General features: G+C 54.1%; 47 protein-coding genes and 2 pseudogenes (1 of these 49 running past the window's edge). 23 read left to right on the top strand and 26 right to left on the bottom strand.

Annotated features, from left to right (window positions below):
- From RO22_RS25360 to RO22_RS14935, 4 genes and pseudogenes are all read right to left on the bottom strand, one after another.
- On the bottom strand, positions 1-1359 hold a 1359-nt coding region (locus RO22_RS25360), incomplete at its 3' end, for a methyl-accepting chemotaxis protein (RefSeq protein WP_041158795.1).
- A 445-nt stretch (positions 1360-1804) separates the two neighbouring features.
- Positions 1805-3596: pseudogene (locus RO22_RS14925) on the bottom strand (methyl-accepting chemotaxis protein).
- A 296-nt stretch (positions 3597-3892) separates the two neighbouring features.
- On the bottom strand, positions 3893-6940 hold the full coding sequence (locus RO22_RS14930; RefSeq protein ID WP_041158676.1) for an efflux RND transporter permease subunit: 3048 nt from the start codon (positions 6938-6940) through the stop codon (positions 3893-3895).
- Between the two features lies 1 nt (position 6941).
- Positions 6942-8036 (bottom strand): efflux RND transporter periplasmic adaptor subunit, encoded by a 1095-nt coding sequence (locus RO22_RS14935; protein ID WP_052475644.1) that lies wholly within the window; start codon positions 8034-8036, stop codon positions 6942-6944.
- A 180-nt stretch (positions 8037-8216) separates the two neighbouring features.
- On the opposite strand from RO22_RS14935, the gene RO22_RS14940 reads away from it, so the two are divergent.
- Positions 8217-8840, top strand: a complete 624-nt coding sequence (locus RO22_RS14940; protein ID WP_022521765.1) for a TetR family transcriptional regulator — start codon at positions 8217-8219, stop codon at positions 8838-8840.
- A 38-nt stretch (positions 8841-8878) separates the two neighbouring features.
- Here RO22_RS14940 and RO22_RS14945 read toward each other — a convergent pair whose 3' ends face one another.
- From RO22_RS14945 to RO22_RS14955, 3 genes are read right to left on the bottom strand one after another with little or no spacing between them, the layout of a single operon-like run.
- Positions 8879-9781: an amino acid ABC transporter substrate-binding protein gene (locus RO22_RS14945; RefSeq protein WP_027957033.1), complete on the bottom strand. Its 903-nt coding sequence runs from the start codon at positions 9779-9781 to the stop codon at positions 8879-8881.
- 12 nt (positions 9782-9793) lie between these two features.
- On the bottom strand, positions 9794-10687 hold the full coding sequence (locus RO22_RS14950; RefSeq protein ID WP_052475645.1) for an amino acid ABC transporter substrate-binding protein: 894 nt from the start codon (positions 10685-10687) through the stop codon (positions 9794-9796).
- 4 nt (positions 10688-10691) lie between these two features.
- Positions 10692-11969, bottom strand: a complete 1278-nt coding sequence (locus tag RO22_RS14955; protein ID WP_223828096.1) for a diguanylate cyclase domain-containing protein — start codon at positions 11967-11969, stop codon at positions 10692-10694.
- 446 nt (positions 11970-12415) lie between these two features.
- On the opposite strand from RO22_RS14955, the gene codB reads away from it, so the two are divergent.
- From codB to RO22_RS14970, 3 genes are all read left to right on the top strand, one after another.
- The gene (gene codB, locus RO22_RS14960; RefSeq protein WP_041158678.1) at positions 12416-13678 is read left to right on the top strand and encodes a cytosine permease; all 1263 of its coding nucleotides are present in this window, start codon (positions 12416-12418) and stop codon (positions 13676-13678) included.
- Between the two features lie 22 nt (positions 13679-13700).
- Positions 13701-14954 (top strand): cytosine deaminase, encoded by a 1254-nt coding sequence (codA, locus tag RO22_RS14965; protein ID WP_041158679.1) that lies wholly within the window; start codon positions 13701-13703, stop codon positions 14952-14954.
- Positions 14955-15031: 77 nt separating this feature from the next.
- Positions 15032-15508, top strand: coding sequence for a YbaK/EbsC family protein (locus RO22_RS14970; RefSeq protein ID WP_027957037.1), 477 nt, complete (start codon positions 15032-15034; stop codon positions 15506-15508).
- A gap of 21 nt (positions 15509-15529) precedes the next feature.
- On the opposite strand, the gene RO22_RS14975 is transcribed toward RO22_RS14970, so the two are convergent.
- Complete coding sequence (locus RO22_RS14975; RefSeq protein WP_041158680.1) at positions 15530-15979, bottom strand: GNAT family N-acetyltransferase; 450 nt, start codon at positions 15977-15979, stop codon at positions 15530-15532.
- 92 nt (positions 15980-16071) lie between these two features.
- Here RO22_RS14975 and RO22_RS14980 point away from each other — a divergent pair.
- From RO22_RS14980 to RO22_RS14995, 4 genes and pseudogenes are all read left to right on the top strand, one after another.
- Positions 16072-17546, top strand: a pseudogene (locus RO22_RS14980) (PLP-dependent aminotransferase family protein).
- Positions 17547-17744: 198 nt separating this feature from the next.
- The gene (gene pcsA, locus RO22_RS14985; RefSeq protein ID WP_342211988.1) at positions 17745-18428 is read left to right on the top strand and encodes a phosphatidylcholine synthase; all 684 of its coding nucleotides are present in this window, start codon (positions 17745-17747) and stop codon (positions 18426-18428) included.
- Positions 18429-18442: 14 nt separating this feature from the next.
- Positions 18443-19045: a DNA-3-methyladenine glycosylase I gene (locus RO22_RS14990; protein WP_022521751.1), complete on the top strand. Its 603-nt coding sequence runs from the start codon at positions 18443-18445 to the stop codon at positions 19043-19045.
- A 22-nt stretch (positions 19046-19067) separates the two neighbouring features.
- Complete coding sequence (locus tag RO22_RS14995) at positions 19068-19472, top strand: VOC family protein (RefSeq protein WP_041158681.1); 405 nt, start codon at positions 19068-19070, stop codon at positions 19470-19472.
- Between the two features lie 8 nt (positions 19473-19480).
- Here the strand turns inward: RO22_RS14995 and RO22_RS15000 are convergent, their stop codons facing one another.
- Positions 19481-20452: a zinc-dependent alcohol dehydrogenase family protein gene (locus RO22_RS15000; protein WP_052475647.1), complete on the bottom strand. Its 972-nt coding sequence runs from the start codon at positions 20450-20452 to the stop codon at positions 19481-19483.
- A 68-nt stretch (positions 20453-20520) separates the two neighbouring features.
- Positions 20521-21963, bottom strand: coding sequence for a PLP-dependent aminotransferase family protein (locus RO22_RS15005; RefSeq protein ID WP_022521748.1), 1443 nt, complete (start codon positions 21961-21963; stop codon positions 20521-20523).
- Between the two features lie 290 nt (positions 21964-22253).
- On the opposite strand from RO22_RS15005, the gene RO22_RS15010 reads away from it, so the two are divergent.
- From RO22_RS15010 to RO22_RS15020, 3 genes are all read left to right on the top strand, one after another.
- Complete coding sequence (locus tag RO22_RS15010; RefSeq protein WP_041158682.1) at positions 22254-23510, top strand: MFS transporter; 1257 nt, start codon at positions 22254-22256, stop codon at positions 23508-23510.
- 149 nt (positions 23511-23659) lie between these two features.
- Positions 23660-23872 carry a DUF1127 domain-containing protein gene (locus tag RO22_RS15015; protein ID WP_041158683.1) on the top strand — a complete coding sequence of 71 codons (213 nt, stop codon included), beginning with the start codon at positions 23660-23662 and terminating at the stop codon, positions 23870-23872.
- A complete protein-coding gene (locus RO22_RS15020; protein WP_041158684.1) occupies positions 23859-24731 on the top strand; it encodes a PhzF family phenazine biosynthesis protein in 873 nt (290 codons plus the stop codon). The genes RO22_RS15015 and RO22_RS15020 overlap by 14 nt, the downstream gene beginning before the upstream one ends.
- An 80-nt stretch (positions 24732-24811) precedes the next feature.
- Here RO22_RS15020 and RO22_RS15025 read toward each other — a convergent pair whose 3' ends face one another.
- From RO22_RS15025 to RO22_RS15040, 4 genes are all read right to left on the bottom strand, one after another.
- A complete protein-coding gene (locus RO22_RS15025) occupies positions 24812-25210 on the bottom strand; it encodes an Hsp20/alpha crystallin family protein (protein ID WP_041158685.1) in 399 nt (132 codons plus the stop codon).
- A gap of 37 nt (positions 25211-25247) precedes the next feature.
- Positions 25248-25709, bottom strand: coding sequence for an Hsp20/alpha crystallin family protein (locus tag RO22_RS15030; RefSeq protein WP_022521744.1), 462 nt, complete (start codon positions 25707-25709; stop codon positions 25248-25250).
- A gap of 188 nt (positions 25710-25897) precedes the next feature.
- Entirely contained in the window at positions 25898-26173 is a 276-nt protein-coding gene (locus tag RO22_RS15035) for a PAAR domain-containing protein (RefSeq protein WP_084625369.1), read from the bottom strand.
- A gap of 125 nt (positions 26174-26298) precedes the next feature.
- On the bottom strand, positions 26299-27351 hold the full coding sequence (locus tag RO22_RS15040; protein WP_041158686.1) for a class I fructose-bisphosphate aldolase: 1053 nt from the start codon (positions 27349-27351) through the stop codon (positions 26299-26301).
- A 255-nt stretch (positions 27352-27606) separates the two neighbouring features.
- Here RO22_RS15040 and RO22_RS15045 point away from each other — a divergent pair, with 255 nt between their 5' ends.
- The 5 genes from RO22_RS15045 (at position 27607) to RO22_RS15065 (ending at position 33450) form a co-directional block, all read left to right on the top strand.
- Positions 27607-28665 (top strand): FecCD family ABC transporter permease, encoded by a 1059-nt coding sequence (locus RO22_RS15045; RefSeq protein WP_009285902.1) that lies wholly within the window; start codon positions 27607-27609, stop codon positions 28663-28665.
- Positions 28662-29459: an ABC transporter ATP-binding protein gene (locus RO22_RS15050; protein WP_039857312.1), complete on the top strand. Its 798-nt coding sequence runs from the start codon at positions 28662-28664 to the stop codon at positions 29457-29459. Before RO22_RS15045 ends, RO22_RS15050 begins: the two co-directional genes overlap by 4 nt.
- Before the next feature lie 23 nt (positions 29460-29482).
- Entirely contained in the window at positions 29483-30628 is a 1146-nt protein-coding gene (locus tag RO22_RS15055) for an ABC transporter substrate-binding protein (RefSeq protein ID WP_041158687.1), read from the top strand.
- A 47-nt stretch (positions 30629-30675) separates the two neighbouring features.
- The gene (locus tag RO22_RS15060) at positions 30676-32796 is read left to right on the top strand and encodes a TonB-dependent siderophore receptor (RefSeq protein WP_041158688.1); all 2121 of its coding nucleotides are present in this window, start codon (positions 30676-30678) and stop codon (positions 32794-32796) included.
- A 99-nt stretch (positions 32797-32895) separates the two neighbouring features.
- Complete coding sequence (locus tag RO22_RS15065) at positions 32896-33450, top strand: zf-TFIIB domain-containing protein (RefSeq protein WP_041158689.1); 555 nt, start codon at positions 32896-32898, stop codon at positions 33448-33450.
- A gap of 432 nt (positions 33451-33882) precedes the next feature.
- On the opposite strand, the gene RO22_RS15075 is transcribed toward RO22_RS15065, so the two are convergent.
- The 3 genes from RO22_RS15075 to RO22_RS15085 form a co-directional block, all read right to left on the bottom strand.
- Positions 33883-38820 carry a DNA repair ATPase gene (locus tag RO22_RS15075; protein WP_041158691.1) on the bottom strand — a complete coding sequence of 1646 codons (4938 nt, stop codon included), beginning with the start codon at positions 38818-38820 and terminating at the stop codon, positions 33883-33885.
- Positions 38821-38985: 165 nt separating this feature from the next.
- Positions 38986-40917 carry a hypothetical protein gene (locus RO22_RS15080; RefSeq protein WP_041158692.1) on the bottom strand — a complete coding sequence of 644 codons (1932 nt, stop codon included), beginning with the start codon at positions 40915-40917 and terminating at the stop codon, positions 38986-38988.
- Positions 40918-40940: 23 nt separating this feature from the next.
- Positions 40941-41573 (bottom strand): hypothetical protein, encoded by a 633-nt coding sequence (locus RO22_RS15085; protein ID WP_041158693.1) that lies wholly within the window; start codon positions 41571-41573, stop codon positions 40941-40943.
- A 563-nt stretch (positions 41574-42136) separates the two neighbouring features.
- On the opposite strand from RO22_RS15085, the gene RO22_RS15090 reads away from it, so the two are divergent.
- Complete coding sequence (locus tag RO22_RS15090) at positions 42137-42763, top strand: LysE family translocator (RefSeq protein ID WP_027957055.1); 627 nt, start codon at positions 42137-42139, stop codon at positions 42761-42763.
- Here RO22_RS15090 and RO22_RS15095 read toward each other — a convergent pair.
- The gene (locus RO22_RS15095; protein ID WP_041158694.1) at positions 42746-43708 is read right to left on the bottom strand and encodes a nucleoside recognition domain-containing protein; all 963 of its coding nucleotides are present in this window, start codon (positions 43706-43708) and stop codon (positions 42746-42748) included. The two genes, RO22_RS15090 and RO22_RS15095, sit on opposite strands and share 18 nt — an antisense overlap.
- A 125-nt stretch (positions 43709-43833) precedes the next feature.
- Here RO22_RS15095 and RO22_RS15100 point away from each other — a divergent pair, with 125 nt between their 5' ends.
- Positions 43834-44304: an Lrp/AsnC family transcriptional regulator gene (locus RO22_RS15100; protein WP_041158695.1), complete on the top strand. Its 471-nt coding sequence runs from the start codon at positions 43834-43836 to the stop codon at positions 44302-44304.
- 6 nt (positions 44305-44310) lie between these two features.
- On the opposite strand, the gene RO22_RS15105 is transcribed toward RO22_RS15100, so the two are convergent.
- From RO22_RS15105 to RO22_RS15120, 4 genes are all read right to left on the bottom strand, one after another.
- A complete protein-coding gene (locus tag RO22_RS15105; RefSeq protein ID WP_039857320.1) occupies positions 44311-44766 on the bottom strand; it encodes a nucleotide triphosphate diphosphatase NUDT15 in 456 nt (151 codons plus the stop codon).
- A 39-nt stretch (positions 44767-44805) separates the two neighbouring features.
- A complete protein-coding gene (locus RO22_RS15110) occupies positions 44806-45426 on the bottom strand; it encodes a TetR/AcrR family transcriptional regulator (RefSeq protein ID WP_041158696.1) in 621 nt (206 codons plus the stop codon).
- Between the two features lie 94 nt (positions 45427-45520).
- Complete coding sequence (locus RO22_RS15115) at positions 45521-47017, bottom strand: CoA-acylating methylmalonate-semialdehyde dehydrogenase (RefSeq protein ID WP_041158697.1); 1497 nt, start codon at positions 47015-47017, stop codon at positions 45521-45523.
- Positions 47018-47048: 31 nt separating this feature from the next.
- On the bottom strand, positions 47049-48422 hold the full coding sequence (locus RO22_RS15120) for an aspartate aminotransferase family protein (protein WP_041158698.1): 1374 nt from the start codon (positions 48420-48422) through the stop codon (positions 47049-47051).
- A 325-nt stretch (positions 48423-48747) separates the two neighbouring features.
- Here RO22_RS15120 and RO22_RS15125 point away from each other — a divergent pair, with 325 nt between their 5' ends.
- From RO22_RS15125 to RO22_RS15145, 5 genes are read left to right on the top strand one after another with little or no spacing between them, the layout of a single operon-like run.
- Entirely contained in the window at positions 48748-48990 is a 243-nt protein-coding gene (locus RO22_RS15125; protein ID WP_041158699.1) for a hypothetical protein, read from the top strand.
- Between the two features lie 15 nt (positions 48991-49005).
- Positions 49006-50529, top strand: coding sequence for a sodium:solute symporter family protein (locus tag RO22_RS15130; protein ID WP_041158700.1), 1524 nt, complete (start codon positions 49006-49008; stop codon positions 50527-50529).
- A gap of 11 nt (positions 50530-50540) precedes the next feature.
- The gene (locus RO22_RS15135) at positions 50541-51395 is read left to right on the top strand and encodes a FadR/GntR family transcriptional regulator (protein ID WP_039857328.1); all 855 of its coding nucleotides are present in this window, start codon (positions 50541-50543) and stop codon (positions 51393-51395) included.
- 18 nt (positions 51396-51413) lie between these two features.
- On the top strand, positions 51414-52703 hold the full coding sequence (locus tag RO22_RS15140) for a Zn-dependent hydrolase (protein WP_009285917.1): 1290 nt from the start codon (positions 51414-51416) through the stop codon (positions 52701-52703).
- A 2-nt stretch (positions 52704-52705) separates the two neighbouring features.
- Positions 52706-54106, top strand: a complete 1401-nt coding sequence (locus RO22_RS15145) for an amidase (RefSeq protein WP_041158701.1) — start codon at positions 52706-52708, stop codon at positions 54104-54106.
- Positions 54107-54119: 13 nt separating this feature from the next.
- Here the strand turns inward: RO22_RS15145 and RO22_RS15150 are convergent, their stop codons facing one another.
- The 4 genes in view from RO22_RS15150 to frdD are tightly spaced (at most 47 nt apart) and all read right to left on the bottom strand, a layout consistent with a single transcriptional unit that may run on beyond the window.
- The gene (locus tag RO22_RS15150) at positions 54120-55529 is read right to left on the bottom strand and encodes an AMP-binding protein (protein WP_041158702.1); all 1410 of its coding nucleotides are present in this window, start codon (positions 55527-55529) and stop codon (positions 54120-54122) included.
- Positions 55526-56470, bottom strand: a complete 945-nt coding sequence (gene menC / locus RO22_RS15155; RefSeq protein ID WP_041158703.1) for an o-succinylbenzoate synthase — start codon at positions 56468-56470, stop codon at positions 55526-55528. Before menC ends, RO22_RS15150 begins: the two co-directional genes overlap by 4 nt.
- Positions 56470-57330, bottom strand: a complete 861-nt coding sequence (menB, locus tag RO22_RS15160; RefSeq protein ID WP_041158704.1) for a 1,4-dihydroxy-2-naphthoyl-CoA synthase — start codon at positions 57328-57330, stop codon at positions 56470-56472. Before menB ends, menC begins: the two co-directional genes overlap by 1 nt.
- A gap of 47 nt (positions 57331-57377) precedes the next feature.
- Positions 57378-57671, bottom strand: the 3' portion of a protein-coding gene (gene frdD / locus RO22_RS15165; RefSeq protein WP_235270517.1) for a fumarate reductase subunit FrdD. The gene runs 102 nt beyond the window's last position; 294 of the gene's 396 nt are visible here — the last part of the coding sequence; its start codon lies off the right edge, out of view — the gene reads right to left on this strand; its stop codon occupies positions 57378-57380.

The raw sequence follows: 57671 nt of genomic DNA on the forward strand, positions 1-57671 counted from the left end.
CATAATATCGGTCACCCGGCGCACAGAGGAGACCACATCCCGCATCGTAGCACCGGCGCTTTCGACTAATGCTGAGCCCTCTTTCACCTGGGTGGATGATGCCTCGATCAATGCCTTGATCTCTTTCGCCGCATCCGCACTGCGACTCGCTAGGTTACGTACTTCGCTGGCCACTACCGCAAAGCCCCGGCCTTGCTCACCTGCCCGCGCCGCTTCCACGGAAGCATTGAGTGCCAAGATATTGGTTTGAAAGGCGATAGAGTCGATAACGGTAATAATATCCGCCACTTTTTGCGAGCTGCTAGAGATATCATGCATAGTGGTAATCACCTGCTCAACCACTTCGCCACCGCTGCTAGCAGTGCTTGAGGCATCGTTCGCCAACTGGCTGGCCTGGCGGGCGTTATCGGCATTCTGTTTAACAGTAGCAGTTAACTGCTCCATGCTAGCAGCGGTTTCCTGCAGCGAAGCAGCCTGCTGCTCTGTGCGTGAGGATAGATCCGCATTGCCACTGGCAATTTCACGCGCGCCGATATGAATCGAGCCGCTACCATCGCGTACTTCGGAGACTGTTTTAGATAAATTGCTTTGCATATGCTGCATAGCGCTAAACAGCTTGCCAATCTCGTTACGCCCGCGATCACTGACTTTGCCTGAAAGATCGTTTTTAGCGATACGCTCAAAGTGTAAGACTGCCTCATTCAGCGGTTTAACAATGGCACCTACCATGGCGATGCGCACAAAGAGAATTATTAATGCAGCAATCAAAAGCACAGCTAAATCAATATAACCAATCAGTTGCATATCGCGTTCATAATCATCAACCATTAAGTGATTTTGTTCAGCCATATAGTCATTATAGGCAATCACTGCCTCTATTAACTGTTCATTTAAATCACTAACCGTCGACCTTGCAGCGCTAAACCGAGCCTCATCACCCGTCTTTAACGTTTCTGCTAGCGGTATAATTCCCTGTTGCATTAAGTTATTAAAATTAGCAATCACTGTTTCAGCCAGCGCTGAACTCGGACTGGTTGCTTCAAACTCGGAAAAATAATCTTGAGCAGCCTGTTGATTAGTTTGCGCTCGATTTAAATAATCACGAGCCGAACTAGCATCACCATTTTCCGTTGCATCGAAACTATTGATATAAAAAAGCTGTGTATAAGCGATAGATTGCTGACTACGGCCTAGGGCTAAGGTGCGATCAGCTGAAAGGTCTATCTCTTCAAGTGCAGTGCTTCCTTCTTCGCCCGATCGGTAACCAAGAAACGCAATTATTATTATTAACAATGCAAAAATGGCCAAAACAAGAGTTAATCCCATTTTCACTGAAATATTACTAAGCAATCTATTCATAGTTAAGAAACATCGATTCCGGAGCATTTACACTTCGGTTCTGATTTAAATCAATGGAGGAAACTGATCGCCCCCTATTAAACCAGGAAAAATCAACAACCTTTTGTGTTATCTGATATTACACCCCTCACTCAACCTAGAACATCGAGTTCATATTTTTTAACAATTGACCTGTTTGCAAGCTAACTACTATCTAAAGAAATTAATTACTTATAAAGATTAGCGCGAGTGATCTCTCACCCGCGCGTTAGGTTTTGCTTTAAATCTATGCAGCTTTTCTTGCCCAGAACTGCAGCTGAGCGGCCGAGATGATTGAGCTATTGAAACTTAAATAAACCCTAAGGCTTAAAAAGCTTCCCAATCATCTTCAGCGCTAGCCGTGGTTTGGCTACGCGTCGCTGGCCGCATCAGCGCTGGTGTCTGTTGAGATGAGTGTTGTGGAGGCTTAAAAAGCTTCCCAATCATCTTCAGCGCTAGCCGTGGTTTGGCTACGCGTCGCTGGCCGCATCAGCGCTGGTGTCTGTTGAGATGAGTGTTGTGGCGTGTGCTGGGGCGARGTAAGCGGGGCGTGTTGCGTACGGCTCTCCCCYTCAGTTAAACGAAAAGCCGAGACAACGCTTTCAAGCCGCGCCGCCTGYTCTTCCAACGAGCTKGCCGCTGACGACGCCTGYTGAACCAGGGCCGCGTTCTGCTGGGTCACTTCATCCATTTGGGCAACCGCTTGGTTGACCTGCTCAATRCCCGAACTCTGCTCCTGAGAAGCCGCGGAGATTTCATCCATAATATCGGTCACCCGGCGCACAGAGGAGACCACATCCCGCATCGTAGCACCGGCGCTTTCGACTAATGCTGAGCCCTCTTTCACCTGGGTGGATGACCATAATATCGGTCACCCGGCGCACAGAGGAGACCACATCCCGCATCGTAGCACCGGCGCTTTCGACTAATGCTGAGCCCTCTTTCACCTGGGTGGATGACGCCTCAATCAGTGCTTTGATCTCTTTGGCGGCATCGGCACTGCGGCTGGCCAGGTTACGCACTTCACTCGCCACCACGGCAAAACCACGACCCTGTTCGCCTGCCCGCGCTGCTTCCACAGAAGCATTGAGTGCCAAGATATTGGTTTGAAAGGCGATAGAGTCGATAACGGTAATAATATCCGCCACTTTTTGCGAGCTGCTAGAAATACCGTGCATGGTGGTAATCACTTGCTCAACCACTTCACCACCGTTGCTTGCAGTGCTTGAGGCATCGTTCGCCAACTGGCTGGCCTGGCGGGCGTTATCAGCATTCTGTTTAACGGTAGCGGTTAACTGCTCCATGCTGGCGGCGGTTTCCTGCAGGGAAGACGCCTGCTGCTCGGTACGCGAGGATAGATCCGAGTTACCACTGGCAATCTCACGCGCCCCGATATGAATCGAACCGCTGCTATCGCGTACCTCAGAAACGGTTTTAACCAAATTACTTTGCATATGCTGCATAGCACTAAACAGCTTGCCGATCTCATTGCTACCACGGTCATCTACTTTACCAGAGAGATCATTTTGGGCAATACGCTCAAAATGCTCCACTGCTTCGTTTAGTGGTTTTACAATAGAGCCCACCATCGCGATGCGAACAAACAGAACGATTAACGCGGCAATCAAAAGTACAGCGATATCAATATAAGTAAGAAACTGCATGCCGCTCTCATAATCGGCAATCATCGACTTGTTTCGTTCAGCCCGATGATCATTGTAAGCACTAACAGCCTCAATTAACTGCTGATTTAAGTCACTCACCATTTCCCTTGCGGTATTAAACTGACTGCTGTTACCCGTATTTAATGCCTCCTCTAAGGGGATAATCCCCCGTTGGATCAAGCTCTCATAGGTGGCAGTCACGGTATCAGAAAGTGCCGACTCAGGCTTGGTGGCTTCAAACTCTGTAAAGTAATCTTGCGCAACTCGCTGAGCATCTTGGGCCCGAGCCAGGTAGTCACGGAATGAACTGGCATCACCTTTCTCAAACGCATCGAAGCCACTAACGTAGAAAAGCTGAGCGTAGGCTATGGATCGTTGACTGCGGCTAAGCGCTAAAGTGCGATCACCTGATAGGTCAAGCTCTTTTAACGAAGTACTGCCCTCTTCGCCTGCCTGATAGCCTAGAAAAGCAATGGTTATTATTAATAATGAAAAGATGGCCAAAACAAGGGTTAAACCCAGTTTGACGGATAGATTACTAAGTACACGATTCATATGCGGAATGCCTCCAGGCCAGATCCATTAGCTTTTGGCAATTTATATAATCTAGCTAGAGCACTTCCAGCGGCTTTAGATTAACTTAAATCGACCAATATCTTTTACGAGGTACTGCTATCGGCCTGGGCAGCATAGACTTTAGTCTAGTTTGAAAATTATTTTCACAAATGAAAATAGAAACGATTTGCAAACAGCAGTGAGCGAAGTGGTAGGCGCATTGAATATCGGTGCAGAGGCTATCTTAGCCGTGGATTGGTCAAGGCCACGGCTAAGATGAAAGAAGTCTGCTCGAGTTATTGATCAGGATGTATGCGAATCCGGTAGAGCACGCAGTAAACTACCGGCAGTACGATTAAGGTTAATAGCGTGGCGACACCCAGGCCACCGATCAGCGCGACCGCCATGCTGGCGAAAAAGGCATCGCTAATTAGCGGGATCATGCCCAACATGGTGGTCAGCGCGGCCATGGCGACCGGACGCACGCGGCTGACCGCAGCTCGCACCACAGCGTGGTAGCGGTCTTGATGCAACGGCAGTTGCACGTTGATCTCCTCTACCAACACGATGGCATTTTTGATTACCATGCCGATCAAGCTCAGCGTACCCAGCAGAGCCATAAACGAGAAAGGTAACCCGGTAACCAACAACGCGCCCACTACGCCAATAATCGTCAGCGGTACCAGCGACCAGATAGCCAACGGCTGGCGGAAGTTATTGAACAGCACCACAGTGAGAATAAACATCATCACTATGCCCAGCGGCAGTGAGGAAAATAACCCACTCTGCGCTTCGCCAGCGGTCTCAAACTCACCACCCCACTCCAACCGGTAACCTGCCGGTAGATCCAAGGCCTCCACCCTTGGGCGAATGTCGGCCAATACGCTGGCTGCGGTCACCCCGCTTAGCGGATCCGGCTCACCATACACCGCCAGCATGCGTTCGCGATTGCGGCGCATAATCAGTGGATCCGCCACCTGTGTGGTGGTATCGCCGATGACTTGATCGGCGGAGATATAGCGGTTTTGCTCTGCGCTCCAGACGTTAAGTGAGCCTAGGTTATCCACATCGTGACGCTGTGCGGGGATTGCCCGCGCCACTATCGGAATCAGGTCGCTGCCGTCACGGTAAATGCCCACCTGGCTGCCACTGGTACTTAGCGCCAGGGTGCTGGCCAGGTCTTCACGGGTCACACCCAGCCTACGTGCAGTATCTTCAAGAAAAACGGGCTCAATCGACTGCACGCGATTACGCCAACTGGTGCGCACGCTGGTCATGTTCGGTGTATCAAGGAACATGGCCTCAACCTGATCGCCCAACTGGCGAAGTACCGCTGGGTCGCTGCCGTAGAAACGCGCCTCTAGCTTGGCTTTGGGCGCAGGACCGACCTCCAACGGAGCGATTTTGTAGTCAATATCGCTATGATCCCGCTCCAACACTTGCTCTACGTCAGCCATGCGGTCGTGTTGAGTCGCTTTATCGTCGGTTTCGACAATCAACTGCGCATAGCTTGCATAGCGGTCTTCCGGTGAATAAGTGAGGGTAAAGCGCTGCGCTCCGCCGCCCACGGTGGTGGTCAGGTGGCGAACGCCGTCCATCTCCATCACGCTCTTTTCAAGCTCGCTAACGCGGCGTTGGGTTTCGAGAATATCGGTACCTTCCGGCGTGCGATAATCGACAAAAAAGATCGGCGTATTAGAGGCCGGAAAGAAGGCATTTTTAACCGAACCAAAGCCGACCACCGCGCCGGCCAATATCGCTACCATCAGCGCCAAGGTTAACCAGCGCCAACGAATACCGGTGATAATGACACGGCCTACAAAACGATAAACCACGCCTTTATAGGGGTCTTCCTGTCCATCGCCGGGGGCAACATTGCGGAAAAACAGCTTGAAGTAGAACGGCGTTAACGTCAGCGCCGTGATCCAGCTCAGCAGTAGCGAGTAGAGCAGCACGAAAAATAACGAGCCGATAAACTCACCGGTGGTGTCTGGCGATAAACCGATGGGCGCAAAGGCTGCAATCGCGATCAGCGTTGCGGCCAGCAAGGGCCAGGCGTTTTGGCGAACCACTTGATGCGCCGAATCACGAATCGTGCTGCCGCGCTTTAACCCCACCAGCATGCCTTCGGTGACCACAATGGCGTTATCTACCAGCATTCCCAGGGCGATAATTAACGCACCCAGCGAGATTTTTTCCAGCTGCAAACCATGAAAGCGCATCAACATAAAGGTGCCAATAATGGTGATCAGCAGGATAAAGCCCATTAACAGACCACTGCGCCAGCCCATAAACAGCATCAGCACCACGATCACGATAGCCACCGCCTGGATCAAGCTGACCAGGAAACCGGATACTGCGTCATCGACCACCTGGGGCTGGTTATAAACGACATTCAGCTCCATACCCAGTGGTGTGCGGGTTTGCAGTTCATCCAGACGCTGCTGTAGCCGTTCTCCCACCTCGACAACATTCACTCCGCTTTCAAAGGAGACGCCCAACGAGATCGCCGGCCTGCCCATATCGCGGTAAAGCTGCTGGGGCTGCTCCGCCAGCTCGCGGCTCACATCGGCAATATCGCTCAGCCGCACCAGTTCACCGTCGCCCTCACTGACAATCAGGGCGCGCAGAGCTTCAATATCTGCCGCACTGCCCGTGGGGGTGATACGAAAACGGCGGCCATCCTGTTTAAGATGCCCTGAGTCTGCCACTGCATTTTGGGTCTCAAGCAGTTGCTGTAATCGTGTTAACGGAATATTCAGTGCGCGCAGGCGTTCGCGATCAACTTCGATATAGATGCGCTCTTCGTGCTCACCGCTTAGCGACACCTTCGCGACGCCCTTCACCAAAGCGAGCTCGCGCTTGAGAAAATCAGCATGGTCAGCCAGATCCGGCATGCTATAGCCATCGCCCGTCAGGTTGACCATGAAACCAAATACATCGCCAAAGTCGTCATTTACGCGAGATTGACTCGCACCCGGCGGAAGCGCGGCCTGGGCATCCTGTACTTTACGGCGCAGCGAATCCCATAATTGCTCCAACTCCTCGTTCTGCACCGTACTTTCGAGTTCAACGGTGATCTGCGATAGGCCATCAGAACTCACCGAGCTAACCCGTTTGATCGATGACATCTCCTGAATTGACTCTTCGAGTGTCGAAGTGACTTCCTGCTCTACCTCTTCAGGCGTCGCACCAGGGTACTGCGTGGTGATCAGCGCATTGCGAATGGTAAATTCGGGGAACTCCAACTGGCCCATGCCCAAAAACGACAGCGCGCCACCCGCCAGCAGCACCACGGTCATTAAATAGCTGGTCGCCCGGTGGCGTAGAAAGTAGTCGACCATGTTAAAGCCCCTGCTCTTTTTCCCACGGGGTCACCCTGGTGTCCTCGGTTAAACGGTGGGCTCCGGCCGCCACAACGCGATCGCCCGCTGCCAACTTTCCGCTAACTTCCAGGCCGTTTGAGGTTAACCGACCGACCTCCACCGGCACCGCTTCCACGTTTTCTGGCTCGACGAAGCGCCATACCTGAGCCTGGTCGGGATCATCACCGGCATAGCTCACCGCATCAGAGGGAAGTAGCCACAGCGGGGCGCTATTTTCGGTTTGCAGCGAACTCAAATCGAGCCGCACATTGGCACTCATACCGTCTAACAGGGTGATATCGTCCGGCTGGGGCAGCGTTAGGGTGACTTCATAAGCCAAACTCTGTGCGCTGGCTTGGGTGGTGTAAGAGGCTAGCTGGGCAAGATAGGGTTTATCGCTATTACCAAAGCGCACTTCAAACGCCAACGCATCACCGAAGGGCGTTCCATTATTTCGCGGTATGCGCTGCACGATCTGCTCGGGCAGATGAAACACCACGTCTAGCTGCCCTGGCTGCTGGATCACCGCGACCGTTTCTTGAACTTGGACTATCTGGCGGTTATCCACTGGCACCTGGGCAATCACACCATCGTAAGGGGCGCGTAGCTTTGTATGCTCGACCTGCTCTTGGGCCTGTTCGAAGGTGGCCCGGGCGGCCCGCCACTCGCTTTCCGACTGATCAAACTGGGATTGGCTGACTGCCCCACGCTGCAGGGTGTAGCGCATGCGTTCTAGCGTTGCCTCGGCGAGCTCCAAGCGCGAGCGGGCGCTGTCCAGCTCGCTTTGCACATTGCGATCATCAATGCGCGCAATCACCTCGCCTTCGCTCACCTGTTGGCCGGGGCTCACATTGAGCTCCAATAATTCCCCGGCCATACGAAATGACAAATTGCTGCGCGTAGAGGCTTCCACCCGCGCGGGAAATTGCCGTAAGGCCGCAGCATTTGCCGACTGCAGTGTCATCAATTTTACCGGCCGTGTGGCATCAGTCGACTGCGCCTGGGGTTGCTCACAGCCCGTTAGCACAAGCAGAGCCAGTATGATGGGCAGTGAACGGAGAAGAGTAACGGGCACGAGTAGCTCCTTGATGGCGGTCAGTGATGATTTTCAAACCTGCATTCGGGACACAAGTTGAATAATATAGTCACTTCACTGACATTCATGAATGTCAGTGAAGTGTATAATAATCACTCACCCGCGACTTTGCTATCCATCACTGCCAAAATACCGCTTATTTTAATAATAGGAGCCGCTATGTCCCGTCGTAAGGCCGACGCCGAACGTACCCGAGAAATCATTCTGGACGCGGCAGAGACCACCTTTTTAGCCCAAGGCGTTTCGCGTACCACCTTGGCGCACATCGCCCAGGCAGCAGGCGTGACACGAGGGGCCATTTATTGGCACTTTGAAGACAAAGCTGCATTGTTCGATGCACTCTTGGAACGCGTGCGTGTCCCTCTGGATGAAATTGTCGATGAGGTGGTAGAACACCTAGGCTCAGCACCGGCAGACTGCTTACGCGACATTGCTCTACGCTCGCTGGCAGCCATTTCCCACGACCTGCCACTGCAGAGAGCAGCCACCATCGTGTTGCACCGCTGCGAGAAACTGGAAGAGGAGCACCCGCGGATTTGCATGATCACTCGACTCTCTGAGCACGCAGAGGCGCGAGTAGAGCAATTGTTTGAACAGGCCCAAATCGCTGGCACTTTACGCGCTGACTTAACCCCAGCCAGCGCCCGGCGCCAATTTCATGGCTTTTTGATTGGCGTCTGTTTCGACTGGCTGCAGGATCCCCAGCAGCATTCTCTGGCGGATGAGAGCAGTGGTATCGTGGAAACGTTAATGCGTGGTTTATTTAACACTCAAACCGTATGAACCTGCGCTAAATCTTAATCTATATTTATCTAATGCACTTAATCTGCGTTTATCTCGCGAGGGGTGGCAAAGTGCTCAGCCAAGACGGCACTCATTGGTACATTAAGCGTAATGTCTTTGCCAGGGAGAGGTTGCTGAAACCACCGTTCGTAAAGCAACGGCATTTCCGGACTGGTATAAATATGTTCGAGGGCTTTATTTACCTCTGCTGCAAAGGCATCGTCGCCCAATTGCATTAAAAAACCGAGAGGCTCTATCGACGTAATGGCTTCTTCGGAAAGCGCGTACGCGTCAGGGTGATCGGACTCAGCAATCATTGTGCTTAGTAATATATCATCCATTGCAAAAGCCGCTACGCGCCCATCAGCAACTAAATCAAACGCTTCCTGCAATGTACCTACGGGCACCACCGATAAATTCAGTTGGCGTTCTCGATTTACCTGATTAATCTGGCTGACATTGACGGTGCCACGCGCCACGCTCACGCTACGCCCGGCCAAGTCCTCCAAGGTGGTAAAGCCATTTTCCTTCAGGGCCACATAACGCACCGAGACAAAGAAATGGCTAAGTGCAAACTGCGCGCTCTGCCGCCGCTGTTGTGTATTAGTACTGGCATTACACTCAATATCGATATCGCCGCTATTGAGCAGTTGCACCCGGTTACTGGGTGTACGATACACATAGGCTATCTCAAGAGAAGGCAGACCTAACTGCACTTGCAGCTGTTTCGCTAAGCGTTGGCAAATATCGATAGAGTAACCGACGACGTTACCCTGACTATCTAAATAAGAGAATGGCGCTGTATCACCATAGCCAACCCTTAACACGCCGGTTGCTTCTATGCGTTCAAGCGAATCGATAGGTGTCGTTGCATGTGCTGCTTCTCCACCAGACATCATTACCAGCAAACTACACCACCCAAGCAATAAACTTCGGCGCATAACACACCTCCTCTACTCTATGTACTGCTCAGGATTGGCGAAAATAGCGGCAAGCGCTGGCGCTAGCGGCAAGTTCAATACTCGGTTATCGGGAGGGAGAGGCTGCAAAAACCATTTTTCATAAAGAGTGTGAATAGTTTCACTCTGATAAATGTTACGCAGTTCCTTATTGACCAGCTCAACAAAAACAGGATCATCAGGCGGCATCATTAAGCCATAGGGCTCGGCACTACTCAGTGTTGCTTGAGAAATATGAAAAGCGGCAGGGTCAACGGCAGACGAAACCAAACCTGCTAACAAAACCTCATCCATCACAAACGCGGAAGCCTGTCCTGAAGCCACCATATCAAAGGCTTCTTCATGATTACGGCTTAGCATTACCGATATTGCTAGCCCCTCGGTGCGATTGAGTTCGTTGAGCTGGGCAATATTGATAGTGCCCGTTGTTGATACCACGCTGCGGCCCGCCAAATCCTGCAAACTGTCCATATGCTGCTCGGCGAGGGATACATAGCGCGTTGCGGTCAGAAAATGAGGGTATGAAAAAGCGGCCTGACGGCGACGTTCAGGGGTATTGGTGGTCACTCCACACTCGATATCCACTTCACCATTACGTACTAATATGAACCGATTTGCAGGCGTTACCGGCACATAATTTACCTTGAGATCACCTAAGCCCAATGTTTCCTCCAGACCTTCGATGACGTTTAGGCACAGGTCAATCGCATAGCCTGTTGGCTGGTCGTTAACTAGGTAGGAGAAGGGGGCTTCGCTGGTACGATGGCCGATAGTAACCTCACCAGCAGACGCAATACGCGACAACGTCGGCGAGGAGGCGATCTCCTCACCAGCAGCGGCACCTTGCCACATCGCACTGGTCATTAATAACGCTACTAGCCACTTCATAGGCTTACCTTTGTTCAATGATCCCGGAATCCATTGTCATCCCTGCGGCATAGAGCATATAACGGTCGCGCCCTTTCGCCTTGGCCGCATAGAGCGCCAGATCTGCGTGACGCAGCAGATCGTGGCTATTGCGGCCATCAGCGGGCGCGGTTGCAATGCCAACACTCACTCCAATGTTAATTTCCTGGTTATTAAACTGATACGGTTCACGTAGAACAGACACAATTGCTTCTGCCAGTACTTTTGCCTCATTGGTGGCACTACGCACAACGCGTTGAATGATGGCAAACTCATCGCCACCAAGGCGCGCCACCAAATCATCGTCGGTCAGCAGCCCCTGCACCCGCTGACTAACTTCAACGAGCAAAGCATCACCCGCCGCGTGCCCCAGACTATCGTTAACTGCTTTAAAATGGTCAAGATCAAATAGCATGACATTAAATACGTCGCCTTGAAGCAGTGAGTGCACAGCGGTTTTTAAAGCATTATTTAATTGCACGCGGTTGGGCAATTTGGTCAGCTCATCATGATGAGCAAGATGCTGAAAGCGCAGCGCTTCGTCTTTAACTTCAAGTAAGTGTTCACGCTCAATGACTTTCTTACGAAGCGCATCTATGGCCTTTGCCATCCGGCCAATTTCATCGTTACGGTCGGTATAAGGCGTGCTGTCAGCAGTCTGGTTTTTAGCGATTTCGGTGAGCGACTTAATTAATACTGGCACGGGTGTAAATAACTGACGCATCAAAACAGTGACTAGCAGGGCTGTTGCGACCAATACCACCAGTAGCGCTACAAATGCTTTACTGATCAGATCATTACGCATCTGATACAGCCCACCTTTCTGGCCTATAGTGGCTACCAGCACGCCTAACAGTTGACCATCAGGAGTAACAATGGGCAGCGAACTAATGAAGTGCTCTTCATTGCCAATGCTGGCAAATCCAACATAAAAATCAACGGCATCCGCTTTTGTTTGCCATGTATCTACCGCCAAGTTGGCAGGTGAGTCTGATGGTGTGTTAAGCGCATCAGCCACTACGGTGAGAGAACCTTCTGATGACTTAGTGAACAGCCATACGTTGTTACGTGTTTGTGCACTTGCTAACGCTAATACATCAATCGGGCTAAACCCAGTTTCCAGAACCGACTCTTCATCGCCAATTGGGCGCTGGGAAATGATATGCGTGACTTGACCCGTGCCATCGGTCTTAACCGCCACGGACGTATAAATACGCCTAATAGTCGCGCTCACTATCTGGGCATTCACCTGCGCTTCGCGCAACCACTGCTCCCGAGCCCCACGCTCAACCATAAAAAAACCTGACAGCGCCCCCGTTACATACGCAAACAGCACGCCCATCAGCATAAACATCACCACCTTACCCACCAGGGTATGATGCCAAGGAAGTCTAGCCGCAGGCAGTGAAGCACTCCTATGCTGGGGTTCTGGCATCTACTCCGATTCCTTAATGGCTATAGCTGCAGCGGGCGTATCTGGACGTAATCACAATGAGCGAACATTTCTTTAACAAACAAGTTTTTTTGACCACTATTTTATTCGGCAAACGTACACAAACAATTAGGTTTTATTTACTAAAGTATCATTAAAATGAGTGGGCATGTCTTAAAAAATGACAAGCGTAATCATTCTTATTGCCCTACCCTTTTGGCATATCTCTTGCTTTATAAGTAGCTAACAAGTTTGCTGATTTATATTAGGAGAGCGTGATGCATCATTCTGACTATCCACTCAGTGAAGTCCCTACCAGCGCCCGCAAGGGCCTGCTATCTACCTCGGCAGTACTGCTTGGGTTTACGTTTTTCACCGCCACCATGTGGGCGGGCGGCACGTTAGGCCAAGCCTTTCCGATTGGCCAACTGCTATGGATCATAGCGATTGGTAACTTGCTGCTGGGGGTGTATGCGGCAGCCCTCGCCTATATTGCTTGTAAAAGCGGGCTCAATTCGGTGCTGATGGGACGCTTCTGCTTCGGCGAAAAAGGCAGCAAACTCTCCGACTTTATTCTCGGTTTTACCCAGATCGGCTGGTACGCCTGGGGCACTGCCACGATTGCCCTAGTGTTAGTACGCACCACCGGGATGCCTGAATGGCTGGAAATCCCCTTAATGGTGCTGTTTGGGTTTGGTTTCTGCGTGACCGCCATGATTGGCTATAAAGGTATGGACTGGCTGTCGCGCTTTGCTGTCCCGGCCATGATGCTATTTATATTGATCAGCCTGTTCACGGGGCTGGTGGATGTGCGCGGTTTTGCAGGGTTAAGCCAGCAAACGCCCACGGAGAGTATGAGTGTGGCGGCTGCGATTACCGTGATTATCGGTACCTTTATTAGCGGCGGTACCCAAGCGACTAACTGGAGCCGCTTCTCCAAAACACCGAAAATTGCCGTGATCGCGACCCTGGCGGCCTTTTTTGTCGGTAACGGCTTAATGGTGCTGACCGGTGCACTTGGCACCATGATTTACCAGCAGGCGGATATCGTGGATGTATTGATCGCTCAGGGCTTTGTCACCATCGCCGTGCTGATGCTGTTCCTGAATATCTGGACAACCCAGGACAACACTATCTACAACTTCGCCGTGGCGGGCTGTAATTTGCTGCGCACCGAAAAGCGCCGCCTGGTCACTGTGGGTGGCGCGGCGATTGGCACCGTGCTGGCAGTGGGCGGTATGTATAACCTACTCATCCCATTTCTGGTGTTACTCGGCACCTTTATACCGCCCATGGGCGGGGTGATCATGGCGGACTTTTGGCTCAAGCATAAAGGCCGCTACCCCACATTGGATAAAGCACAACTACCCGACTTCAACCGCCGAGGGTTAGCTGCGTATGCGCTGGGCGCCGGGGCCGCTTACTTCTCCCCGTTACTGCCACCACTGGTAGGTGTTGTAGTGGCAGCAGGAAGCTACGCCGTGCTGCTTCGTTTAAACCACGCTACGCTGAGCGATACGTTTCCCTCTACTGCGAAGTAATAAAATAAGTGAGCCTTGTTATATGAGCATGCAGATTCTTAACGCCCGTTTGCGCCAGCGTCCTGAGCTTTACCGACTTGAGATTGAGAACGGCACGTTCACAGCGATTACCGAGCAAGACACGCCGCAAACAGCGAGCGAAGGGCAGATTGATGCAGGCGCCAAGCTCATTTGTGCGCCGTTTATTGAGCCCCATATCCATTTGGACGCCGCCCTTACGGCAGGTGAGCCAAGCTGGAACCAGAGCGGCACGCTGTTTGAAGGCATTGAGCGCTGGGGCGAGCGTAAGCCTATGCTCACCGAAGCGGATATTCGCGAGCGCGCGCTTAAAACCCTAAACCTGCTAATCGGCAACGGCGTTCAGTTTGTGCGCACCCACGCCGACACCAGCGACCCTAGCCTGATTGGGCTTAAAACCCTGTGCGCCTTGCGCGACGAGTTAAAAGATAAAATTGATATTCAGGTAGTCGCCTTCCCTCAAGATGGCCTGCTCTCTTACCCAGGCGGCGATCGGCTGATGGAGGAGGCACTAGAGATCGGCGCCGATGTGGTGGGCGGCATCCCCCACTTCGAATACACCCGTGAGCTGGGCGTGGCCTCCATGAAGCGAGTGATCGAATTGGCGATCAAGTACGACCGCCTGGTGGATGTGCACTGTGACGAGATTGACGACCCCAACTCACGCTTTCTCGAAGTACTGGCCTGCGAGGCGCTGTTTAATGATTTGGGCAGCCGCGTTACCGCCAGTCACACCACGGCGATGCACTCCTACGACAATGCTTACTGCTCCAAGCTGTTTCTGCTGCTAAAACGCTCGGGTATTAACTTTGTCTCCTGCCCTACCGAAAGCATCCACCTGCAGGGGCGCTTTGACACCTACCCGAAACGGCGCGGAGTGACGCGTGTTAAGGAGCTAAACGCAGCGGGCATTAACGTCTGCTTTGCCGAGGACTCCATATTCGATCCCTGGTACTCCTTGGGGAATGGCAAGCTGTTGCGAACGCTGGATTTTGGCCTGCATATCTGCCAAATGATGGGCTATCAGGACTTCAGCCAGGCACTTTCACTGATTACCGACAACAGCGCCCGCACGCTCAATATTGAAGAGCGTTACGGCATCGAGGTCGGCAAACCCGCCAGCTTCAACCTGTTGGAGGGCGAGGATGACTACAGCGTGCTGCGCACCCAGGGCGAGGTGCTGCTTTCGGTACGCCACGGTGAGATCATCATGCAGCGTGAGCCTGCCAAAATCACCACGCCCCAGTGGCTTGGCTAATCCACCAAAGGCACGTTAGATTAGTCATTGAACCGTCTAATGTTACCGACGAATGTTAATGACCGAGGAAATCCAAGATGGGCATCGAAACCGTTCGCCAGTTTTTTGCCGAGCACGCGCCGGATGTAAACATCGAAGAGCTTGAAACCAGTACTGCCACGGTACAACTTGCCGCTGATGCCCATGGCGTAGCACCAGGTCAAATTGCCAAAACCCTAGCGTTCAAAGTCGGTGACAAACCGCTACTCATTGTGGCCAGTGGCGATGCGCGTATCGACAACCGCAAAATTCGCGATACCTTCGGCGGCAAGGCCAAAATGCTCGACGCCGAAACGGTGATGGAACTGACCAGCCACCCGGTTGGCGGCGTTTGTCCCTTCGGCCTCGCCACCGACCTGCCGGTTTACTGCGATGAATCGCTCCACGCCTATGACGAAGTGCTGCCCGCCGCTGGTTCGCCCACTAGCGCCGTACGCCTAAGCCCCAAGCGTCTGGCCGAACTGGTCAATGCCGAGTGGGTGGATGTGTGTAAGTTGCCGGAGAATGCCACTTAAGCACGCATCTATAACCTTTTATTATTTAACGTCCAGTAAATAACCATAAAACGCCGTATTACGCTGCCAGCCCAATGATTCATAAAGGTGTTGGGCGCGTTCGTTCTCTACCTGCGTCATTAATATCAATCGTGCGACGCCGTGATCATGGGCAAGCTGGGTGGCGGCTTCCATTAACGCTCTGCCCGTGCCCTTATCGCGACACTCTGGCAGCACAAAGAGATCATTGAGCGTCCAGCGGGCATTTAAGCCCACCGTGGAAACCCCAGGGTAGAGCTGCACAAAACCCGTGAGCACGCCTTCGCTATTCTCGCTAACCAGAATGAATGAATCCCCTAACCCCATGCGCTGATCTAAAAAATCACGCGCCGCCTGAATATCACTCGGTTGCTTATAAAACTGACGATAGCCATCAAGTAATGCGCTAAGAGGCTCTAAGTCATTGAGTACCGCCGAACGAACATTAACCATAACGACTGCTCCCTTTGAGTGGTGATTCAACACAGCTTGCCGTCATAGTGGTCTATGATAAAGAGCCACTTATCGCTAAATTGAGGGAACCAGTGAAAAGACGTGACGCTGCCAGCGACTGGATTGCGGAGGCGCTAGCGCTAAGGCTAACTGCGAATGAAGCAGCCACACTTGTTCAGCAGCTTTACTGCTCGCTTAAGGAGTGGATTCAACACGGTGAGCTGACGGCTGGCGATACGCTTCCCTCTTCCCGCTACTTGGCTCGCGCTTTGGGTATTAGCCGTAATACGGTGCTGGCCACCATGGATCGGCTACTGGCGGAAGGGTTACTGATTGCCCGCCAGGGAGCGGGGCTCTATGTGGCGAACCTCCCCGCGCTGTTAACCCGAGCAGAGCTTCCACCACCTTTGCCTGTTCGCTACTCAAGCCGGGGTAACAAGCTATTAACACTCAGCGGAACGTTGAGCCACGACCATCGCGCCTTTGCCCCAGGCGTCCCGGCGCTCGACCTGTTTCCCCGCGAGCAGTGGCAGCGCCTTTTACGGCGTCACTATTATCACGCGGAAATGGCATGGATGGATTATCAAACCAGCGGTGGTCTACCTGTACTCAAAGCGGCTCTTTGTGACTATCTAAGACTCTCCCGCGCGGTGCGCTGCCAACCAGAACAGATTGTGATTACCCAAGGCGCCCAGCAGGCGTTTGAACTGATTACCCAACTACTCACCGATCATGGGGATTCGGTTTGGATGGAGGAGCCGGGTTACGGTGGCGCCCAAGCCTGTTTTCTGGCGTCAGGATTAACGGTAACACCCATCCCCGTCGATAAAGAAGGGTTAAACCCGTCACTTGCCCTGAGAAGGCGCCAGCACCTCGGCTAATTTACGTGACACCCTCCCACCAATATCCCAGCGGCGTTACCATGCCAGTCCCCAGGCGACTGGCGTTACTTGAGTATGCTTCTCGCGCTGGTAGTTGGATCATTGAAGACGATTACGACAGCGAATTTCGTTACGGCACGCCGCCGACTCCCTCTCTACAGGGTCTTGCCGAACAGGCATCGGTTATTTATGTCGGTACCTTTAGCAAAGTGCTCTATCCCGGCTTACGCTTAGGCTATTTGGTGCTGCCTGATACACTTGCCCACAACTTCAGACGTGCCCATGCCCGACTGCACCGTGAAGGTAACTATCCCGTGCAATCGGCGCTTGCTGAATTTATTACCAGCGGGCATTTTACTCGCCACATCGCCCGGATGCGGGCGGCCTATCGTCAGCGACAAGCGTGTTTACGCACGGCATTAACGCCTGCAGTGGCCGCTGGGCTTCGGCTTTCTGACGGCCATGCGGGTATGCATCTATTAGCTGAACTCGATACTATCGAGGAAGAAGAGATGCTCGTTAAGCGTGCCAGTGAAGCAGGCATTACGCTTTCTCCACTTTCCCGCTATTACCTTTCCGAGAATAAGCGCCCTGGGTTAGTGCTTGGCTATGCGGGCTCGACTGAAAGCGAACTAATGAACGCAGGTGAGTGGTTAAGTGAGGCATGGCGGCGCTTACACCATTAGTGAATGCATAGCGTGTGAAGTCCAGTATCAATCACGTCATCACAGGATAGGCTTCCGACATATTCTCTGGAAGCATTCTTGTAGTAGTGTATCTTTCTTTACAGGCTTATTTATAAATTCAATTTAAAGGGGACCCACGTTCCCAATGGGGTTAATGTGGTTCAATTACTCTCTTCGCACACAGAATCCCGCACCTCGATATGGAAGGCATGGAGCGTGCACATATTTACCGCCAGCGGCGTGCTACTCGGCACCATGGCGCTGCTCGCTCTGGTCGACAATAATCCAGTCGCCTGCCTGCTCTGGTTAGGTGCCGCGATGATGATCGATGGAATCGATGGCACCCTGGCCCGCAAGTATGAAGTGAAGGCCATACTGCCCCATTTCGATGGTTCAACACTCGATATGGTGATTGATTACCTGACCTGGGCCTTTATCCCTGCCCTTTTCATCTACTACTTTATTGAGTTGCCGCCCAATTTTGCACTGCTCTCAGTATTCATTATTCTGCTTTCATCGATGTTCTGTTTCTGCAATGTTGATATGAAAAGCCAGGATAATTACTTCGTTGGCTTTCCTGCCGCCTGGAATATCGCCGCAGCCTATTTCTATATTCTCGATTTCCCGCCTTTTATCACCTTTGCCGCTATCACCTTTCTGGCCATCCTCACCGTGACTAATATGAAATTCCTCCACCCCTTTCGGGTGCGCCAGTTCATGCCGCTCAATATCACCGTCACACTCGTATGGTGCGCATGTATAACATCGTTAGTACTCTCCAGCCCCGAGCACGCCGCCTGGGCATTATGGGGGTGGGGGATTACATCGATTTATTTCATCGGCATATGCCTGTGGCGTACTGCCCAAGAGTGGTTCAATTGATAGGTGAGCAGTTGATGGACAACGATTTTATCGCCCCCGATGGGCATCCCCGCTGCAAGTGGTGTGGCGGCGCGGCAGAGTTTCTGCCCTATCACGATAATGAGTGGGGCTTCCCGGTAGACGATGATCAGCGGCTATTCGAGAAGCTCTGCTTAGAGAGCTTTCAATCGGGCTTAAGCTGGCGCACGATTCTTAATAAACGCGACAACTTTCGCGCCGCTTTTCACCGCTTCGACTTCCATCAAGTCGCCAGCTTTAATGAAGATGATGTGCAGCGTTTACTCCAAGATGCAGGCATTATTCGCCACCGCGGAAAAATCGAAGCGACCATCAACAACGCCCAACGTGCAAAGGAAATGGTTGAGCAAGAAGGCTCTTTGGCCGCTTTTTTCTGGCGCTATGAGCCGACCGAATTAGCGACACCACAGACTCAGACCACCTCGCCCGAATCCGTAGCAATGGCGAAAGAACTGAAAAAGCGCGGTTGGAAATTCTTCGGCCCCACCACCGCTTTTGCCTTTATGCAGGCAATGGGGCTGCTCAACGACCACTCGCTCAACTGCATTACACGCGAACGCGTAGAGCAGTCGCGGCAGCAGTTTCAGCGACCCGGCTAAAGCTATCTATTAGGAGCACCTCATGAAGCCGAAAATCAGTCTGATCACCCTTGGTGTACATGACCTGCAACGCGCCATCCGTTTTTATCGTGAAGGTCTGGGCCTGCCGGAGCATGAAACGGACAGCGAGGAAGTCGCCTTTTTCAAAATGGAGGGGGCCTGGCTATCACTTTTCCCACACGAAGCGCTGTCCAGAGACATCGGCATTGCTGATGATGCACCGAGCGGTTTCAGCGGTATAACGTTGGCTCATAATGTCACCAGCCAAGCGGCCGTTGACCAAGTGCTTGAACAAGCGGTTGCCGCCGGTGCAGAGCTGATCAAGCCTGGGGAAGAGGTGTTCTGGGGTGGTTATTCCGGTTACTTTCGCGACCCAGAAGGTCATTACTGGGAAGTCGCCTACAATCCGTTTATGGATCTGACATAAAGCAACTTTCATTGCCCAAGAGTGGACAAGTCCAGAAGCACTTTCTGGCCACTCGGGCAAAGCGCCCTCTCGACAGCTTGACGCCAGTCCTGACCTGGAAACACTTGATAATCAGGCATCGCTGACTGGTCTAAAAGCCCCCAGATAGCCAAGAATTTTTGCTGCCAAGCCTCCGCGGACATCCTGGACAAAGGGTCGCGCAAGTGAAACTTCCTATAGTGAGCCCAGGGTTTAGAATCCACTTGAATCGCCTGTCCCGTCAATAACCCGTAGGCGATAAATGTCGTCTCCGGTGCCATGAGTTGCAAGATCTTTGCCGCAACTGGCCCCCCTAAAGCGTCGAACACCACGTCAGACTTACGGGCCACACGCGAGATCAGGGACATATCCTGAATCGATACCGGTTTGATACCGAGCTTTTCCAGGCGGGCGACTCTACTCTCGGAGCGGTATATGCCGATAACCTCCCTGGCGCCGTGCTGATATGCCCACGCCCCAAGATAGTCAGCGCAATTGGAACCCGCTCCACTGAGAAGAACACGTTTTCCCTCGACAGGCCAAGTCTCAAGCATGGTCAGGGCAGCCAAGGGATTAATGTAGGCCCGTGCGGCAACGGCGTCAGAAATGGTATCGGGGACAGGTACTGCGAGTGCAGCATCACAATCTAGAATCGTCTGCCAAGTGCCCTCGCCTCGTAATGGGAGCACTCGCTTTCCGATCAGAGAGGCATACTGTCTAGGTGCCTCAATAACGCGCCCCACTCCTTCGTAGCCGGCGACCGCGGGAAGCGTTATACGGTGCGAGTAAGCACCGCTGATGGGTATCAGATCAGACGGGTTCACTGGAGCACATAACATTCTCACCCTGAGCTTGCCCTCAACCAAACGTGGAACTTCCGCGGTTTCCACGTTCAATGTTTCAAGCGGCCTTCCGAACGCGCGATAGGTTAGAGCATGACGACGCATGGGTACCTCGAACATAGCGGATGAATTTCCATGGCCTAATATGGATAAAGATAAATGCTCAAGGTTGCGGTTTAGACGTGAACTTAGATAACGCTTGTCGCATGCGTCTGAGCTTCCTCCACCATCTCGGTGGCTAGCTCACCCACGGTACGCACGGCGTTTTCGATGCTGGGTGTTAACGTGAACGCATAGTTCAGGCGTAGGCATTGACGAAACTTGCCCGAAGCTGAAAACAGCGATCCCGGCGCTACATGGATAGCATGCTGTGCTAAGCGCTGATTGAGCTTCACACAGTCCACCGCGGCGGGTAGCTCTACCCATAGCAAAAAACTGCCTTGGGGGTAGCTAATACCCGCGCCCTTGGGGAAGTAGCGCTGAATCCAACTGATCATGATATCGCGCTGACGCTGATATTGGCGGGTGGCGTAACGGACGTGGCGCTCGTAGTGCCCTTTGGCGACGAATTCCGCCACTGCCAGCTGCGGCAGCGTGGCTGAAGCACCGGTGGAGACATACTTCATATGCAGTGCCTGATCACGGTAGCGCCCTGGCGCCAGCCAGCCCACCCGTAACCCAGGCCCCACGGTTTTAGAAAAGCCACTGCACAGCATTACGCGCCCGTCGTCATCGAAGGATTTCACGGTGCGCGGTCTTGGCAGACTAAATGACAAGTCGCCGTAGATATCGTCTTCGATAATGGCTACATCGAAGCGTTGAGCAAGCTGAAACAGCGCCCGCTTGCGTGCTTCAGGCATGGTGTAACCCAGCGGGTTGTTGTAAGTGGGCGTGACCTGTATCGCGCGGATTGGCCACTGCTCTAACGCTAGCTCCAGGGCTTCCAGACTGATGCCGGTTTGTGGGTCGGTGGGTATCTCCAGCGCTTTTAAGCCGTTGGCCTTGAGTATCTGCATGGTGCCGTAAAAGCTGGGTGAGTCCACGGCCACCACATCGCCGGGCTGGGTAAGGGTGCGCAGCGCGATGGCCAGCGCCTCCTGACAGCCGGTGGTCACCATGATGTCATCCGGGTGCAGCAGGCAGCCGGAGGCGATGGCCAGCCGTGCCACCTGTTGGCGAAGCTCAGGGCTACCGTTCAACTTGTCGTAGTTGAACCCATGCAGGTCGTTACTACGATGAAGTCCAGCGAGTATCTTCGACAGCGGTCGCAGCGTCTCATAATCAAAATTCGGTATGCCGCGCCCCAAAAGCAGCCGAACGTCATCACGCTGAGTGGCGACAAGCTCCAGCACCTGATCCCATTGGGAAATATCCAGCGGGCGCTGTGCGGGTCGTGAGACCGACGGCAGCACCGATGGCACGCGGCTAGGCAGCACGAAATAGCCCGATTTTGGTCGAGACTCGATCAATGCAACGTCCATTAGTTGGCGGTAGGCCTCCTGAGCCGTCGAAATGCTAACGTCCAGCTCCTGGCACACCGCGCGAATAGACGGCAACCGATCGCCTACACGGTAAATACCGTGCTCGATACGCTCCCGCAAAATGCCAGCGACCTCTTCATAGCGTGTCATGACACTCATCCCCCTATACAGCCTGATAACGATACAGATGCCCTGACCAGCGACCATACAGAGGTATAACACGCCTTTCTGTACCCTGAAAACAGTAGATTCTATATCTGTATTAAAACAGTAGCACTGAGTAATCTGATTGGGCATTTAGAACTCAAGAAGAGCCGTCATTCCCAGCTTCAGTTTTATGCGGTTCTGTACACCAACTCAGGAGCTCCCCTCAAGTGCAATGCATTGCACTTGGAGCTAAGACCGCGTGTGATGATTTAACTTTATAGTTAGGAACTACAATGATAAAGAAGCTTGAGGATATAGAGGGTCTAAAGGCTCTTACTAGCAAACTATACCGGAAGTTCGCATTTGGCTATGCGTTTTCATCGACAGCATCATGGATGCAAAGGGTCTGTTTCGGATGGTTGGCTTGGGAGCTAACCCAGTCAACATTCTGGCTGGGTATGGTTGCATTTGCCGAATTTTTACCGGTTCTCCTCGTGTCGCCCCTTGTTGGCGATGCCATCGACCGCTTTGATAAACGTCGTATTATTATGGCCAGCGAATTATTACCGGCCCTGGCTCTTACTCTCTTGATTGGACTACTAAACCTCGAAATACTGACGATGCCATTACTCTTTGTTGTCGCCTTCGTCGTTGGAGCATCGATGGCAATCAGCCATCCTGCTCAGCTTGCCTGGTACCCAATGCTCTTGCGAGACCGCACTCACATTAGCTCAGCTGCTAATATCTATATCCTTAGCCTAAACATCGCGCGGTTTGCTGGAGCCGGGTTAGCAGGGCTGACGATATCTCTGTATGGTATCTCGGCTGCAGTTGCGTTCACTGTGGCTGGGTACTTGATCTTCTTTTTCATGCTGAAATCTATCCCACATACCGACTTAGCCACTCACCAGCAGTCACGAGGCAGCGCGTTGAAGGGAGCTGTCGATGGCTTGCAATATGTAATGACTCATCCCCTTCTTGGCCCAATGCTGATGCTAATTGCCATTACTTCTGCTGGTGCACGAGGGATTCCCGATCTGGCTCCAGCTCTAACAGAGCTTCAATATGATATGCACTCAGAGTGGTTCAGTATACTTATTGCGGCAACTGGTCTCGGCTCGGTTCTGGCCGGCATATGGAACCTTTTGAGCCGAGATCATAGTATCGAGACTGCTGTTAGGTTGACCGTCACGTTTTCCATGCTTATTGCTCTTTGTGCAATGCTACTATCTGTAATTGATAACTTCTGGTTATCGATAGGCCTTTTCATAACCTTGGGGTATGCAATCACAATCACTGCGGTGAAATCCCAACAAGTGATTCAGAGTACTACAGATGATTCTATGCGAGGACGTGTCAATGCGTTTTACTTCTTGACCTTTCGAGGCGGCACGGCCTTTGGTGCATTGTGGATGGGGGTAGCAGCTTCTTCTGTAGGCCTCTTAATCACTCTTCTGCTAGGTGGTGTGGCTTGCTTTGCAGCCTCAGTTCGCTACCGGAAATTGTGGGCGAAGTTCGTGGAATTGCAGACTCCCCCGCCCTTCCCCTAGCCTAATAAAGATACAGATGCGCTACCCAACCACCATACAGAGCTATAACACACTCAATCTGTATCTTTAAAACAACATATCCTATATCTGTATCAAAACAGTGACGCTGAGTAATCTGGTGAGGCACATCGCATTCAAGGAGAATCGCCATGCCACGCTTCAGCCTCACCCAGCTTCGTTATCAGCTAAGATCTCAACTGCGCCAGTATCGTCACTACCGTCGTAGTCGCCGCCAGTTACTGGCGCTTGATGACAGGCTACTTGATGATATCGGCATTGACCGTACGCAGGCGCTCAAAGAGGGACATAAAGCGTTTTGGAAGCATACACCACTAGATGGGGGCCCTTATGAAAACCGCTGAGTATTACCTACTCGACGTCTTTACCGACCAGCCGTTTACCGGCAACCCATTGGCCGTCTTTCTAGAGGCTGATGGGTTGGCAGCCAGTACCATGCAGGCGCTGGCAAATGAGCTTAACCTAGCCGAAACGGTGTTTTTAAGTTCTGCCACTGAACCGAATCACTACCCGATGCGGATCTTTACGCCTACTCGTGAACTACCTTTTGCAGGCCACCCCACGGTCGGCACTGCGCATCTGCTCAGGGAACTGGATTTAGTGAACCGCGAGCAAGGTGTTGTGCTCCACCCTTCCATCGGAAAGCTAGTGGTTAAGTATGAACAAGATAGGGCAACGTTTAAGACCGCCCAACCCGCCATGATCACAGACAGCACTATTGACCGCACCACTGCCGTTGAGCTGCTGGGATTGGACATCCATCAGGTGAAGGGTGATCCGGTGATTGCCTCCTTCGGGCTCCCCTTTCATTTGATCGAACTCACTGACGTGGCAGCGTTAGAGAGCGTGCGTATTTCTACGACGGCTTGGGCAAGTGCTGTTATGTCTAGCAGTGCCGTCCAGATTTACCTGTATGTGATTGAACAACAAGGCGGGGCAGAAACGGTAGTTCACAGCCGCATGTTTTGTATGCATTCCAGCATTTGCGAAGACCCCGCTACCGGCAGCGCTGCAGCGGCCTTAACCGGCTATTTGGCATCACTGCAACCAGGCACCTTGCACTGCAAAATTCATCAGGGTGTCGAAATGGGGCGGCCCAGCGTTATCCATACCGCTGCCAATGGCGAGGTCAAGCCCGGCCTTGTGACGGTGGGCGGTAACGCAAAAGTGGTGGGCAAAGGCGAGTTTTACCTGGAACGATAGCCAACCGCCTCACAAAAAAGAGTGCCCGCTATTTAGCGGACACTCGGCTTTTCGCTCAGTTTGTACTCGGAGACCAGGCCTCAAGCCGCCTGCACTTCTATACGGCGCGTGCGGTGGCTGTCTTTCTTGGGCAGCGTTAGCGTCAATACGCCGTTGACGAGAGCGGCGGTAATGGCATCACTGTCCACTTCGTGACTGAGGTTAAAACGCCGCGCAAAACGCTGGCCGCGAACCTCGGCGTGCAGCGCGCTCAGCCCTTCGGGCATATTTAGCGCTATCTCACCTTCCAGGCTCAGTACGTTGTTGTCGAGCTCTATTTTCAGCGTTTCATTAGTAACGCCAGGCATATCTGCCACCAGTTTGAGCGCATTGGACTCTTCAATGATATCCACCGCTGGCAGCAGGGTTTCTTGAGAAGGTTGCTCCTCGCCACGCTGTAAAAGCGGGGAGTGGTTGGATGAACGAACAACGTTATTCATGATTTATCCCTCCTTATGCAAGGTTAACAAACATGATTTACGCCGCCTGAACATCAATACGCCGCGGCTTGAGTTCTTCGCGTTTAGGCAACACGATCTCGAACACACCATGGGCATGGCGTGCCTCTGCCCGCTCGGCATCTAAGCCATCGGGGAGTGCTATCGCCCTTACAAACTCACCGCTGGCGCGCTCTCGGCGAAATACCGGGCGCGAGCTGCCATCCTCATTACCACTCGTCACAGAGTCTCGCTTGCCACGTAGCGTCAGCACATTGTCTTGAATATCAATGGTCAGATCAGAGTGTGCCAACCCCGCAGCAAACACATACACACGCACGGCATCATCGCTACGCGCCACATTGATCATCGGGAAACTACCCCGCGGCACCGCACGAATATCCATCGCATTGCCATCGGGGAAGAAGCCGTCCAACAGTTGACTAAACCAGTCAAACTGCCGAGGCGAGCCGGTTTCAAAACGCTTGAGATCATCGAACATATCGAACACCTCCTACGTTAAGCAGACTGTGAGAATTGTCATAAGAGGCAGCCTCTTACGCAACCCACAGAAGCAGCCTCTACGATGTAAAAAATAGGAGCGGTCAGTCGATTTTCAAGGGTCTGTATGGCAATTTTTGAGGCTTTTTTTACGGCCGTCAGCGCTCCGATCAATGGAGGCAGACACCACTACTTACCGATGATGACCGTCCCCGATCCGGTGATGACTTCATTACCGTGGGCACCCACACTGCTCAGGACAGCGGCTGGCTTACTGTTGACGAATACGGTGGACGAGACTTCGTGAGTAATAGGACTGCCGCAAGCAGATTTATCGTCTAACCTTGCGGCAGACAAGCTATCGTAAAAAACATCAGGCGAGCCACTGACTAGTGGGTTTGTACCGTGCCCTGGGATAGGGCACGCGGTAAGGTCAGTAATACGTGCTGCTGGCTTTCCACTCATGATATAGCTCCTTTAAGCGTATGCCGTTTTAAACATTTCAATAGGACGATTATTTAATATTAATTAATATTCATCAAGTTTGTTAGTGCTCACTTAAGGGCCTACGCTTAGCCAACTGCCAGCCATCAGGCAACCGTAATATCGGTAGAGAGATAGACATCCTGAATCGCATGCAGCAGCTCAACGCCTTCCTGCATGGGTTTCTGGAAGGCCTTACGCCCTGAGATCAAGCCCATACCACCGGCACGCTTATTGATCACCGCCGTGCGCACCGCTTCGCCGAGATCAGAATGCCCCTTGGAGCCCCCGCCGGAATTAATCAAACCCGCGCGGCCCATAAAGCAGTTGGCAACCTGGTAGCGGGCCAAATCAATGGGGTGGTCAGTGGTTAGCTCGCTGTAGACATTGTCGTGAGTATGGCCAAAGCCTACTGCACGGTAACCGCCGTTGTTCTCAGGCAGTTTCTGCTTAACGATATCCGCCTTGAGGGTTGCGGCCATATGGTTAGCTTGGCTGGTGAGGTCGGCTGCGACATGATAATCAGTGCCGTCCTGCTTGAAGGCTGGATTGCGTAAATAAGCCCACAAGACCGTTACCATTCCCAATTGGTGAGCGCGCTCGAAGGCCTCGCTAATCTCCATGATTTGCCGACGGCTCTCATGGGAGCCAAAGTAAATCGTCGCCCCCACCGCCACGCACCCCATGTCGTGGGCCTGGTCTACATCAGCAAATAGCGTCTGGTCGTATATCGCCGGATGGCTCAACGTTTCGTTATGGTTAAGCTTGAGCATCATCGGGATTTTGTGGGCATAACGCCGCGCCACCGATGACAACACGCCCAGCGTCGATGCCACGCCGTTACAACCACCTTCGAGTGCCAGCTCAACGATATTGGCCGGGTCGAAATAGCGCGGGTTAGGAGCAAAGGAAGCGCCTGCCGAATGTTCAATGCCCTGATCTACCGGCAGCAGGCTAAGGTAACCGGTGCCCGCCAAACGGCCGTGATTAAAGAACGCCTGCATATTGCGCAGCACCGCTGGGCTGCGGTCGCTATCCGCCATAACACGGTCAATAAAGTCTGGGCCCGGCAGGTGCAAGCTCTCACGGGGTACGCCCTGGCACGTGTGATTAAGCAAACTCTCGGCGTCACTGCCAAGCAAAGCGGCTATATCAGTCATGATGAGCTCCTTTATATTTGTATGTAACAAAAAGTAAGTGTATGCCAAAAACTGCTTAAATAAAGCGTATCGATTTAATAAAGCCTAGCGCTTCAATAGAGCATAGGGAAAGCACCACCGCAATCAGGTGGCGCTAGGTCTCCCGACAGTTGACAAGACTACGACTAAAAGATGAAAATACAATCAAGAATGAGTGTTAGTCGCAAATAAGACTCCTCTTGTTTCCTTCGCTTCACACTTGGAATCACCTTTATAATGCCCGCCTCTTCGCCACTTATTGCGCCGTTGGCATCCAGCTATCGGCGCTTTATCGTTCTCCGTTTGCTGATTGTCGCGGGTTTAGCCATCGCCTTGGTCATCTCCCTGCTGGCTGATATCGCCAGTGGCCCTGCACATATCCCAATGGCTGATTTAATCGCGCTGTTGTTTGATGCCCATGCTCAAGGCCCGATTCAGCAGGCCATTGTCTGGGAGATCCGCATGCCTGCAGCGCTAATGGCGGTACTGGTAGGCGCCACCCTGGGCCTGGCCGGTGCGGAAATGCAAACGGTGCTGAATAACCCCCTGGCCAGTCCGTTTACCCTCGGTGTGGGCGCAGCGGCCACCCTCGGCGCATCGCTGGTGATTGTCTTCAACTTTTCCCTGTTTGGCTTGAATGCCCACTACGCCACCGCCTTGATGGCGTTTGTGTTTGCGGCTGCATCGATTTTGACCATCAATGCGCTGTCGCGCCTCTACGGGGCCAGTCGTGAGATTATCGTTCTGTTTGGTATTGCGCTGGTCTTTGTACTCAATGCACTGGTTGCACTTTTGCAGCTCATCGCCAGTCCCGATGCGTTACAGCAATTAGTGTTCTGGACGATGGGTAGCCTGTCCCGTGCCTCCTGGGAGACGGTGGGCATCGTGGCAGCAGTACTGGCAGTGTGCTTGCCCTTCTCACTGCGCAGCGCCTGGGCGATGACGGCACTGCGCTCGGGTGATGAGCACGCACGCAGCTTCGGCATTGCGGTTGAACGCCTGCGGCTTATCTCGCTACTGCGGGTGAGTTTACTTGCCGCTGCGGCGGTCGCGTTTGTGGGCACTATCGGCTTTATAGGGTTAGTCGGCCCACATATGGCCCGGCTGGCGCTGGGTGAAGATCACCGCTTTTACTTACCGGGCAGCGCCCTGGCCGGGGCGTTAGTGCTTTCGCTTGCCTCTATCGCCAGTAAAACGCTGGTCGATGGGTTGGTGCTTCCCGTGGGTCTGGTGACCTCGCTGGTGGGTATCCCCTTCTTTATGGCATTGATCATGATGCAGGGGCGAGCACGATGAAGGCAGGTTTTACGCTCAGCAACTTCACGACCGGTTATCGCAAACGGCGCGTCTTCGACCAGCTAAGCCTGCCCACACTACCACCCGGTTCGCTGGTCGCGGTGCTGGGGCCCAATGCGGTGGGTAAATCGACCCTGTTAAAAGCAGTCGCTGGCCTACAGCCTTCCAGCGGGCAAATGCAGCTCAACGATATCGACCTCGCCAGCCTCAGCGGCGCAGCGCGGATGCGCCATGTGGGCTATTTGCCGCAAATGCTCCCTCAGGCCACCACGTTAGTCGCTTATGAAGCGGTGCTTAGCGCCTGCCGAGCGGTGCGCCCCGATTTAAGCCGCGCGGCGATTGAGGCATTGATTGAGCGAGTGTTCGATGCGCTGGCCATTCGACCGCTAGCCTTACGCCCGCTAAGCGAACTCTCCGGCGGTCAGCGCCAGATGGTGGGTCTGGCCCAGGCGATTGCCCGTCAACCGGCGCTGTTACTGCTGGATGAGCCCACCAGTGCGCTGGATTTGCGTTGGCAGCTGGCACTGATCGATACCGTGCGCACAGTGATTGCGGAACGGCAGTCGGTCTGCCTGATGGCTATCCACGATATCAATCTGGCCCTGCGCTTCTGCGACCAAGTGCTGCTGTTTGGCAACGGTGGTCTGCTGGCTGCCGGCGACCCTCACACGGTGATTACCCCCGACGTACTGCACGCCGCCTACGGAGTCGAGTCACGGGTCGAGCAATGCTCGTTGGGGCGGCCAATTGTGCTTAGCGATCGCGTCAGTGAGCAAACTGCGCACTCCATTTAGCGACGTCAATCCAGGATAACCCAATGCGCCACCTGGCTATCAATCTGTTGTGTTGGATCAGTCTGTTAAGCACTACCGCTTGTTGGGCAGCCGGTTCACAGGCGGGCTTTCCCAAACAACTTACCGATCTCGCCGGGCGCCAGGTAACGCTTTCAGCACCGCCATCACGGCTATTTCTTACCCAGCCGCGCCAGCTCTATGCGCTAGCCAGCTTACTGGATAACCCGACCGAACACTTGGCGGGCTGGGTCTATCCGTTGGCCGTGTTCGACCCTTCCATGGCCCAGCGTTTTACTACCCAGTGGCCCGCGCTTGCCCAGCTGCCCACGCTTTCACACGCACCAACCCCCCAGCTCGATAGCGAAGCGCTACTGAATCTGGCTCCGGATCTGGTGCTGTTTGATCTCTCACGTGCCAGCAGCGTTGAAGGCTCCCCTTTGACGCAGCTACTCGACGAGTTGGGCATTGCCTACCTGTTTATCGACTTTAACCGCCACCCGTTGGAAAACACGCCCAAAAGCCTGGCTCTTTTAGGCGAGGCATTGAACGCGACGCCACGGGCCAACCGTATGATCTCTCTGATTGAACAGCGCTTGGCGCGTATCGACCAGGGTTTGGCAGAGCTGAGGTTGACAGAACATCCCACTGAACCGCCCAGGGTACTGATCAATGTCGCCCCTGGAGTAAAAGTTGACTGCTGCCGTACCAATTTAAGAAACGGGCTGGCCGACCTGGTCGCACGGGCAGGCGGCGAGAATATCGCCGATGCATTAACCCCCAGCGCTTCGGCGACGCTAAGCAACGAATGGGTACTGAGCCACCCGCCCGACGTCATTATCAATACCGCGGGGCAGTGGGCCGCGGGGGATGGCATCAGCGTGGGGCTTGGGGTTAGCGATGCAGAGATTGCCCAAGACCTGCGCTCGCTTAGTCAAGAACTGCCCGGCTGGCAACATCTCGACGCCGTTCAGCAAGGGCAACTCTATGCGCTTTGGCACGGCTTCCACCAAGGCCCCTTCGCCATCGTGGCACTGGAGCGTATTGCCCAGTGGTTGCACCCCGCGCTTTTTAGTGACCTCGACCCGGCCGCCACCTTCGACGCCCTGCTCCCCACCACGCCAGAGCTAAGCCGCGAGGGCCACTTCTGGGGTGCCCTCAGCGCTCAATAACGCTTGCTCATTCCACCCACTGACGACCAAAAGGATCAATACCACCCATGTTCCGCTCACGAACCATTGCGCTGTTTTCGCCGCTGCTGCTTCTGAATCCGCTGCCCTATGCCTATGCTCAACAAACCGATGAGACCGTTTCAGAAACAGTTTCAGAAACACTGATCGTCACCTCAGATCGCCTCACTGACGTGGCCCCGCAGAGCTATCGTGCCCAGCGCTCCAGCTTGGCCAGCAAACAGCCGGTATCGTTTCTGGAAGAAGCCCGCACCGTAGAGACGGTCACCGCCCAGGTGATGGCCGATCATAATATCGACAGCCTCACCGAGGCGATGGCGATGGTCGCAGGGGTCACCGAAGGCAACAATATGGGTGGCACCGAAGACGGCTTTATCAAACGCGGTTTCGGCAGCAACAGCGATGGTTCGACGTTGATCGACGGCATTCGCCAGCCCCGGGGCACCTTCTCCATGGCGACGGTAGACCATGTAGAAGTACTCAAGGGGCCAGCCTCACTCTTTCAAGGCCAGCAGGATCCTGGCGGGGTAATCAATTTGGTGACCAAACGCCCTGAGTACGAGTGGCAGCGCGAAATCAGCGCCGAAGCCACCTCCTTGGGCGGCGGCAATGCCAGCGTCGATGTCACTGGCCCGCTTGCCGATACCGGCCTGGCGTTCCGCTTTATCGTCCACCATGAAGATGAAGACTCCTTTCGAGCCTTCGGTAACAATCGACGCACTATCGTTGCCCCCTCGCTACGCTGGGAAGGCAGCGACAGTCGCGCGCAGATCTCCTATGAGTATCGCGACTACGACCTGGACCTGGATCGCGGCACGGTGATTGTCGACGGTGAGCCCGCCAAGGTACCCAATGACCGCCGTTTCGATGAACCCTGGTCGCGGGTATTTGGTCACGACGAAGCGGTCACCGCCTGGTGGGAGCAGGATATCAACGACGACTGGTCGACAAGATTGACCTACGGCTGGAACCGCCGCCAGTACAGCGATGGCCAACCGCGGGTATTGCGTGTGAATGAAGACACCGGCGCACTAACCCGCCGTGCAGACGCCAACTACGGCTTTGACCGCCGTGTGCAATACACCGCCTGGGATACCACCGGTACCGCCACTCTGGCTGGCATGCGCCACGACCTGACTGTCGGGATTGATCACGAACGCCGCCGGGACTACGTGGGCGATGTGTATCGCGGTTCGGCGGTCACCGACCAGAATATTTATGATATGAGCTACGGCGGTCTTAATCTGGATAGCGATCGCCTTAACACCTCGCGAAGCAACCGCTTGGATGAGATTAATACGACCGGCGTTTATCTCAATGACCGCTGGCACTTCAACGACCGCTGGACGCTGGGACTAGGCGGGCGCTATACCCACTATGAGCAGTTTGGTGGCCGTGGCCGCCCCTTCGTGACCGCCACCGATATCAGCGACGATATTTTCCTACCGTCGGTCAGCTTGCTGCATCGTCTAACCCCTGAGACGTCCGTTTATGCCAGCTATAGCGAGGCCTTTGTGCCCAATGGCGCCGACAGTGATACGGGCAAGACGCTGGATCCTGAGCACAGTATGGGCAGCGAGATCGGCATCAAACACCTATGGAACGACCAGTTCTCGTTAGCCGCTGCGTTCTTTGATATCCGCAAGGAGAATGTGGCCGTCTCCGACAACGGCGTCACCCGCACGGTAGGCGAAGCGGGCTCCCGGGGTGTGGAGCTAACGGTTTCCGGCCAATTGACCGACCAGCTTTCACTGCTAGGCGCTTACGCCTATACCGATACCGAGGTGCTGAAAGATACCGAAGGCACCGAGGGTAACCGGCTAACCAACGCCGCACGCCACACCGCAAGTCTCTACTTGGCGCACGACCTGAATACCGGCCCAGAGCTGGGCAACTGGCGCCTGGGTGGCGGGGTACGCTACGTGGGTGAGCGCGAAGGCGACGCTGACAATAGTTTCCAGCTAGACGCCTACACCGTCGCCGATGCCTTTGTCGGCTGGGATACCCCCTGGCTGGGCGACAACCTGCACCTGCAGCTCAACGCCAAGAACCTGTTCGACACCACTTACCACTCCTCAAGCGGTGGCAGCACGCGGGTAGTGGTCGGCGACCCACTGGAAGTTAGCCTGCAGGCGTCGGTGAAGTTTTAAGAGTCAATTACTCGGCGTGATAGCTTGCTCTTAATTAATCTTTGTGACAACTTTTGTATATGAGAAAGATATCATAAACTTAACACTAGGAACGCGCCGATGAAATGTACCGCATGCCAGCAGGGAAACTTAGTCCCCAGCTTTCTGGATGCTCTTTTCCGTAGTCATACTTGCGACAATTGCGGCGGCAATTGGATCTTGATTGAAGATTACATTAGCTGGAAAGAACGTCATCCCGAACATGTGTTTGAGGATATTTGCGTTGAAAGCATTGAGGTGGAAGATACCGTAGGCGCACTTATTTGCCCAGTGACCGGCGGCATTATGAGCAAGTTTCGAATCGCCAAAGATAATGCTCATAGGATCGACTATAGCACGCGGGTAGGCGGCGTTTGGCTGAATAAAGGCGAGTGGGAAATGCTGGTCGCCGAAGGACTTGCGGGCAATCTGAACAGCATACTGACAGACACCTGGCAAAAGCGGATACGTCAGGAAAAAACCAGTGACACCTTTGAGCAGCTGTATCGCAGCAAGTTTGGTGATTCTGACTACCAAAAAGCCTGTGACGTGCGCGAGTGGCTGCATAGCCACTCTCAAAAAGCCGACTTACGCGCTTTCTTAATGGCAGAAAACCCTTACTCCGCTATTGAGTGAGTGCTTTAGGCAGGTGTTAGGTCGGGGATATTCATAATATGAAAGAGGATTACCTCGGTATCGAGGTAATCCCATCAAATGGTTATCGTCCCCAGCCTATCGCTTTATCAATAGCCTGAAAAAGCCAATGCATCGACTGATGATACACACCAGAACCGCCGGAACTCCGAAGACAAACAAAGATGCAAACAGCCATCCTAGAAATACAGAAGCGATGGCCTCGTGCTGGTAATCGCAGGAAGACATGTCGGTTGTGTACGCGCAGAACTCTCCTTGAGTATTATGATCAAGTGCTACGTAAACCATCAGTGATGCAATGATCAAGGCAAGAGCAATCGAAATCAGTAGGTATATCGCTTTGATCCGTTTTTTATTCACCTCCACCTTCCCATATATTGATAGATAAACGTGGAAGCGATTCGTCAGGCAACATTAACTATCCTCCGTTCTTACCTTCCCCCATTGACCAACCCCCTCCGCAATTAAGCTTAATTGACGCACCACTAGGGCACCGGTCTCTTCATTACCCCCAGTTAGTTGCCGACGTTGGAACTCACGCTTGATATCTGCCCAGCGCTGTTTTTCTTCCTCGCTCAAGGTGCCTCTAAGCTCTTTCAGCTTGAGTAGATTCTCTTCGGCACCCTGGGTGAGTAGTTGCGCTTCGCCGACATAGTGATCATTAATAATGGCTTCAAGCTCGTCGTCGCTAAGTATCGGCGACATCTTCTCCGACAACCGATTCATATTGCGGTAGCTGCCCTGTAGGCGGAACGGCGGCTCGGTGCGGTACTCGTCAGCCTGGGCGCTGGAGGCGATATACTGCTGATTAACACTCAGCACCACTTCACGTGCTTTAAACATATTCTTCAGCACCGACACGATCTCTTCGCGCTCTGCGGCGCTATAGTCGTGTTCAAAGTCGGTGCTCGGCACCTCCCGGCCCATGGCGATATCCACAAAGCGGTAGAAATCGTCCATGCCGCGTGTGGCCAAAGAGGCGAGCACCGTATTGGCACTCATGGCGTTCTCAATGTAGGAGAGCGCAAACACCTCCTCCATACCGCTTAATACATCGCCCAGGTTATAAACGTCAGCGCGGTTGGCCAGCATGTCGGGCACTTTGAACACGTCGCCGCTTTCGGTGTAGGGGTTACCCGCCATGGCGATACAGAAGCGCTTACCGCGCATATCGTAGGTCTTGGTACGCCCGTTCCAGATGCCGTCAACCCGACGGCTGCCGTCACATAGCGAGATAAACTTCTGCAAAAACTCCGGGTGAGTATGCTGAATATCATCCAGGTAGAGCATCACGTTGTTTCCCATCTCAAAGGCGAGGTTGAGCTTCATCAGCTCAGCCCGGGCGGTAGAGTGGGTAGCCGCGTCAGGATCCAGCGAGGTCACATCATGGCCAAGGCTGGGGCAGTTAATCTTCATAAAGATCAGCCCCAAGCGGTTCGCCACATACTCCATAAGCGTGGTTTTACCGTAGCCGGGCGGGGAGATCATCATCAGCAAACCGCTATTATCCGTTCGCCGCGTATCGCCTACCGTGCCCATCTGTTTAGCCAGGTTATCGCCAATAATGGGCAGGTAGCTTTCGGTAATCAGCTTATTGCGTACAAAGGAGTTGAGTGGCTTCGGCAGGTACTCTTCGAGCCGCAACCGCTCCCGCTGCTCGCGTATAATCAGCTGGCGACGCTCTTGTAACGCCGTCCAGTTGCTTATAACAACCTGCTCGTGGTGGCGCAGCCGCTCCTGAAAGTCGTCTAGCTGTAGGGTTAGCTGCTGCTGTTCCAGGCGCCCGTGCTGGCCCAGCAAGCCGGTAACCGTGAAGGCTAGCTCGACATTATGGGTGGCGGTGCTTAGCCGGTCAGCCGTGTTGAGCATGGCGATCGCTTCGGGAAGGTAGTGCAGCAATGCCTCTTGCTTGGCTTGCCCAGCGTGGGCCTGCAGCCAGTGGGAAGTGATCACCCAGCGGGCGCCGGGGTTACCCGCCACCACGGCCAGGGCCTCTTGGAAATGTGCGTAGTGCCCCTGCTGCTGCATGGAGGTGGTAAAGCTCTCTACCAGGCTGGCGGCGTACTGAGTGACCGGAAAACGTTCGCCTTCTTCAGCTAACTGACGTACCAGGAAATCAGCGGCGCTGCTTATCAAGCTAGACGAATCAGCCTGACCTGACACGCTAGCCAACTGCTGGGTCGTGACAAAGGCATCAAGCTGCGGCTGCACTTCTTGAATCAAAGCCCGTAGCAGATCCTCGTTATTCATAATGCGGCACAGAATGCCTGCCGAAAGACAGCGAGCGCGAAGGTTACGGGTCGCCTCTTCATCATGAATACGGTCGGCCCAGAAGAGCATTGCCAATGCCCGCGGCAGAGGTCCAAACCCAAGCAAACCAGCACTTTGGCGGGCTGGCCACAAGGTGCGTACGATCAGCGCAGCGTCGTGGTCGTGAATGCCTTTTTCGTAGCTTTCGCGGTAGCGCGGCGAGGCAAAATTGGCAATCTGACGCTGAAGCCCGCTGAAATCTTCCACATTAATCGGCTTAGCACCAGGTTTCGCCAACTCGTCCATAAAGCGATAAGCAAGATACTCGGCGCGATAGACCGCAGGGCTTTCCGAAGGCAGCAGCATACTCCAGTAGTCTTGCAGCTCGGTCAGCCGCTCATCCTCAAGCGGCTCGTAATACTGGGTGCCCGTCAGATGCAGCATGATGCGCTCTTGGCGAGGCACCAGGGTTAAGTCGAGATGCTGCTGGTTGACGCTGAAGCGGTGGCGTGGCCCCAGGCGAATAACATCACCACCGGATTCATAAATATCGGAACGGTCGCGCACGCTACGCATGGCGGCGTCTTGGGAGGAGCGCAGGCGTCCGGCGATATCGTCCGCCTCAAGATTGCCGCCCATATTGCGCAGCTCATCGATCATGCTGCGCACTTTGCCGACCATGGCATCCGCCGCGAAGAAGCTATGCAGCTCTTCGAGGGTTTCAAAGCGTTCCGTACGGCGCTCCACGTTGGCCAAAATCCGCTGACTGGCGTCCGTTAGAGTAGAGACGCGACGTTGACGCTCATCCTGCAGCTGCTGGCGGCGTGCTTCGATGCTCTCGTGGGCACTTTCACGCTGCTCAAGAATGGTGGTTAAAAATTCATCAAATTCGCCGAACTGACTCTCCAACTCCTGGAGTTGGTCAAGGATTCGCGTCATCAACTGGTCGCAGTCATCGGGTTCCCACAGTGCACCAACACCATTAGCCAGGCTCTGCTCAAACAGGCGAATCTGGGCTGCAAACTGTGCCTGAGCCTCTGCGCTCCCCTGCTCTCTTAAACGGATCTCCGCTTCGGAGCGCTGCTGATTAATCGAGGCGTAGATGCTGGAGATGTTCTCGGTAATCCGCGTCTGCTCAATAGCATCGCCGCCAGACATCGACGACAGCAGCCCTTGAATCATATCCAGGCCCGCGGTTAATTCGCGATAACGCTCCACGCACTCCGCCAGTTGCTGGCGATTCTCTGCCTCACCCACCTGCTCTTTCAACGTCGCCAGGGTTTCCCGGTAGCCGTCCAGCGCTTCTGGTTGAGCAAGAAAGCTGAAGGTCTGCTGGGTCAGCGCCTGTTCCGCTTTATCCAGCGCTTGCTCTAACGTTTGCAGGCGCTCTTCATCCAGGTAGCGGCGCTCACGCAACGCCATCAGTCGGCCACGATGGTCGCGTAAGTGCTTCAGGTAGGTAACAAATAGATCGGGGGTTTTCCAACTGCTGGGCTTTAACTCCCTAAGCAGCGTTGCCTGCTGTTTTTCAACCTCATCGAGCGCTTGGGCTGTCTGGGCACGAATCGCCTGGACTTTCTCATACTCATCGAGCATCAGTTCAGCGGTGTGCTTTAGCTGTTCAAGCGCGGCCTGAATCGTTTGAAAATCAGCCTCGCCAATCCAGTGGAACTGGTTCAGCGTGCGGTCAACCCGCCGGATGATGGCATTAAAGTGCCGCTCTGACGCCTGCTGCTCGTTAGCGAGCTGCACGATGCTATTGAGCTCGGCAATACCGCGTACCAGATCAGAGTTACCGATTCGGCCTAGTGGCGTGTCGTTACGTACCGCATCCTGGGCATGGAAGCGCTCCGACATAAAGGGCGTCGCCCATACCTGGATAGGATGAACCAGCGTAGGCTCGTCTTCAGCGTAAAAAATCGCTAGGTGACCGTTTTCAAGTATCGCCGCCCCGTGCCCCACCATGGGGGTATCGACCTGCTTGCGGATCAAGTTGTAGCGATAAAGCACCACCTGTCCGGTTTGCGGCGCGTAGAAAGTGTAGAGAACATCTTCGCCGTTTGGCGAGCGCACCATGCGCTTGAAGCGCAGGTCTTCCTCGGGTACTTCGTAGGTGGTCAACTCACCCGTATTTAAGTAGTAGCCTGAGGGAAAAATCAGGCCGTGGTTTTCCGGCAGCTCAACGACGGAGCCCGCCATGGCATCAACACGTTTAACGTGCTGCTCAGCACGGTTGAAAAGGTAGTAGCGCCACTGTTGCTCATTGAAGGGCAAAATACGAATCAGCACCACCGCACCAAGATCAGCATATTCAAAGCTGGCATCGTCCAGCGACTGGGAGTCTGACTCCACTGGGTCGCTAAAGACACCTTCGCCGCTGCTGGTGTTGTTCTCAATCTTGAAGGTAATGTGTCCGCGCAGGTTGTCCACGAAGACGGTATCAAGGATATTCAGATGGGGTGCGCGCCCCTGCTCCTGCATATCCCGGCCTGCGGTTTGCCAGGAGAAAGCAAAGCGGTCAGGAAAGATCAGGTCGCGCTCGCCGCGATTATCGATATAGCGGCTCACCTCACCGCTGGCGGCTAACTCCCAACGGAAGACGCGCAGGTCGCTTAGTTTTTCACCGATTTGAAAAGCAATTAGCAGCTTATTGTTAAGGGTGACCAGTTGAACCAGCGTGGCATGGCTGTAGTATTTCTGGAGTTCTTTGAAATCCTGAACAAAGCGGCTCTCGGTGAGGAAGCTATTCGCCATTGGCGCTTCACTTAACTCAAGCCCCTCCTCATCATCTTTGAGGTGGTAGAGCGCAAAAATATCACTCGCTTCCAGTTCTTTGCGTAACCCTAATTGAACATTAAAGCCAAACAGAATTTGCTCGCCAATGCGTACCATATCGCGAGCAATGGCGTTATTTTCGGTTCGAACACGGGCCCTACCCAAAAGCGCCATGCTACTGCTACCGAAAACGTCAGCGCGGGCGTCATTCAGTTTACCGATCGACGCGTCCAGTTCGCCGCCCTGGGTTCTTAACCGCCGCTGTATCGTCTCAAATGCGGTGCTTTCTCTGACGATATTTTCAACCGAAGAGTGCTCCTTCGACATAGTATTCATCCTGAAAAGTGCTCACTAGAAATAGCAAAGACCGCAATTGGCTGACAGTTGCGGTCTTAGGCTTTCACGAAAACTGCCTGGATAGTTCACCGACCGCTTGGCGCGACACTATCGGCAAAAGTAAGGCGGCTCTCCCCAAAGTGAGCCGCCCTGTCTTTAGGCAGTTTCGGAAGATTTGCCAGAACTCATGGCACGATTTGCCAAGCCCGCCAGGGTAGCTTGCAGTGCTGGTGATTTATCAAGCACGCCTTGAACCGCTTTACCGTAGCCTAGGCCAGCGGTGAGTTTTTCAAACACATCGCTGTCGCCACCAATCAGTTCAAACTTGGCATTGTGCATCGCGGCAGCCATTACCTTGCCATTTTCGAGCATACCGATGCGCTGAGCTTCGATTTGCGCCATGACTTCTTTTTCGTGAACCTCCAGGTTCATACGGAACTCTTCGAAGTGGCGAGCCTCTTCGGACATATTGTCGTAAGCGCGCAGCTTCTCGACCAAGCCATTCGCTTCAGCTTTGGCCATTGCTTCTCTGGACTGCGCTTTCGCAGTGCCCAGTTTTTCCTCGCCCATGGCCTCGGCTTCAAGGCGCTGTTCAAGAATACGCACTTCCGCCAGCCCGGCATCTTCGTCAGCTTTCGCATTGGCCGTTTTAACCTCGGCAAGGGCAAAGCCTTCACTGCGCTGGGCGTGAGCACGCGCTTCCAGCACTTGCGCTTCGGCCAGCCCGTCTGCGGCGGCAAGCGCTTGGTGACCGCGTGCCTGCTTCTCTTCTGCGGCGGATTTCTTTTCTGCCGCATCCAGATCGGCTTGGGCGCGAATAACGGCTTCCTCCGCTTCCAGCTTGGAGCGCTCGAAGACTGCTTCCGCGGCGCGCACCTCTTTGAGCTTGCGCTCTTCCGCTTCGGCTTGAGCAGCGGTCAAGCGAGTGACCTTCTGGCGCTCCGCCTCGGCGCGGTTGCGCACATCGTTAATATTCTCTTCTTCTTCCGCCACGCTGCGTTCAACCGCAATACGCTGGCTGGTAATGTCGGCAATCTCTTTGCGCTCTTCTTCCAGCGCTTTTTCCATACCGATTCGTTCAATTTCTACCGCACGTTCACGGGTCACATCCTCAAGCTCTTTCGCCTGACGAATGCGCACCTCTTCGATCTGTACCGCACGTTCGCGGGCCTTGGTGGCCATTTCGATCTGGCGCTGCTTGTTCTCTTCGGCAATCGCTAGCTCTTCGTCGGTTTTAATCCGCGCGGCTTCGCTTTTCGCACGCTCTTGCTGAAGCACCTGCTCGGCTTCGGACTGCTCACGAGACTGCAAGCTTTCGATTTCACGACGTTGGCGGGCTTCAGCATCGGCCTGAGTTCGCTCAAGCTCTAATGCAGCCTCGCGAGCCGATACATTCTTGCGCTGAATTTCCAGCTCTTGGTCGCGCTCCAGACGGTTGGTCTCAACATTGTGCCGGGCGGTAATCTCGGTGATGCATTTGATACCTTCTGAATCCAGGATGTTGTTCGGATCCAAAGAGCTTTTCGGCGTCTGCTCTAAATAATCAATGGCAACGTCTTCGAGAATATAGCCATTAAGATCCTGACCAATGGTCTCAACAATGGCGTCGCGGAACTGCTGGCGCTCTTCGAAGAGCTGCATGAAGTCCATCTTTTTACCGACGGTCTTCAATGCTTCGCTGAACTTGGCGTTAAATAACTCATTAACGGCATCACGGTCTGAGGCGCGGCCTACGCCAACGGATTTAGCAACGCGCAAGACGTCTTCGGCAGTGGCATTGACGCGTAAGTAAAATGCTACGCTAATGTCGGCACGCAAATTATCGCGGCAAATCAGCCCCTCTTTCCCGGTACGATTGAGCTCCAGGGTGATCACCGATACCTTCATGGTTTCGGAACGGTGAACAACGGGCAGCACCATAGCCCCGGTAAAGTAAACCTTGGGCGTTGCGGAAAGGTCATTGACGATTAATGCCTGGCCTTGATCTATTTTTCGATAAAAGGCTTTAAACAGTGCCAGTATTGCAAGCAGTGCAATAACAATCACACTGACACTAACCAGTAGTGGCATGATCCACGACAAATCCATCTTCATCTCCTGCACCAAGGCAATTAATCGGCTAAGCCGGCTTCAAAATCTTTTTCAGATATCACCCAGTACGCATCTTCAGTAAACAGGTACTGAATAATGATGGCGCGCTCACCGCGCACCAGCGCTGAGTCGCTTCGCACTTGCAAAATAAGATGGTCACCATCGATATGCGCATCGGCGCGGCCTTTCTCTTTTGTCACCTCTGCCGAGCGAACAGTGCATTGCTTACCTGTCAGACGTTGCTCAATAGGCAGGTGCTGAGCGGGGCGAAAAAGGGGCCGCAAAGGGCGAATCAGCAAGGACGTGACGATAGTGGCGACAACAAGCCCTAATATCAGCACGACGGCATTAAACACCCACAGCAACAGGCCTGGGTTTAGGTGGGTTCCTAACAACAGCATTGCGAAATAGCTAAACAGCCAGCCGGTTAATGCTAGCAGCGTAATCACTAGTGGCAGGGGAACGCCGTGTAAGCCCAGCGTTGCCAGTAAACCGCCCAATGCCAGCGAACCGCCTTCGCCAACATCACCCTCGACTACGTCGCTATCGACCAATCCCGATAGCGAAATTAACCAGTAAAGAACGGCAACACTTAGTAGCACCGTAAAGATGACGGTGGGAAAGCTGGTAATAATCGAAATAAATAGAGGCATGTGCCTGAAACCCAGTAAGGCTAAACACAAGCGCCATCAATAGTGAATGCCGCCATGAGGGATCGCCCCTTTTCATCTTGTTGAGAAAGGGCTCTTCTATAAAAAGTCGTATTAAGTCGATGCCATTTATTGCTCGGGACTTTAGCTCTGCTAGCAATGCCCGGAAAAACTACAGCATCTCCTAGCGAAATCAATTCAGTCATCGATTTTTAAGAGATATCTTACAAACCCAATAGCGAATGTCTTACAAAATCCGGCATTTTGGACAGAATTGTAAGATCGCTGACCGCCCTTTTGGTCGCCAGCGAAGTTTAGCTGTCACAGTACGCACGCACATTGAACGGGGAGTCTCTGTCAAAAGAGATATTAGAGGCCTGCTGAGAGTTTGAGTCGCCGCCCCGACCACTTCCTGACCCGGAAACCGAAAGGACAAATCCTATCTGTGCGCGAAACGCATTCATTTTATCCGCCACGCCTTAAATACGCTTTTTAGTCGTCTACACGTGTGTTATCCATTAGGATTAATGCGATGAGTCACTTCAACCCCGTCAGGAGATGCGCCCATGCTGCTTTCCACTTGGTTGCTTTTTGTTGCCGTGGCACTGGTCAGCATTGCCAGCCCCGGGCCCGCTTTTCTAGTCGCGGTGCGCAATGGCATGGCAGGAGGAGCCAAACGCGTGGCGCTTTCGTCGCTGGGCAATATCACTGGCCTACTCATACTGGCCAGTGCAGCAGTCTTGGGGCTGGGGGTGGTGTTGAACGCCTCGGAAGTGCTGTTCAACCTGCTTAAACTGGGCGGCGCAGCCTACTTGATCTACCTGGGCATTCGTCAGTGGCGCAGCAACACCTCCCTTGCGGTCTCAACCAGCCCGGCAAAACCCACTCCCAGATGGCGCACTGTCAGTGAAGGCATACTGGTCGCCATGAGCAACCCTAAGGCGATCCTGTTCTTCACTGCCCTGTTTCCACAGTTTCTGGATACGCAGCGCGCTTTGCTTCCTCAGTTCTCCATCATGGTAAGCACCTTCATGGCACTCTCCTTTGTCACCTTGATGACCTACGGCACCCTTGCCAAGCATCTCGCCCGCTGGCTGAGCAGTCGCTCGCGGGTGACATGGGTCAATCGCCTGATGGGCAGTGCTTTTATCGGATTGGGCCTATCCATTTTACGCTTACGGCAGCCGGTGTAGCGCCCTATTGATTGTGGCTGCGGGCCAACGGGCAATCATCGCGGTGACAATAACGGCAAAGAGTAGCCTTGCCCACAAGATGCCCGCTATATCGGCCCCGAGCATCAAGATCAGCAGCGTGTCTTCTATAACGCTATGGCAGAGGCCGAGAAAGCACAGTGCAAGCGTGCTATCACGCTTGCTAAGCACCCCGTTCTGCAGATCCCGAATCAGCAGCCCTGCGCCATAGCTTAATCCCAACGTAAAACCAATCACCGTTACATTAGCTGCCGAACGGCCAATGCCTAATAGCTTGAGTAGCGGTAGCAAACCAAGATGAATCCAGCGCTCCAGGCCGAGCTTTTTCAGAAGTTTTAGGAGCACAATCAGCGCTAAAATAATCACAAAGATAAGCGCTAGCGTTTCAAGCTGTGCAATAGCCCAACTGCTTAGCGTTGGCGCTGTCGACAAGCTTGGTTGCCATACCAATGCTACTGGCGCTTGCAACAAACCAAAATACGAATAGAAGCAGTGCAAGAGCCAAGCAAGCAGCAAAGCCCCACCTACGCGCAGGACTAACGTAGCCCACCAAGGTACGCCAGCGCGCTTGGCAACGGCCCCCTCAACAGGAATTGAGTGCCCTACCAGCATTAATGCACCCAGCACTGTCACTTGCTCGACACTCAAGTGCATATCACCAGCTACTTGGAGAAATACCGCAATGGCGGTGTACAAGTTGGTAAAGAGCGCCGCCGCCCACACAACGCCCAACTGCTCGGGCAAACCGAGTATGCTCATTAAGGGAGCTAATACCGTTCCCAGCCAGCCGATAACCCCCAAGAGCTCTAATCCTTTGACGATAAGCAACGCTGGAATCAGGATTTTGAGCAGCGTCAGGTACACGCGCAGCGCGTCTTGTAATAGGTGAGTTACCCAAGCCAATAGATGATGAATTTTTATCTGCATCAAGCCCCCGTTGCCATCATTTGAACAACGGTTATGATAATGGGGCTGGCGCAGAATATTCTTTTCAATTCCGCACTAACAATCACTATTCGTTCTTTATGAGCTCAGAAAGGACATTTTATTTCATGGACGCCATTGATCGACGAATCCTTGACCAGCTTCAGCGTAACTCCAGCCTAACCAACCAAGCATTAGCGGATGCGATAGGGCTTTCACCCTCTGCCTGTTTAAAGCGCGTTAATCGATTACGCGACGCTGGAATCATTGAGCAGGAGGTAGCACTACTCAATCCTGACGCCTTGGGGCAGTGCTTGCACATGGTGGTAGAAGTCACCATGGAGAGGGATAACAAATCACTCTACCAGCGTTTTTTAACAACAGCGCTGAGCGCCCCTGAAGTGAAGCAGTGCTATCAGGTAACCGGAGAGTGTGATTTTGTATTGATCGTGACAGTCGCTGATTTAGATGAGTACGACCACTTCTGTGATCGTGTGCTCTATGGCGACGACAACCTGCGCAAGTTCCGCACGCTATTGTCACGTAAGCGGCATAAGTTTGATACGTCTGTACCGATGGAAAGCTTGCGCTCTACATAGCAAAATTCACTCTGCTTGAGCGATAGGATATGTCTCCCAGCCGCTTGGCGACTCATCGCCAAGCCAATATGACAATACCGCCTGACTTGCCGCAAATAACGGCGAGGGAAGAGCGCCGGGGCTAAACCAACGCCATTGAGTAAACACCTCTGGCTCAAGCAATGCTGCTTCGGCATCCTGCTTCACCGTAACTAACACTGCACCGGTAACTGTAGAGACTGAGCTACTCAGGTGTTGGGTTATCACCAGGATCTTCACACGTTGCCACTCGGTAATGCCTGTTTCTTCTGCCATTTCACGGAGAGCTGCCGTCTCAAATGACTCCCCCGCATCAACATGACCGCCGGGTAAGCACCAGCACGGCGACTCTCCATGTTTATCGCGGTATCCAAGCAGCACGGCTCCGTCCGGGCGAAGCACAATAGCGCCCACCCCGATAACAGGCTGTCCGTTATTGCCCATCAGTAACTCCTTCCTGGTTCAGCTAGTGTGCAGGCGCCCTTAAGCCGTCAGCCCAATCCCTCTTAAAATCACCGAGGTCACCGACTGCACGGCCTTTTCGAACTGCAAGTCGTCCAGTGGTTGGTCGTCGTTGAGCAGGTAGATTTGGTAGTCGAAATCCGCGTAGTGCTGGGTGGAGGCCCAAATCATATAAAGAAGGTAGGAAGGCTCGACGGGGTTGATTTGACCTGACTCGACCCACTCGCGAATTTTCGACTCCTTAAGCTTGGCCCATTCGTAAAGGTTGTCGCGCAGGCGCTCCTTAAGAATCGGCGCGCCCTGCATGACTTCGGCCGCCCAAACTTTCGAGCCGTGGGCGCGGTTGCGGGAGTGGTTCATCTTGGCGCGAATATAGGTGGAAAGCACGACACGAGGATCATCGTAGAGCTCGAAGCAGAGCGCGTCCTGTTTCCACACCTCGAGAAGCTCTAACAGAACATCTTGATACAGCGCTTTTTTGGTCGAGAAGTAGTAGTGCACATTGGACTTGGGGATCTCTGCCAGTTGTGCGATTTCGCCCATGGAAGCACCTGCATAGCCCTTTTCGGCAAACAACTGCTCTGCCGCCTGGAGAATCTTTTTTACGTTGGTTTGCCGAATTTCGTCCTGGGTTCTCGCCACGCTGTTCTCGTCCCTATACGTCTGAAGTACGCACCAAAAAAAGCACCATCGCAGAGCGACGGTGCTGAGAAGATGTCCTAGTTACTCTAAGACGTCAACTTTGATTGTTGGGGAACGAGAACTCGGCCCGGGTGGCCTCGCTCACCGACGGCCAGCGCTGGGAGACCGCCTTGCGGCGAGTATAGAAGCGCACCGAGTCCGGCCCGTAGGCGTGAAGATCCCCAAACAGCGAGCGCTTCCAACCACCAAAGCTGTGGTACGCCACGGGCACCGGGAGCGGCACATTCACGCCCACCATGCCAACCTCGATACCATCGGTAAAGCGGCGGGCGGCTTCGCCATCGCGGGTGAACAGGCAGGTGCCGTTGCCATACTCGTGGTCGTTGATCAGGTGCATGGCGTCATCCAGGCTACCCACGCGCACCACGCAAAGCACCGGCCCAAAGATCTCTTCCTGGTAGATGCGCATTTCGGCGGTGACGTTATCGAACAAGCAGCCGCCCACGAAATAGCCCTCTTCATAGCCTGAGACTTGAAGGTCGCGACCATCGGCAACCAGTGTCGCGCCAGCCTTTACGCCATCTTCGATGTAGCCGAGGACTTTATCCCGGTGCTCAGCGGTCACCAGCGGCCCCATATCCAGATCCCGCTTGGTGCCAGGGCCAACTTTTAGTTGAGCGATTTTAGGAAGTAGGGTTTCAACCAAACGGTCTGCGGTCTCGTCGCCCACGCATACCGCTACCGAGATCGCCATGCAGCGCTCCCCGCAGCTACCATAGGCCGCTCCCATCAGCGTGTTGGCAGCGTTTTCCAGGTCGGCATCCGGCAGCACCACGGCGTGGTTCTTCGCCCCACCCAACGCCTGAACGCGCTTACCCGCGGCGGAACCACGAGAGTAGATCGCCTCAGCCACTGGCGTTGAGCCGACAAAGGAAATGGCTTTAACAGCCTTGGCATCCAGCAGCGTTTCCACCGCTTCGCGACCGCCGTGGATTACATTCATTACACCTTTGGGTAGCCCCGCTTCTTGAAGCAATTCGGCTACTGCCATGGCCGCCGAAGGGTCTTTCTCCGAAGGCTTCAATATAAAAGTATTACCGCAGGCAATTGCCATGGGGTACATCCACAGCGGCACCATAGCGGGGAAGTTAAACGGGGTAATGCCCGCCACTACGCCTAACGGCTGAAAGTTAGACCAAGCATCAATACCTGGACCTACGTTGTGTGAGTACTCGCCTTTGAGCAGTTCCGGTACGCCGCAGGCATACTCGACGTTCTCAATGCCACGCTTGAGTTCACCCATGGCGTCTTCTGGAGTTTTGCCATGCTCTTCGCTAACCAGTTGCACCAAGCGGTTAGCATTATCTTCGAGCAACTGCTTAAAGCGGTACATCACCTGGGCGCGCTTGGCGGGCGGGGTATCGCGCCAAGCGGGAAATGCCGCCTGGGCAGCGGCAATTGCACGCTCTACGTCAGCGGCATCAGCGTCAGCCACTTGGCGAATCACCTTGCCCGTTGAGGGGTTGGTGACATCCAGCGTGCGCTGGCTTTGAACTAATTCACCGTTAATCAGGTGGGAAACATTACTCATATTTAAACTCTCTGAAGTTTAGATCAGTCACTTATGCCAACGAATCCAAGGTGGTCGCCACCGCGTCGAACAGCCGCTCTAGCTCGGCCTCGGTGGTGCCAAAGGGCGGGCCAAACTGTAGGGTGTCGCCGCCGTAGCGCACATAAAAGCCCGCTTCCCAGAGCGCCATATGCGCATCGCGGGGGCGAATCGTTGGGTCGCCATCGCGGGGCGTTAGCTGAATCGCCCCGGCCAAGCCGTAGTTACGAATATCGACGACATGATTGCGACCTTTCAGAGCGTGCAGCTTCTGCTCAAAGGTAGGCGCGATAGCGCTAACCTGGGCGGGGAAGTTCTCATGCTCCATCATTTCTAGAGCGGCCAATCCCGCAGCGCAGGCCACCGGGTGGGCGCTGTAGGTGTAGCCATGGGGAAATTCAACGGCGTGCTGGGGGCCGCCTGCATGCATAAAGGTGTCGAAAATCTCGCTGGAAGCGATCACAGCACCCATGGGGATGGCACCGTTAGTGATCTGCTTCGCTACGTTCATGATATCCGGCGTTACGCCAAAGGCTTCAGCGCCGGTAGTCGCGCCGCTGCGCCCAAAGGCTGTAATCACTTCGTCAAAGATCAGCAGAATATCGTGGGCAGTACAGATCTCGCGCAGCCGATCCAGATAGCCTTTTGGCGGCACGATCACCCCCGCCGAACCGGACATCGGCTCGACAATCACTGCGGCAATGGTGGAGGCATCGTGTAGGGCGATTTGATCGAGCAATGCATCGGCAAGCTCGGCACCGGTTTCCGCTTGACCACGAGTGTAGGCGTGACCCGCCTGAAGGGTATGCGGCAGATGTGTTACGTCCATCAACTGGCCGTAGTGTTTACGATTACCACCGATACCACCCAGGCTGGTACCGCCAATATTCACCCCATGATAGCCCTTGGCGCGGCCGATCATGCGGGTCTTCTCAGGTTTACCTTTTAGCCGCCAGTAAGCCTTGGCCATTTTGACCGAGGTATCCGCCGCTTCTGAGCCCGAGTTGGTAAAGAACACATGATCCAAGCCGGCGGGCGTCAGGCTGGCAACCTTTTCCGCCAGCTTAAACGCCAACGGATGGGCAAGCTGAAAACCGGGAGCAAAGTCGAGGGTGCCAAGCTGTGCCGCCACGGCTTTTTGAATCTCTTCGCGGTTATGGCCCGCACCGCATGTCCACAGTCCTGAAAGCGAATCGAACAGCTTACGGCCCTGGTCATCAATGTAGTAGCGCCCTTCCGCCCCGGCAATCACGCGCGGGTTAGCGTGAAAATCACGGTTAGCGCTAAACGGCATCCAGTAGTGCTGATTAAGTGCCGTTTTAGAAGACACCTCCTCCATAGAAGAGCTCGATGCTTCAGGCTTCGTTTTGCTTTTTATTCCAAACATGCTGTCCAGCTCCATCGCTATAAGACTTGGTCTCAGCATGCGCCAGCAAACACGTTTATAAAATTATGCTTTTCTTTTGTTCACGTTAGAGAATCTATACGTAACCAGGCATCTTGACGTGCTTCTTGAACTTGACGCCGGTTAAAAAAGCACCTAATCATTATATTTATACGAATAAATACAACAAATCCATGGAGCACGCCCAGCCAGTACTTGGCACCGATAACGTTGCTTCCAAGAAGCTCGCTGTTGGTGGCTGAGTACTGAAAATACCGCTCACAAACTCAATATAAACAATTCACTATGGACATAGGGCAAACTCGCTATGAAGTATTTAACTCCCCTCAAGCTGTCGATTTACAGCGTCATGCTTTTCAGTTTCTTTATGCTGGAAAGCCCCGTCATTATGCTGGCTAACCGGATAGAGCCCCTGTTGATGGGTATCCCTTTCCTGTTGGTGTGGAACTTGTTTTGGTGGTTTGTGCTAACGGCGCTTTTTTTGGTGGCCTATTTCACCAACTGGGGCAGCCCAACATCGACACCGGAAAGCGCCACTAAACAACACTAAGACGGGGGATTAAACATGACCGGCAGTCTATTAATTATTGCGGCATTTATGATTATCCCCTTGATGGTGGGGGTTCTATCAGCACGCCAATCGCAAGAAACCAGTGAAGACTTTTTTGTTCAAGGTCGCGCCATGGGCAGTATTGCGGTATTTTTCACCGTGGCGGCGACATGGTGGAGTGCGTTTGCGTTCCTCGGCTCTAATGCCACCTTCTATACCAATGGGCCGGTATTTCTGACCGCGTTAGCCTGGAACCTGCTATTTGGCTTTATGTATTACTGGATTGGTAAACGGGTTTGGTATTTAGGCAAACGATTTAACTATTTAACGCCCTCAGACTTAATAGGTGACTTTTATAACAGCGAAGCGCTGCGTATTACCGTTGCCGTTATCACACTGATTTTTACCGTACCCTATCTACAAATACAGCTAACTGGCGGTGCCTACTTAATCGAAGTCGCCTCGGGTGGGCTGATTCCTTTCTGGCTCGCCGCGCTGCTGTTCTACTTCATTATTATTATCTACGTATGGATTGGCGGCATTCGTGCTATCGCCTGGACCGACGTAATTTATGGAGCTCTGCTGTTCTTCGGCATGATGTACGCAGGCTACTATATTTCCACCCAAGTAGGCGGTTCAGCAGCGCTATTTAGCCAGCTTCAGCAAACATCTCCTGAACACCTCACCATGCCAGGGCCTAACGGCACCATGGGATACCCCATGTGGTTCTCGCTGTTCGCCATTACGGCTATTGGTGCTTTTATGGGCCCACAAATCTGGTTACGCATGTACTCGGTCAAACATGGCAAGCTGTTCAACTTAATGCCCTTTTTACTTGGCTTAGCCGCCTTTGCCTATGTGGGTTCGGTACTCTCTGGCTACTCCGGCGTGCTGCTTGAGCCCAATGTAGAAAATCCCGATCAAATTCTGCCCATCATGCTGATGGAGTATGCCCCTTACCTGCTTGCCTCGCTGATTATGGCGGCGGGCGCGTCTGCAGCCATGTCTACAGCGAATTCGCAGATTCATGCGGTTTCCACCGTAGTGACGATGGATATCTATAAGCGCTATGTGAACCGTGAAGCAAGCCAAGCACGGATCGTTTATATCGGTCGTTTATCGTTAGTAGGCTTCTCTCTGGCAGCTTATATCATGGCGCTAACCGTTCCCGGTGTGTTGGTGACTATCGGCATTGCTGCGCTGGCAGGTACCGCACAACTGGTTATTCCTACCATTGGCGCTATCACCTGGAAAAAAGCCCACCCCACTGCGGCTCTCGCTGGGCTTTGGGCCGGTGTTGCCTGTGTACTACTGATGACCTTTGGCCCGCTAAGCGCCCCCTTTGGTTACCACGCGGGTATTTGGGGACTGTTGCTGAACACTGTGCTGTTTGTGGGCCTAAGCCATGGGCTGCATCGTCGTGATACGGCGGTAGTAGAACGCTTTACCCAGGCACGCTACGACTATGATGCCGAGTACCACCCCGAACGCTTGCCTGCATACACCCAAGAAACGACCAGCGCCGCTAACTACAAATAAGGAGTGGGTTGATGACTCAATCCCCTGTTTCAAAGACAGTTTCAACCACTGGTTCAGCCGCTAAGCGCCGGCCCAAGCTTGCAGAACTGATTAGCGATGATATCAAGCGCTGGATTGCCGCCGAGTCATTAGGGGAAGGTGATCGGCTGCCGAACGAAAAAGCGCTGATGGAGCTTTACGGTAGCGCCAAGGCCACTGTGCGCGAAGCGCTCAAGATCCTTGAGGTTGAGGGGCTGATCACCTTAAAAACCGGGCCTAAAGGGGGCGCGGTGATTAATCAGCCAGGCATGGAACCCGCCAGCCGTATGCTGCGTAACTTTCTGCATTTCCAGCAACTGGATGGCAAGCAAGTTTACCAGTTGCGCAAACTGTTGGAAGTAGAGCTGGCGGCATCAGTGGTGGGAAAGCTCACCGAGCACGACTTCCAGCAGTTGGAAGCCAATATGTCGGCCTGTGCCTGTTGCGCGAGCGATGCAGAGGATCACCGACACCAGCGCTTTTTGGAGCTCGAATTTCACCAACTGCTGGCCCGCGTCTGCCCCAACCCTTTGCTCGCGTTTATGTGCCAGTTTTTAAACGACATGCTGCGCGACTTGGTGGTGATCAAAAAAGCCTACGTTCCCGAACGCAAGCAGTTCGATCACGCCAATCAGGACTACCACCGCCAGTTGGTGGAAGCCTACCGCGCTGAAGATATCCAGCGTGTGCGTCAGGTAATGGCCGAACATATGGCCGATGCCGAGCACCATATGAGCGCGCTGGAAGCGGAAATGGCCGCGCAAATGCTGATCAGCAATGATTCTCCCAATATTCAGAACCATCGCTCCAAGCTACATGATTTACCAACGGAAAACCTGTCCGTTTAACCTTGCGAGGATACTGAGATGAACACCTACGTTTCGCCAACACCTGATATCACCAGCCTACGTACAGACAGTGACCGCCTCTGGGAAGCATTAATGGAGATGGCCAAGCTGGGCGCCACCCCTAAAGGCGGCGTTAATCGTCAGGCGCTTACCGATCTAGAACGTAAGGGGCGTGATCTATTTATCCAGTGGTGCAGAGCCGAGGGCTGCACGATACGGATTGATAATATCGGCAATATTTTTGCCCGCCGTGAAGGCAGCGACCCCAACGCTAAAGCGGTAATGGCAGGCAGCCACTTGGATAGCCAGCCTACCGGCGGCAAGTACGACGGCTGCTTCGGCGTACTCTCCGGCCTGGAAGTGATTCGCACCCTTAACCAGCACAACATCACCACCCAATCCCCTATCGAAGTCGTGGCCTGGACTAACGAGGAGGGCTGCCGTTTTCCGCCCTGCATGATGGGCTCTGGCGTATTCACCGGCGAGCTGGCGTTTGACGCCATGATGGCGCGCGCCGACGCCGATGGCGTCACGGTAAGCGATGCCCTGGACGCCATTCACTACCGCGGAAGCGATAATGTCTCGCCAAGCGAGATCAAGGCCTACTTTGAACCACACATCGAGCAGGGCCCGATTTTAGAAGATACCGATACCACCATAGGCGTGGTTATCGGTGGGCTTGGACAGAAGTGGTTTGATTTAACCCTGACAGGGCTTGAAGCCCACGCTGGCCCTACACCGATGAACCTACGTCGGGATGCCATGATGGGCGCAGCCGAAGTCACCCAAGCGCTCAACCGTATCGCCTTTGATCATCAGCCCCACGGGCGTGGCACAGTGGGCTGTATGACGCTGCACCCCGGTTCGCGTAACGTGATTCCCGGTCAGGTCAAAATGACCCTGGATATGCGCCACTGGGAGCCTGAAGCGCTTGAGACAATGGGTCAGGCAGTCGCCGCCGCTGTTGAGGAGATTTGTCAGCGCCATGGCCTTGAATACCACCTGGAACCCACTGCCAATTTCGCCCCTGAATACTTCGACAAAGCGTGCGTGGACGCAGTACGCCAAAGTACAGAGCACCTCGAACTTTCCCATATGGATATCATTAGCGGTGCAGGCCACGATGCGATGTTTGTCGGCCGTGTTGCTCCCGCCGCGATGATCTTTATTCCCTGCAAGGATGGCATCAGTCACAACGAGATCGAAAGTGCGACACCAGAGCATGTCCACGCAGGCTGCAATGTGTTGCTCCACGCCATGCTGAATGCCGCTGGCATCGTCAGCAGCGTTGGCGGAACAGGGGAGTAACGATGGCCGAGACGTTTGAAACACTCACGGCAGTCGACGCATTGGCGCACTTTGGCGAGGGTTCTCTCTCGCCAGAAACTCTGATTGATGACTGCTTGGCACGGATTACCCGCGATAACCCCAAGGTAAATGCGTTTACCTGTGTGAACGAGGTAGAAGCCCGGCGTTTGGCAGCAGAATCTGCACAGCGCTGGCAGGCAGGTACGCCGCTTGGCCCGCTGGACGGAATACCTGTCACCATCAAGGATTTAACCTTAACCAAAGACCTGCCTACACGGCTGGGCTCGACAACCACGTCACCGGATGGCCCTTGGGAGGTGGATGCACCGATCAGCCGCCATCTACGCAACGCCGGGGCTATCGTGATCGGCAAGACCACCTCGCCGGAGTTTGGCTGGAAAGGCGTCACCGATAACCCGCTACACGGCATTACCCGCAACCCCTGGAATATCCAACTAACGCCAGGAGGATCATCAGGCGGTGCAGGGGCTGCCGCTGCACTTAACCTTGGTATGCTTCACCAGGGCAGCGACGCGGGGGGCTCTATTCGCATCCCATGCAGCTTCACCGGTACCTTTGGTATTAAACCCACCTTTGGCTGGGTGCCTCAGTGGCCCGCCAGCACCATGAGTACGCTTTCTCATTTAGGCCCTATGACCCGCACCGCCGCTGACAGCGCGCTTATGCTTAGCGTGATAGCGCAGCCGGATGTGCGGGATGGCTATTCCGGCAACCCACTCGGGCCAGACTGGCTAACGCCACCCCCTGTTGACCTACGCGGCTGGCGCATCGCCTTTAGCGCTGACTTTGGCTATGTAGAAGTAGCCCCGGATATTGCGCAGCGGGTTGAGGAAGCCGTGGCCCATTTAGAAGCATTGGGCGCGACGGTAGATCGAATTGACCCTGGCTTTAGTGATCCGCTTAAGACGTTTAATACGCTCTGGTTTGCGGGCGCCACCCAAGCGCTCGAAAAACTCAACGAACAACAGCAGGCAGCACTCGACCCTGGGTTTCTGGATATCGCACGGCGCGGGCAGGATGTATCGCTTCCCGCCTACCTCGCCGCCCGGCGTGAGCGCAGCGAATTAACGGCGCAGATGGCGGAGTTTCATCAGCGCTATGATTTGCTGGTCACGCCTACGATGCCCATTGCGCCCTTTGCCGCGGGCCACAACGTGCCACCGGGCGAGCGCTATAAAGACTGGATGGACTGGACGCCGTTTAGCTATCCCTTCAACCTTACCCAACAGCCCGCCGCATCACTGCCTTGCGGGCTGGATAACCAGGGGCTGCCGGTAGGCTTGCACCTTGTAGCAGACAAATATCAAGACCTTAAGGTATTACATGCTGCCCAACTGCTGGAGCGCTACTTGCCGCCACTGACACCACCAGGAATAGCATAACCACACTAGCTGGCTACTTATAAACCAACTGTTTTCGCGCCAGCTCAGCAAACTGTTTACGGGAGGGTTTAAAGCCCACCCCTAGCGGCCAGGCCAGCCAGGTATCGGGTACCATAAAGCCAGGCAGTGCTTCGCGAACCCAGGTGTTTAGCGCCTGCTCTTGGACGGCCTCACCGTGCCAATCGACAAACGCCACCGGGCGCTCGCCCCACTCGGGGTGGGGCACTGCTACAACCAACGCCTGGGCGATGTGGGGGTGGTCGACCAACCGCTGTTCGATGCTTTCTGGCTGGATATTCTCGCCACCGGAGATAAAGCCATTATCGAGCCGCCCTTCCACCACCAGCGCGCCTTCCGCATTGAAGTGGCCCTTGTCGCGGGTGGCAAACCAGCCTTCGTCGTTGAGGGCTGGATCAATCTCGCCCTTATTCAAATAACCGCAAAACAAGGTTTCGCCGCGTACCTGTATCTCACCCTCAACCACCCTCACTTCACGGCTTGGCAGCGGCCTACCGACAACGCCCGGCGAGGTGGGTATGCCGGTGCAAACTTGGCTGGCCATCTCGGATAGCCCATAGCTAACCTTCGGCGTCAGCCCCAAGGAGGTCATCTTTGCCACCAGCGGCGCGGGAATGGCCGCGCCGCCCAGTAGCAGCTCGCGCAGTTGCGTGCGCGGGGGCGTAAAGCCCGCTTTCAGCAGTCGCCACAGCTGAGTAGGCACCAGTGAAAGGTGGGTGATTGACTGCTGTTCAAGGCGCGCGGGAAGCGTTTGCGGATCGTCATCGAGAATCACCCGCCCACCAGCAAGAAAAACGCGGAACGGAATAGCGTAGCCACCGATATGAAACAGTGGCAGCGACAACAGCCAGCCACTGTTTTGATCAACGGGAATAAACGACGCCGAACCGCGGGCGGAGGCTAAATGATTGGCCACACGATGCAGCACCGCCTTGGGCGTACCGCTGGAACCAGAGGTAAAAATGGTGTTACACAGCTGGCTGCCATCGAGCGCTGGCGGCTCACCTGAGCCAGCTTCCGCCAGGAAATCCAGGGTGATCGGCGTTAGCGGTGAAGAGGTTAGCTGTGAAGAGTAATCATTGTCACTTTCCGTTTGGCAGACGCGGCCAACCTGCAAGCGCTCAGCTAAATTGAGCTGCTGGGTAACAGGGAATGCTGGGTTAAACGGGCAGAAAACAACCCCAACCCGCAGACAGGCCCACGCCAGCAGCAAGGATTTAAGCGAGCCTTTGGCGGGCACCACTAAGCGATCACCGGGCACAAAACCTGCGCGCTTCAGTTGCTGCATTAAAGACGCCACCCGGCGATTAAGCGTTCGGTAGCTAAGACACACGGAGCCAGCCTCTACCGCAATATGCTCAGGGGTCTCTTTGGCCCAGTAGTGAATGGGGCAGGTATCTATCACGCTAAATTTTCCATTTTAGAAAGACAGTGCACGTTTTCTGTCATCACCTCACCCGCTAGATTAGTCACACGTCCGGCAAGCCAATGGCCGGTATCCAACCCAGGCGGCTCATCAGGCGCCCACTCGCTTGCCAGGCGGGCAAGCTGCACAAGGCCTAGATCGGATTCAAAGCTGGAGGAGACCACCACGCGAAGATTACCCGCCCGTGCCCGTTGAACGAGTGCTTCGCAGTCGCTTAGCGAGCCGATTAGCGTGGGTTTGATTACCAAGGCTTTGAGCTGTGGGTGGCAGTACCACTCTTCCCGGCGGGATAGCGTTTCATCCAGGGCAATGGCCACCCCCGTTGCTTCTGCCACGGCGATGGTGTCAGCAAAGGCAGCGCAGGGCTCTTCCAGGTAGTCGATCTGTTTAAGGGGTAGGCGCTCACAGAAGCGCTGGGCATCTTCCCGCGTCCAGCCGCCGTTGGCATCCAAAATCAGCTTGGTGGTGGGCAGCCGAGCGGCAAGTTGTTCAATCAGCGCCAGCTCCTCCTCCATAGCATGGCGTGCCACTTTCAGCTTGAGCCGAGACGGTAGCGAGGCTTGCCAATCGGCGGTTGAAAGAGACTGGATCAGCGCGGCAGGTGCACCCTGGAGCAGTGGGTAGGGCGGCAAAGGCTCAGGAAGATTGAGTGGCCAAGAGCGTTGGACGCAGTCAAACCCAAACTGCACCGATGGCAGCGTTGGGGAGACTATTTCGCCTCGGCTCAAAGCAGCCAAACAAGCCAGACTTTCGGCTTCAGCTTCCGCCAGGGTTTCCGTTGAGAAGCCAGGTAGCGGGGCAATCTCGCCCCACTGCCCGTTAATAGAAACTAACAGCCCTTCTCTATTCGCCAGCCGCTCTCCTTTAAACATTAACGGTCGGCGGAACGGTAGAGAGTAGCGGTAGAGCGCCAGTTGCATTAAGGGTTACGCGGGTAGCGGGAAAAATCCGGGCGGCGCTTTTCATTAAAGGCGTTACGACCCTCCTGTCCCTCTTCGGTCATGTAGTAGAGCATGGTGGCATTGCCCGCCAGCTCCTGCAGCCCGGCCTGGCCGTCGCAGTCAGCATTGAGCGCAGCTTTTAGGCAGCGCAGCGCCATGGGGCTATGCTGCAGCATTTCCCGGCACCAGCGCACGCTCTCTTTTTCAAGCGTCTCCAGCGGCACCACGTGGTTGACCAGCCCCATTTCCAGCGCTTGGGCGGCGCTATATTGGCGGCATAGAAACCAGATCTCCCGGGCCTTTTTCTGACCCACAATGCGCGCCATATACGAGGCGCCGTAGCCGCCATCAAAAGAGCCGACTTTAGGGCCGGTTTGGCCGAAGACAGCGTTCTCGGCGGCAATGGTCAGGTCGCACATTAGATGCAGCACGTGGCCGCCGCCGATAGCATAGCCCGCCACCATCGCCACTACTGGTTTGGGGCAGGTGCGAATATCGCGCTGGAAATCCAGCACGTTGAGGTGGTGGGTGCCCTCTTCATCCTGGTAGCCGCCATAGTCACCGCGAATGCGCTGGTCACCGCCGGAACAGAACGCTTTGTCGCCTGCGCCAGTGAGCAGAATGGCGCCTATAGAGCTGTCGTGGCGGGCACGATTGAGCGCTTGGGCCATCTCGCTAACCGTCAGCGGGCGAAAGGCGTTGCGCACCTCGGGCCGGTTGATAGTGATGCGCGCAATGCCATCGGCAGTGGTGTGGTACAAAATATCCTGATAGCCACCGGAGCGATCCTGCCACTCTACCGGCGCATAGAGTTCCGTTTCAGTGAGTCCGTTAATCATGCCTATCTCTTCTTATCTGTTAGGGCGAAATGCTGACAGCGAGCCGTTTAACCCAGCATACCTGCGACGACTAGACCCAGCGCCACAATGCTTACCAGCGCAGCACCACCGTACATTAGCTTTTTGTTGAGCGCGTCATGGCCCACGCTAATGTCAAACAGCCCATGGCGCAGGCGGTGGGCGGCGTGAAAGAGCGGCAAACAGACCACTGCTCCAACAAAAAGAAAGCCCGGTACGCTGAACAGCAGTGCCGATGCCCGCTCATAGCTCAGCACCTCGGCGGGCAGCAGGCCAAGGGGCAGTAGAACGGCTATAAATAGAATCACGGCAGGCAGAAAGAC

Origin of the sequence: Halomonas sp. KHS3 (assembly GCF_000830495.1) — a bacterium.
In the GTDB taxonomy this organism is placed as follows: Bacteria; Pseudomonadota; Gammaproteobacteria; order Pseudomonadales; family Halomonadaceae; genus Vreelandella; species Vreelandella titanicae.

What these genes read in the sequence shown, in the direction of transcription:
- RO22_RS14930 (WP_041158676.1), bottom strand. Translation starts at nt 6,940, where the DNA reads ATGGTCGACTACTTTCTACGCCACCGGGCGACCAGCTATTTAATGACC.
- RO22_RS14940 (WP_022521765.1), top strand. Translation starts at nt 8,217, where the DNA reads ATGTCCCGTCGTAAGGCCGACGCCGAACGTACCCGAGAAATCATTCTG.
- RO22_RS14945 (WP_027957033.1), bottom strand. Translation starts at nt 9,781, where the DNA reads ATGCGCCGAAGTTTATTGCTTGGGTGGTGTAGTTTGCTGGTAATGATG.
- RO22_RS14950 (WP_052475645.1), bottom strand. Translation starts at nt 10,687, where the DNA reads ATGAAGTGGCTAGTAGCGTTATTAATGACCAGTGCGATGTGGCAAGGT.
- codB (WP_041158678.1), top strand. Translation starts at nt 12,416, where the DNA reads ATGCATCATTCTGACTATCCACTCAGTGAAGTCCCTACCAGCGCCCGC.
- codA (WP_041158679.1), top strand. Translation starts at nt 13,701, where the DNA reads ATGAGCATGCAGATTCTTAACGCCCGTTTGCGCCAGCGTCCTGAGCTT.
- RO22_RS14970 (WP_027957037.1), top strand. Translation starts at nt 15,032, where the DNA reads ATGGGCATCGAAACCGTTCGCCAGTTTTTTGCCGAGCACGCGCCGGAT.
- RO22_RS14975 (WP_041158680.1), bottom strand. Translation starts at nt 15,979, where the DNA reads ATGGTTAATGTTCGTTCGGCGGTACTCAATGACTTAGAGCCTCTTAGC.
- RO22_RS14990 (WP_022521751.1), top strand. Translation starts at nt 18,443, where the DNA reads ATGGACAACGATTTTATCGCCCCCGATGGGCATCCCCGCTGCAAGTGG.
- RO22_RS14995 (WP_041158681.1), top strand. Translation starts at nt 19,068, where the DNA reads ATGAAGCCGAAAATCAGTCTGATCACCCTTGGTGTACATGACCTGCAA.
- RO22_RS15000 (WP_052475647.1), bottom strand. Translation starts at nt 20,452, where the DNA reads ATGTTCGAGGTACCCATGCGTCGTCATGCTCTAACCTATCGCGCGTTC.
- RO22_RS15005 (WP_022521748.1), bottom strand. Translation starts at nt 21,963, where the DNA reads ATGACACGCTATGAAGAGGTCGCTGGCATTTTGCGGGAGCGTATCGAG.
- RO22_RS15010 (WP_041158682.1), top strand. Translation starts at nt 22,254, where the DNA reads ATGATAAAGAAGCTTGAGGATATAGAGGGTCTAAAGGCTCTTACTAGC.
- RO22_RS15015 (WP_041158683.1), top strand. Translation starts at nt 23,660, where the DNA reads ATGCCACGCTTCAGCCTCACCCAGCTTCGTTATCAGCTAAGATCTCAA.
- RO22_RS15020 (WP_041158684.1), top strand. Translation starts at nt 23,859, where the DNA reads ATGAAAACCGCTGAGTATTACCTACTCGACGTCTTTACCGACCAGCCG.
- RO22_RS15025 (WP_041158685.1), bottom strand. Translation starts at nt 25,210, where the DNA reads ATGAATAACGTTGTTCGTTCATCCAACCACTCCCCGCTTTTACAGCGT.
- RO22_RS15030 (WP_022521744.1), bottom strand. Translation starts at nt 25,709, where the DNA reads ATGTTCGATGATCTCAAGCGTTTTGAAACCGGCTCGCCTCGGCAGTTT.
- RO22_RS15035 (WP_084625369.1), bottom strand. Translation starts at nt 26,173, where the DNA reads ATGAGTGGAAAGCCAGCAGCACGTATTACTGACCTTACCGCGTGCCCT.
- RO22_RS15040 (WP_041158686.1), bottom strand. Translation starts at nt 27,351, where the DNA reads ATGACTGATATAGCCGCTTTGCTTGGCAGTGACGCCGAGAGTTTGCTT.
- RO22_RS15045 (WP_009285902.1), top strand. Translation starts at nt 27,607, where the DNA reads ATGCCCGCCTCTTCGCCACTTATTGCGCCGTTGGCATCCAGCTATCGG.
- RO22_RS15050 (WP_039857312.1), top strand. Translation starts at nt 28,662, where the DNA reads ATGAAGGCAGGTTTTACGCTCAGCAACTTCACGACCGGTTATCGCAAA.
- RO22_RS15055 (WP_041158687.1), top strand. Translation starts at nt 29,483, where the DNA reads ATGCGCCACCTGGCTATCAATCTGTTGTGTTGGATCAGTCTGTTAAGC.
- RO22_RS15060 (WP_041158688.1), top strand. Translation starts at nt 30,676, where the DNA reads ATGTTCCGCTCACGAACCATTGCGCTGTTTTCGCCGCTGCTGCTTCTG.
- RO22_RS15065 (WP_041158689.1), top strand. Translation starts at nt 32,896, where the DNA reads ATGAAATGTACCGCATGCCAGCAGGGAAACTTAGTCCCCAGCTTTCTG.
- RO22_RS15075 (WP_041158691.1), bottom strand. Translation starts at nt 38,820, where the DNA reads ATGTCGAAGGAGCACTCTTCGGTTGAAAATATCGTCAGAGAAAGCACC.
- RO22_RS15080 (WP_041158692.1), bottom strand. Translation starts at nt 40,917, where the DNA reads ATGGATTTGTCGTGGATCATGCCACTACTGGTTAGTGTCAGTGTGATT.
- RO22_RS15085 (WP_041158693.1), bottom strand. Translation starts at nt 41,573, where the DNA reads ATGCCTCTATTTATTTCGATTATTACCAGCTTTCCCACCGTCATCTTT.
- RO22_RS15090 (WP_027957055.1), top strand. Translation starts at nt 42,137, where the DNA reads ATGCTGCTTTCCACTTGGTTGCTTTTTGTTGCCGTGGCACTGGTCAGC.
- RO22_RS15095 (WP_041158694.1), bottom strand. Translation starts at nt 43,708, where the DNA reads ATGCAGATAAAAATTCATCATCTATTGGCTTGGGTAACTCACCTATTA.
- RO22_RS15100 (WP_041158695.1), top strand. Translation starts at nt 43,834, where the DNA reads ATGGACGCCATTGATCGACGAATCCTTGACCAGCTTCAGCGTAACTCC.
- RO22_RS15105 (WP_039857320.1), bottom strand. Translation starts at nt 44,766, where the DNA reads ATGGGCAATAACGGACAGCCTGTTATCGGGGTGGGCGCTATTGTGCTT.
- RO22_RS15115 (WP_041158697.1), bottom strand. Translation starts at nt 47,017, where the DNA reads ATGAGTAATGTTTCCCACCTGATTAACGGTGAATTAGTTCAAAGCCAG.
- RO22_RS15120 (WP_041158698.1), bottom strand. Translation starts at nt 48,422, where the DNA reads ATGTTTGGAATAAAAAGCAAAACGAAGCCTGAAGCATCGAGCTCTTCT.
- RO22_RS15125 (WP_041158699.1), top strand. Translation starts at nt 48,748, where the DNA reads ATGAAGTATTTAACTCCCCTCAAGCTGTCGATTTACAGCGTCATGCTT.
- RO22_RS15130 (WP_041158700.1), top strand. Translation starts at nt 49,006, where the DNA reads ATGACCGGCAGTCTATTAATTATTGCGGCATTTATGATTATCCCCTTG.
- RO22_RS15135 (WP_039857328.1), top strand. Translation starts at nt 50,541, where the DNA reads ATGACTCAATCCCCTGTTTCAAAGACAGTTTCAACCACTGGTTCAGCC.
- RO22_RS15140 (WP_009285917.1), top strand. Translation starts at nt 51,414, where the DNA reads ATGAACACCTACGTTTCGCCAACACCTGATATCACCAGCCTACGTACA.
- RO22_RS15145 (WP_041158701.1), top strand. Translation starts at nt 52,706, where the DNA reads ATGGCCGAGACGTTTGAAACACTCACGGCAGTCGACGCATTGGCGCAC.
- menC (WP_041158703.1), bottom strand. Translation starts at nt 56,470, where the DNA reads ATGCAACTGGCGCTCTACCGCTACTCTCTACCGTTCCGCCGACCGTTA.
- menB (WP_041158704.1), bottom strand. Translation starts at nt 57,330, where the DNA reads ATGATTAACGGACTCACTGAAACGGAACTCTATGCGCCGGTAGAGTGG.